The following is a 57410-nucleotide window of genomic DNA, read 5'->3' on the forward strand; positions in this document are numbered from 1 at the left end:
TTCTTTTTGGCCTCGTTCCAATGGATTCCTGGTTTAGAATGTGTATCGAGATGATAAGCCAAAGAAATAATGCTCAAATCATCAGAAAATTTTCCTTTTGATCGCAAAACTTGGGTTAAGGAATCTAAATTCCCATTTGATTCTTCAATGCTATCCAAAATCATTTGTTGGTTTTCATTGATGTCTCGAAATTTGCCTGATTCCGAAATGACCAAATCATCTTTTCCATCCGAACCACAGAAAATTTTATCTCCCTGTTTCATTTGGTAGACAGAGATAAAACGATTCGTTGGCACTTCCATCACACCCAATTTATAATAATGAATGTCCTCTTCAATAAAACTTGCTTTTCCATCTCTGTACAAGATCACCCACGGATGTTCTAAATTGATGAAATACAATGTTCCAGTGGACTCTTCCAACAAACCAATCACCGCTGAAACTAACATCGCACCATCAAAGGTCTCAAAGATTTTTTGTAAGTCTAAATAAGAATCATGTAACCATCTTTCAGGAGAACGATTAGAGGAAACTGGATCCATTTTGGAACGAATGATGAGGGAGTTATAAACAGCTCCAAGGACAATGGCTCCCCCCGCTCCCTGAATGGATTTCCCCATGGCATCTCCATTGATAAATGCCTTATACCGTTTCCCTTGTAAAATCAGGTTATATACAGATAAATAATCTCCACCTAACTGGTATTCCTTGCCCCTAAAATAAAACTTTTTGTATTGGTTGAGGATTGTCTCGATGGTGACGGCAGTTCCATCCACTTCTTTCCCAAGAAGGGGTTCAAATAATAATGATGTCAGAAAATAATCCCCATCTTGTTGGGTTTTAAGAATTTGGATTTCCTCTGCTGTTTTGGTAATCTCTTCATTTTTTTTAATCACTCGTAAGTGGTTTAAAAAAGAATGAAAGCGGTAACGTTCAATGATGAGTCCACTGAAAATTCCAAGTAAATAACTCAGTACTAAATTCTGCATGGAATATGCCGCAGAAGGTGTATCTAGGTTGGGTTTATAAATCCATACTGAGGTTACAAAAATGAAAATTGAGATAGGATAATAAATGAATAAAGTCTTTCGTGGAAGTGGCAAAAAGGATAAAACAACCACCACCATTTGGTAACCAGAAACATACGGTGCGTCATCAGCAATCCTTCCCGTGTAATAGGCTGCTGTAAACAGCAAATAACCGTACACAATGTAACCCCAAACCAATCCTTCTAAACGAGACTTGGTTTCTTTTGAATGATTGAGAAGAATATAAACAATATAACTGATACAAAGAATGGAAAACCCGATTCTGTAATAAAAGAGTTCTGGAAATTCAGGATGAAGTTTGGCATCTGTATCAAATGCAAACCCAAGTAATGCGACACTTCCAATGAGGCTCCCAGGGAATTGTATGATCCGAGCGTGTCTGTCCAATTCTTGAGAATATTCGGACTCATAGGTTTTACGTTCAGGGATTAAATCTAAAAACTTGGATAGGATTGCCCGAAAGTTCTGGAACACGATGGTAAATTAGACGAAAAAACCCGCTCGAAGGCGGGTTTCTTCTATGACTCAATTCTAATATTTTATTAGAAAAAAGTTTTTACTGGTGTGTCAGTTGTTGGTGCTATTCGAGAGATGATATCTCCGAAAGAGAAAGCAAATAACAACGCAAGGAACGCAAAAGCCGAGAGGAAAATCACTCGGTTTAGCATATTGTCATACTTTAAATGCATAAAGTATGCTAATACGAAAAATGCCTTACAAGTTGCTACAGCCATGGCAACGATCATATTCCATTTGCCGAGGTCGTATTGAGCAACCCAAACCGTTACAAATGTACCAAAGAATAGAGCAAGTAACACATACACGTAAGTTTTAATCGAAATTACATGGTGATCGTGTTCTTCTTCCTCTTCGCCATCTTCTACCCACATAGAAGCAGAAGCGTGGTCTTCTTTGTGATCCTCATCCCCTAAAACAAATTTTAACAATTTATTGTCTTTGTTTTCAGATGTGAATTTTGCAAAACGATCTGTTTGGAAAAATTGTCCAAACCAGTTTACAATAAAGCCTAATATGGTTGCTGTTGCAATCCCAGGAGCAAAGATCCCAAACCCTAAAACAGGTGTAAAAACAGCTGCGAGTGCAATGAAGTATAGTCCGTAATTGATTACGTATTCCATTTTATTTTCCCTTTTATCCTACCAAGTATAGAAGTGGGAAGAGGTAAATCCATACCAAGTCCACTACGTGCCAGAAAAGACCCACACCTTCTACAGGAGTGTAATACTCTGGTCCAACTTTTCTTCGGAGAGTTTTGATCAAAATCCAGAAGATCATCAGTGCACCGGCAACCACGTGAATCCCGTGAAGACCAGTCATCACAAAGTAAAAACCGTAGAACATTTCCCATTTTGGTTGTGAAATCACAGCTTTTAGGCGAGTGACTTCTTCTGCACTGACATGGTTTTTTTCCAGTTCTGCAGGGTTTTTGAGTAGAGCAGCGATTTTAGATTCGCACTCAGCTCGTTTTCCACCAGCACCACAAGATGGGTCAACTAGGGAAAATTTACCAGGAACAGTTCCTACATGGAACTTGTGGCTGTATTCAAAATACTTAATGACCATAAAGGCTGCCGCACAAGCGATTGTGAGCGCAAGCATAATGGCAGCGATTTTATGAAGACCACGTTGCACATAGTTAATGGCAGCAGCCATCGTGAAGGAACTCACAAGGAGAACCACTGTGTTCACAGCTCCCATTTTCCAATCCAATGTTTCAGAACCGTTTTTGAAAACGGTAGGATACAAAGAATGGTAGATGAGGTAACCTACGAATAGGCCACCAAACATCAGGATCTCAGTGCAAAGGAATAACCAAATTCCTTGTTTGGAAGAGGCATACTGGTGGTCTGCACTCTTAAAATGGTGTTGGTGATGAAATTCACTTGAAGAACTAACGGAAGTCATATGGCCCTGCAGTTACTGTTGGAGTCGTTGTAAAGTTTTCGTGTGGAGGAGGAGAAGACGTTTGCCATTCGAGTGTTTTTGCACCCCAAGGGTTATCAGACGCTTTTTCCCCTTTGAAAATTCCATGAATGATGGTGATGAGTCCTACCAAGAATCCTAAACCGATGAGCCAAGATCCCACAGTGGAGATTTGGTTGAGATTTGTGTATTCAGGAAGGTAGTCAAAATAACGTCTTGGCATTCCCATCGCCCCTAGTACGAATTGTGGGAAAAAAGTTACGTTAAATCCAGTGAAGATGAGAACCCAAGAGATTCTTCCCCCTAGATCAGAAGTCATCCTTCCGAACATTTTGGGGAACCAGTAGTAGATTCCACCCATAAGTGCCATGAGAGTTCCTCCCACCATTACGTAGTGGAAGTGAGCAACCACGAAGTAAGTATCATGGAAGTGAACGTCCATACCAGTGGAAGCGAGGAATACACCTGTCAAACCACCGATGGTAAAGAGGAACATAAACCCTAAAGCAAACAACATTGGTGCTTGGAAGGTAACGGTTCCGCGATACATTGTAGAAATCCAGTTGAAGAGTTTGATCGCAGTTGGAACCCCAACAAACATTGTAATGATGGAGAATACAATCCCTGCGAGTGTGGATTGTCCAGATACGAACATATGGTGTCCCCAAACGAGGAACGATACAGCAGCAATCGCAACAGAAGAGTATGCAATCGCACGGTAACCAAAAATGGTTTTTTTAGAGAACGCCGTGATGAGTTCAGAGATCACACCCATTGCTGGAAGGATCATGATGTATACCGCAGGGTGAGAGTAGAACCAGAAAAAGTGTTGGAAAAGGATTGGGTCTCCACCGAGGTCTGGATCAAAGATTCCCACACCCAAAGTTTTCTCTGCTCCGATGAGAAGGAGAGTGATCGCAAGGATTGGAGTTGCTAAGATCTGAATGATCGAAGTGGAATACAAAGCCCAAATCATAAGTGGGATCCGGTCCATCGTCATTCCAGGAGCTCGGAGTTTGTGAGTGGTTACGATGAAGTTTAATCCCGTTAAGATGGAAGAAAATCCCATGGTAAATGCTCCCATCACTAACAAAATTACACCATTTGATGTTTTTGCAGTCGAGTAAGGAGTGTAGAATGTCCAACCTGTGTCTACTTGGTTGAAGATCATGGAAGAAGCGGAAAGAAGCGCCCCTGCAATGAAAATGTAGTAAGAAGCAAGGTTGAGTCTTGGGAACGCAACGTCTTTGGCACCGAGTTGGATGGGAAGGATAAAGTTCCCAAGAAACGCCGGAATTCCAGGAATGATCACCATAAATACCATAATGGCACCATGAAAGGTCATGAACTTGTTGTAAGTGTCTGGATCAAGTAACGGCTCTGCACCAAATTTTGCTAAGTGCAGACGAATTCCCAATGCAAAGAAACCACCAATCAAGAAAAGGGTAGCAACCGTTGCAAAGTACATAAGTCCAATGCGTTTGTGGTCTAGAGTGGTCATCCAAGACCAGATTCCAGATCCGTGGTTCAGATAATTATGGTCGGTATGACCATGTTCGGTTTTTGTATGTGCTGAACTCATCTCTCTTCCTTATTTAATGGATTTGATATATTCAATTAAGTTGGCAACGTCTTCATCAGACAATTGACCTTGGAATACCGGCATCGCTGGTGGATATCCTTCTACGATCTTTGCAGACGAGACAAGGATGGATTCACGAAGGTAATTTTCATCCGCTTTCGCTTGGCTACCATCAGCAAATTTTCTGTTAGAGCCAAAAAGACCTTTCATAGTCGGTCCAACGACTCTTGATCCGTCGATCGAGTGGCAAGATGCACAAGCTTTTTGAGCAAAGAGTGTCTTTCCAAGATCTGCAGGACTATCAGCACCTTTTTTCTCAGCGTGATACCATGCTGCATATTCCTCTGAAGGAATGGCTTTGATTTTGATCATCATACCGGAGTGTTTCGTTCCGCAATATTCTGTACAGAAAACGATGTATTCGCCTGGTTGAGTCGGCTCAAACCAAAGTTGTGTGAGTTTTCCAGGAACCGCATCTTGTTTGGTTCGGAAAGCAGGAACATAAAAACTGTGAATTACGTCTTTCGAAGTAAGGATGAGTTTTGTTGCTTTTCCCGCAGGAACAATCATTGGGTCGTTTCCAGAGCTATAAAACTCTTTTCCATTGGCATAACGGTAAGTCCAAGCCCACTGCTCTGCAGTGACATGAATTTCTGCCGCGATGTCTTCTGGCGGATTTCTGAGTTTTTCAAAAATGACCATACCCCAATAAAAAATCCCCATCATGATGACGAGAGGGATAAAGGACCAAAGAAACTCTGCAAAATTATTGTGAGTAATGTATGCGGATTTCTGGTCTAAACTTGTACGTTTGAACTTGATGAGGAACCATGTCATTCCACCAATCAAGATGACAAACGAAACAAGGCTTGCTATGATCAGAAACGCATAGAGAAGATCGACTTCTTTTGCAATTTCAGTGGCCTGGATAGGCATGAACGAGGTCGCTGGAATGAGACTGCTCCAAGACATCTATGTGACTCCTTGACGGTTGTTATTTGTTATTTTTCGCCAGTTTATGTATAAAAACGCACCGAGAAGGAGTAAGGTGACCGCCCCCCCGAATTGCATCATCCTGTATGCGTATATCGTATATTTATTTTTTCTTGGATCAAATTGAAAGCAAAATAAAGCAAACTTGTCTACAAAACTCCCAATCTTACCAGAAGATGCCTCAAGGAAGGCAAATTTTAAATCTCTAGGTTCGAGTTGGATGCCTTGGAAAATCCGAGACACTCTTCCTGCAGGTGTTAAGACATACACACCACTGGCATGGATGTATTGTTTGGCATCTGCATCCCAAGCATAACGAAAATCCAATTGTTTGGTGAGTGCATCAATGGATTCTTGTGAGCCCGTGAGCAAATGGAGACCAGTGCCTGCCCCATCTCTACCATAATCCTTCAAGTAAGCCCCTTTTTTGGGAAAGGAAATGGATTCGTTTTCTTTTGGATCAATGGATACCGCAATGTATTGGTATTCTTTGCCGAGGGTCCAATCCATGTCCTTTAAACTTTTGAACACACCATTCAGGTGATAGTTACAAAGAGTGGGGCATTTGAAGTAAACAGGAGAGAGAAGGACGGGTTTCCCTTGGGTGAGATAATCAGAAAAGAGAACTTCTTTGCCCGATTCATCTTTGAAGGGAATGTCAAGTTTGAGTGTTTTACCCGTTACATCCGAAAATCCGATGTTTTCTAATTCTTTCGGGAGTTTGTTTTCCCGAGTGAGATTGGAGTGTGGGTCATACGCAGACAGAGACTCCAAAGCCAAAATGAAACAGAAACAAATGAAAATGCGGATGTTCACGTAATTTGGTTGTTACCCTATTTGGACTGAACGCTTTTGTTTTCCATTCCTGGGTTTTCCGGAGTTCCCGGATGAACAAAGGAAATATACGCGAAGAAAAGAATGTTGAGTACGAGTGTGACAAGGAAAGTCCAATAGCCACCCTTGTTGTAAAGGTCTGTGTTTTGCATAATCTTACCTGATATAGTCTATACGAAAAACTGCTCTTTTTATCCAACAATTTTTAAAAGATGCAAGATTAATTTTATTTTCCCCAAACCTGAATCACAAAACCTGGAGGAAACAGATAGACGATGACACTCAAACGCTTTTACACCATCCTTTCCGCCATGATTCTCATCAACCTACTCTATGGTCCCCTCGTTCGGGCCACAGACTCAGGGCTCGCATGCCCTGATTGGCCTTTGTGTCATGGGAAGTTTGTGCCAGAGTTTACCTTCCAAATTTTTATGGAAGTGGGACATCGGTATTATTCAGGGATTTTAGGAATCCTAGTTGGGATTGGTTTTGTTTGGATTCTGCAAAACAAAAACACAAGAAAATCTCTTGGCATTCCTGCGACATTGTCTTTACTCTTTTTAATTTCCCAAGTGATCTTAGGTGGTTTGACCGTTACCAAGCTTCTCCACCCAACAACCGTTAACCTTCACTTACTCAATGCAGTTTTACTTTTATCCGCTTGTGTGACCATCCGTTTACAATTATCAGATGATACTTCCCTATCCAAATTCCAATGGGATAGGCCTGGTAAGTATTATTTTGTGATTGTTTTATTTGTTGTGTTATACCAACTTTTTTTGGGTGGAAAAGTTAGTTCTCATTACGCAGGTCTTGCTTGTCCTGATTTCCCAACTTGTCATGGAGAATGGTTTCCTGAGATGGTTGGTACGATCCGATTCCATATGGAACATAGACTTTTCGGTTATTTAGCAGCATTACTTGTTTTATCTTTGTCAGCCTATGCCATCCTAACTTTGGAAAATCCAAAAGTGAAACAGTTTTTAAAACTGGCTGCCTACCTTGTCTCCATCCAAATCTTTTTGGGTGCGATGAATGTTTTATATCATTTACCAAAACTCATCACAGGCCTTCATACTTTGAATGGAGTGCTTGTATTTTTGTTTTGTTACATCGCCGCTTTTTATCACTTTCATCATTCTAGCAAAGAGGTTCTTTGATGTTCCGAGTATGGAACCAATTGACCAAACCAAGAGTGACGGTTCTTGTCCTGGCAACCGTTCTCCCAGGGATGTATCTCGGTACAACGGGTTATCCTAGTTTATTTGCGATTTCCATTACTTTATTTGGAACTTATTTGATGAGTTCCGCATCTTTTATTTTCAACCAATACATTGAAAGAGAAAGAGATGCAGTGATGTATAGAACCAAACAACGGCCAATCCCTGCTGGTGAAATCTCACCAATGATGGCGCTGATTCTAGGGATTGTTGTAACCTTCATTTCCTTTGGCATTTTAACTTATTTTGTTAACCTGCTAACAGCTGTTTGCGCACTTTCTGCTCTATTATTATATGTATTTTTATACACCATTTGGTTAAAACCAAGAACAGAACAAAATATTGTGATTGGTGGGATCTCTGGTTGTATTGGCCCTCTCATTGGCTATGCGGCCATGGCGAATGCACTTCCTCTGCAAGCTTGGATCATGTTTCTCATGATTTTCCTTTGGACTCCTGCACATTTTTGGGCCTTGGCAATTTTCCTTAAAGATGATTATGAATTCGCAGGGATTCCGATGATGCCTGTGGTTTCTGGAATTCAAAAAACTGTGAACCAAATTTTTATTTATGCCATCGCCTACTCCCTTTCTGTCATTGGTTTTTACTTTGTAGATGATCGAATGGGATATTTGTTTTTACTTTCAGCCATTGTACTTACGGTTCTGATCTTGGCTTTTGCGTATCGATTAAAACTTTCGATGGACAAAGCACTTGCAAAACGATTTTTCTTTTTTAGTATTTTACATTTATTTTTAGTGAGCATTGTCATCGTTATCGATTCTAAAATTTAGGTTTTTTGATTGATTTGGGCGGGGAATTCTGTTTTCCTTTTGCCCATGAGTGTACTTTCGCGATATTTCTCTCCATCCGATTTAGAAGAAATCAAATCTGCTGTTGGTGAAGCAGAATCCAAAACTTCCGCAGAAATTGTTCCTTTTTTTGCAGAATCCTCCCACCACTATCGGGAGTGGGCTTGGTTTGGTGCATTTTTAACTGGCGGCCTAACGGGCATTAGCTTTTATACAGCTCAAAAAACATACGGCCTTGTTTGGGGAAACGAATCCATGTTTGCCGTACTTTCTGTGTGGGCAGGCGCCATATTGGGACTTGGTTTGTTTGCTTTTTTTCCTAAACTTCGGATACTACTCGTTCCCAAAAATTCAAAACAATACTTTGTTGAGTTAAGGACCAAAGAAGCGTTCTTAGAAGAAGAAGTATTCCGCACAAAAAATAGAACAGGTATCTTAATTTATATCTCCCTCTTTGAACATATTGTACGCGTGTATCCTGATAAAGAAATCGCAAGAGTGGTTCCAAAATCAGAATGGAATGAAGCAGTCAGGCTTATCATCGAAGGAATGAAATCAGGTAAAAAAAAGGAGGGCATCGTTTCGAGTATCCTCTTCTGTGGAGACCTATTAAAAAAATACAATATCCATGTAGAAAAAGATGATAAAAACGAAATCTCCAATGAAATTCGAGATGGCGGGAAGTTGATGTAATGGTAAACAATTCACCAAAACAATATTATTTTTCATTTCAAAACATCTCTGGTTTGTTTATTACAATCCTTACTTTTTTTGCCTTTCAGATTTCTCTCTTGGGATACCCTGTTCCCAAATTAGAAAGGAGAGTGATGGATCATGCAGGGATTTTATCTCCCACCACGGTAGACTTATTAGAATCCAAGTTAAAACAATTTGAAGCGGAAACAAGCAATCAAATCGCAGTGTATACAACCGCAAGTTTACAAGAAGAACCGATCGAAGATGTGGCCTTTGAGATTTACGAAGAATGGAAGTTAGGTCAAAAGTCGAAAAACAATGGAGTTCTTTTAATCGTTGCACCTAATGAACGTAAGATGAGAATTCACGTGGGACGAGGACTGGAAGGTGCTTTAACGGATATCCAAGCCAAACAAATCATTCGAAACGAAATCACACCTAGTTTTAAAGCAAAAGATTATGATGGAGGAGTGACCGCTGGGGTGAATGCAATCATGGCCGCAATCCGAGGAGAATACGCACCTTCTGAAGATGATGTACAAACTTCAGGTAGGGAAACAGCAGAAGATGTAATCCCTTCTGGAATTGTTGGTGGGATCTTTACCTTCATTTCTCTTTTTATTCCTTCCATCGGCGGAGTGATCTTTACCATCATTGGCCTACTTGTGATTTTACCACTACTCACCTATATCCTTGGTGGAACACTCGGACTCATAGCGGCCATCGTATTGTTTGTCCTCATCATGTTCTTCCGTAGAAAACTTGGACATGGAATCGGTGGTGGTAGCTCAGATGGTGGTTATTATGGTGGATGGTCGTCTGGGGGTGATTCTTGGTCTTCCAGTGATTCAAGTGATAGTTGGTCAGGTGGTGGCGGAGATTCTGCTGGTGGTGGTGCTTCCGGTGATTGGTAAGATCCGTTAGGTGAAACGAACTCATCCTCGAGGAAGAGATTACATCCCAAGGATGAGTTTTTGATTCCCACGACCTAAATGAATCCAATCCTTGTCCCAAAAGAAAAGGGTGTTTTTTGAAAAGGTCATACCACTTCAATGAATATTAAAGTCGAATCATCCTTCCATGTAATTTTATTCATTTTTTGAAACAACATGGTTTGGATGGAAGGGATCACTTCGGCAAACGGTAAACCTTGAGTGCTTTGGATGGTGATGAGTAAATCATCCCAAGCTTGCATCCCATCCGATTCATTTAACTCTTCAAATAGTCCGTCAGTAAACAAAAAGATACGATCCCCCGACTCCACCTTAGTTTCATAAATCCCATAACGATAGTGTTCCAAAATCCCAATGATGGGTCCTGTATTTTCTAAAATCAAAGGTTCTGTATTTTTTTTCAAAATGATTTGGTTTTGGACACCACCGCCCGCATAACGAAGGATACTTTGGTGGAAATCAAAATCCATGACAAGTGCTGGGAAATAAATTTGTAAGTCCGCATTTTTATCATAAAAATGTTGGTTCATGTAAAACAAAAGATCGTTTGGTCGCATGGCCACGGCCGAAACTCTTTCAAATTCTGATTGGATCATCATGGAATACAATGCTGCTTGTAAGCCGTGACCAGTCGCATCACCCAAAAAAAACCGATAATAAAAATCTTGGATCCGTTTGACAAAGAAAATATCACCACCCACATCCGCTGTTGGTTTGTACAAAATGTCCACTTTGAGATTAGGATCCATCTCAGGAACCTTTGTGACACTTTGGATGATGGACTTCGCCAATTTCATATCCTTGGTGATTTGGTCCAATTTGCTTTGTAATTCGGTGGTTTTTTCTTTGACCCTTGTTTCCAATCTCTCATTCAAAACAGTGATTTGGTTTTGAACTTTTTGAAGGGTTTGATTTTTTTCAGAAAGTTCAATCGCAAGGTTTTCTGCTTCTACAAATCCTTTGGAAAAATTTCGTGCAATGTAAATCGATTGCACAAAAAACATCATAAAGATTCCAAAATGGATGGTGAGAGGTGAATTGATGAGTAAGTTATTCACCAATATATCGTTTACAAAACTTGTCACAAACACGAGGAAACTAAATAAAAAGAGTACAGAACCTGGTAATTTGTCGCGGATTGCTCTTGATAAAACGATTACCGCATACAAGGCTCCAAATAGAGTAAATATTTGGAAGGGGATCATCAAATAGGTGTAAAACGATGATCTTGTCACAAACACAATAAAACAAAACGAAAACCCTACATACTTTAAAAGTTCATACACCCTTCTTGAAAAATAGGGTTTAAACAAAAGATACACATAGCGCGCAAAAATAGGTGTGATAAAGAAAAAACTTAAATAACTGAGTTTTAGGTGAATTTCCCAAGGCAAATTCGGAACCAATTGCACAAGGTATTTATTCCCCGTAATGAACACCCGTAAGGCGACAAGAATACAAGTGAGAGCAAACCAATAGGTAAATGGATCTTTTTTACGATTCCAATATAGGAAAATATGATACATTCCCATAAATAGAATACTTCCCACAAGTAACATATCACGTAGGATTTCAAATTCGTATTGTTTATGGATCTGTGAAGTACGACCTAAGGTAATGACCTGGGCAGGCCCACCTTTTCTGTGGTGATAATTGGAAATTTGTAATAAAAACGATGTTTGGTTTTCTTTAGGGATAAAGTCGATGATTTGTGGTCGGTATTCCGGGATTCCTGTTTGGTAAGAAGTGGAAACAAATCCATTGGAAGCTAGTTTCTCGCCATCAACAAACAAATTATAGGCGGATTCCATCTCAGGAACTTTGATGGATAATGGAATTCCCTTTAGGCCGTGTCGAAGTTCTATTTGGAAAGTTGCATATCCATCGCCAGCCAAAAAACCTTTGTCGAGAAATGACTTTGTCCAAACACCTGGAATCGTAAAATAATGAGGTTCTCGGATGGATTTGATTTCAGGAAGTTCAGTTGGTGAAAGAAGAAGGCCTGGGTAGTATTCCCATTCACCAACAATTTGAATCGTATGAAGTGGATTTGATAAATGTAAATCGGCCGTTAGGCGGCCTTGTTTAGCGACAGGAGGTACTTCTGTCACAGAACATGACAAAAGTACCATACTCCAAAGGATATAGGTCCAAGGGAGATGTCGTTTCACAGGTTCCCGATATCCTCTAGAGACGGTTGGCGATTGGGATGTATTTTCTTTGGTTTTCGCCCACATAGATTTGTTTTGGACGAACTTTTGAGAAATCTCCTTTCATCCTTTGTTCTCTCCAATGGGCAAGCCATCCTGGAAGCCTACCAATCACTTGCATCACAGAGAACATATTTTTTGGAATTCCCAATGTATGGAACACCAAACCAGAGTAATACTCTAAGTTAGGATACAAAAGATTTTCCATAAAATAAGAATCGTTCCAAACAACTTCATCGATTTGTAAAGCAATGTCTTCGACGGTACTGAGTTTTCTACCTTTATAGAATTCTTTGATGATCTCTCTTGCCACCTGCGCTCTAGGACTCACGACATCATATGCTTTTTGCCCAAAACCATTTGTACGAATGGTGAGACCACCTCGTTTGAATCTTTCAAAATAATCTTTCACAGGAGTTTTGGTTTTGATGATGTCTTCGATGAGGCCAATCGCAGCAGTTGGTCTTCCCCCTTCGCGTGCACCCCATTGTGCCATGATTCCCGCAGAAATGGAGGCAAAGAGATTCGCTTGTGTGGAACCAACTACTTGAACAGCTGTGTTGGATACATTTTGTTCGTGGTCTGCATGTAGAATCCACATTTGGTTTAAAATCCGATCAAATTCTTCTGGGACATTGTAATTGTCAGCAGGGAGTTTGTGCATCATGTACAAAAAGTTAGTGCAATATGGATTTTTATCGAGTGGGTATACAAATGGATGACCCACAGCGTGTTTGTAAGTGAAAGCAGCAATGGTGCGAATTTTTGCAAGTAATCGTGCAATCAAATCGACACCCATATCCAACTTCTCTTCGTATTCTTCTAAATAATAACTGGATAAAGAAGTTACCATCACTGATAACACAGCAAGTGGGTTTGCCACACCAGGGAATCCATCAAATAGATTTAACATATCTTCATGGATCATAGAATGTTTGGAGAGACGACCAGAAAAATCGCTTAATTCTTGTTTTGTGGGAAGATTGCCGTAAATTAATAAAAATGAAGTTTCAACAAAAGTAGATTGGTAAGCTAACTCTTTTAAGTCATAACCACGGTAAGTGAGTTCCCCTTTTTCAGGATCACGTCTAGATACTTTTGACAAACCAAGGGCAGTATTAAAAAGACCAGGGTCAACTGTGACAAGCCCTGTTTTTCGGTAAAAATCAGTAAGGTCAATACCTTCTTTTCCATCAGTACCAGTGATTACCGGAAGTTTATATGTTTTGCCTTTGATGTGGATTTCCACTTCACTCATGAAAAGACCTCTCTCCCTCCTATCTTATAAAAACGAAGATAGGAATCTAGAAGAATTTACACTTGGGCGAGCGCAGAATGAAGAGAATCGTGGATGAGAACAAAATCAGTTAATCCCACAATGTCCATCACCTTACGAAAATGGGTGTTGAGACCTGCGAATTCAATTTTCCCTTGGTTCTCAGAGGATTTTGTGATGAGGCTGATCAGAGTGGCGATGCCAGCTGAGTTGATGTAAGAAGTTTCGGAAAAGTTGAGGATTACGCGAGTGCGCTTGTCTTGCGGGATCGATTCGTAAGACTCCACAATTTCTTCTTCCGCTTCGGATGTGATTTCGCCAGAAATGTGGATCACAGGGAGGTTTCCCCCATTTTCAAATCCCAATCGAATCTTAAACTCTTCCATCATTAGCCTCCAGGGAATTCCACTCAGAACGCGGGTCAACAAAAATTAGGATTTCGATTTTCTTTCTTCTTTTGTCATTCGCCCAAAGGGTTGTTTGCACTTTCGACAAACAAAGTAGATATCAGTTGGTGTAGCAGATATCCCGACAAGACCCATTGCGATCATTCCCCAAGTGGAATATTTCACAACCTTACGAGCGTTCTCGTCTTCCCGAGTGGTTCCACAATCACAAGTGGGTCGGTCAGCTTTTTTAATGATTTGGTTCATAAAGGAAGGATTTCGGTTCCGCCAAAAAAACGGAACCGAAATTAGGCAATTTAATTTTTAGAAAGGTGTTCTACGTATTTTGCAAGGATTTTGATGTTATCATCACCCAAATGGCCATAAGCAACCATTGGAGATCCTTTGATTCCTTCTTTTAGGGTTTTCGTGATACCAGCAACTGTGTTTCCATTCTTCCACTCAGAAGCAGGAGATTTGTAGTTTCTTGGTTTTGGATTGAGAGCAGCAGCAGCAGCACCGTCACCAGCTCCTTTTTCACCGTGGCAAGAAGAACAATTTTGTAGGTATAATTCTTCTCCTTTGACTAGATCAGGATCACCACTTGCACTTGATTCTTGTGCCGCAGGTGCTTCTTCTTTTGGTTTGGAGTCGCCACAAGCCACCATCACAAATGCGAAGGAGACAGCGAGTAGAGAGACTAATACTTTTTTTGAGTTCATTTCTTACTCCGAGATAAGGTTGAACCCAGTCTCCTACACTTCTCGTCTTTTGAAAAGAAGAAATCAGTTTTTTTCCAAAAGATTTGAGAGAGCATTCTGCAAATTTTGAAACTGAAACTCATATCCCGATTGTAACAATCGTTCTGGCAATACATATTGCCCTTTTGTCACCACAACACTGCCTTCACCAAATAACGCTTGTATAGCGAAACTGGGAACTTTAAACAAATTGGGACGTTTTAAGGTTTTTGCTAATTGTTTCGAAAACTCGGCATTACTTGTAGGTTGGGGAGAAACTAAATTATAAGCACCTTTTGCCGATTCCGTTGTCATCAAATGAAGGCATGCCTGGATAAAATCCAAAATATGAATCCAACTCATTCCTTGTTTTCCCGAAGCAATGGCACCTCCCACTCCCAGTAAAAACGGAGGGATCATTTTTTCTAAAGCACCACCTTGGGGAGAGAGGACAATTCCTGTGCGAAGTAATATAGTTCGTATGCCAAGATTTGTCAAAGGAAGTGTTTGGTTTTCCCATTCCACACAAAGTTTTGCTAAAAAATCATCTCCAGGAGGAGAGGATTCTGTGAAAGCAGGATGACTTGCATCTGACATTCCATAATAACCAACTGCACTTGCATTTAAAAATACTTTGGGTGGCGATTTTAAGTCTTGGATGCGAGCGACAAGTCCCCTTGTAAATTCAACTCTGGAAGTACGAATTAATTGTTTTCTTTCTTCTGTCCACCTAACGCCAGCAATTGGTTCACCCACTAAATTGAGAATGGCATCAAGTCCTTCTAAGTCAGAAGATTGAGGTAAAATACAAGAAACAAATTCAAGATCGGAAATCGAAGAAAGAGATTTGGGAATAGATTTTTGACGCGAAAACACACGGAATCTATGTCCTTTTTGGACAGCAGTTGTAATGAAGGACGTACCAATGAGGCCAGTTCCACCTAAAATTCCAATTTTCATACAGACTCCAATGGATGGTGTAAATAAAAAAAGAAGTAGCCCTTTTTCGCATTCAACATAAGTTTTTCTTTCTATGAGACCTGTGATCGTTTTACCGATTTTCTTTGCCGTTTTCTGTATCCTTTTTGGAAACTACTTTCTTTATTCGGGTACAAATCAAAAAATAGAACGATACAAAGAGAACCCACCCTTCCGCATCGAAGATGTGACCGGATCCACTGGACTTTCGTTTTTATTAGACAAAAATCCTTCCACAGTTTGGCGAAAGATTCAAAACTCGCAAGGTGATTTTGATTTTTTCTTAGAAATGCAACTTTCTCATGTTTGGGACGGAAAAAAGTTCCAACCCAGAAAATTCACTGCCCTAGTGATTGATGCATGCCCTGCAGAAACGATACCAGCTTTCCACTTACGATTTTTACTACGAGAAAGCATCAATGTAGACAAAGAACTACGAATGCCAAAGGATGAGGTTGCCTTTGTTTATCACTTCCAAGAAACAGGGAAAAAACAGATTTCCATTCCACTAAACCAATTGCCTACATTTTCCGTAGAAAACAATTACCCAAACAATATCTTTATCTTAACACCTGAATTCAAATTGGACAGGGAAACTGGTTGCCTTGCCGAAGTAAGACTTTTGGAGAATTTATGACAAACGTCCCGAATAAACTCTCCGTTTCCCCTACATTGCCACAAAACAAAGGCAAGGCGAACAAATTTGATATCGCCAGTATCTTGGAAGAAGGACCATTACCGATACAAAACGGGAAATCTCAAAATCTGGAATTGGATGAAAAATTAAGAAAGGCATATTTTTGGATCACAAACTTTGCCATCATCAATCCGTTTTATGACATCGAATACAATGATACTCCTCCTTTAAAGTTTACCATTGGTGATTCCAAATCCACCATCACACTCCCAACAGCACAAAGTTATTCGAGTTTTGTATTACTCCCCTTATTATCACTGATTGTCAAAGGCAAATGTTTGTTAGTTGGTGGGCCAGGCCGAGGAAAAACTGCATCTGCTATCCTTATGGGAATTCTTGCAGGTTATTCCATCAAAGAAATCAAACGAGCCATCCAACATGGCCAACCACAAATGACCATCACTGATTTATTAGGGAACCCACTTCCCAGTGATATGATGCAAGCCAAGTCCATGGACGAAATCAAAATTGCTTGGCGCAAATGGCTTGGGATGCAAGTAAAAATCATCGATGAATACAATCGAATTCCTACTAGAACACAATCTGCTCTTCTTACCATCATGGGAGATAACTACGCCGAAATTTATGACCAAATTTTTGAATGCCCTGAGGCAGCTTGGTATTTAACGGCGAACGATGATGCGGGTGGTGGAACTTACCAAGTCATTGAAGCACTAAGAGACCGAATTGATGTCGTGGTAAAGGCTCCTCACTTTAACACACGTTTTATTAAAGATTTAATCCAAAGAGTGGAAGAAGGTTATAAACCAGAATCTCTTGTTCCAAAAGAAATTATTTTTTCTGAAGAAGAAATGAAAACCATTTCGGATCAAATCAAACAAGTCAACTTTCCTCCAGGTCTTCGCCGTCGGATGGAATTTTTTACTTCACAGTTTGAATTTATGGAATATGCGGGAGAACAGTTAGAATACAAAACCAAAGACACAGCCAAACTGAGTGCCACTGATTTTAGTCGTTTGTCTTCTTTGGAAACTGGCAAAGATAAAATCAAAGACATTGGATCCCAAACCAAAAATGGACTGAGTGTTCGAGCCATCTTCACTTGTATCAATTATGCAAAGGCTCTCGCTTATTTTAGAGGACTTAGCGAAGTAACACTCGATGACCTAAGCCATGTTTTACCTTTTGTTTTACATGATAAACTGGTTCAAAATATAGATTCCCCTTTTTTTGAAGAAGCCGACAACCAAATTTACCGCAGTGATCGAGTGAGTTGGATTCGAAAACTTTTTACCTTATCCTTAAGCGAATACGAACGACTTGGCCTCGACAAAAACGATACCATTGCAAAACTTTCTGAAACATTTGAACAAGGTTTGGAAGGATTGTCGGCCAAAGACACCAAACAAAGATTAGTGGAGATCGAAAAAGAAATCGAATCCATATCCAAACAACGCAAACTTTACGGTCATATGTTTGATGATTTGTTACAATTGAAGTATTTGCACCAAAGGTATACCAATTACTTAAAATGGGTGGAATCAAATGTATGAGTTTTGTTTCCTGGAAGTCAACAATTCTCAAACAAAAAGAGCTTTGTAACCAAATCGTACAAACGATGAAACGGACAAACCCTCAGTTCTCCGAGGAAGAATTGTCCCTCCACCTGGTTCCCTTTTTTGATTCCATCACAGGGAAAAATTCTTATCCCTTGGAAGAAGAAACCATTGTTTCCCTTTTCACTCAACTATTGACTCTGATCTCAAAACATATCTTGCAACAACTGGAGAGTTCCACTTCTCTCTTTTTCCAAATCCTATCCGACACAAACCCAGAAGTCAAAAAAGATCCCGTTTTGTTTTTATCTTACCTGACCAATGTGATCGCAAAACTGGAAAATCAAAAAAAGGAAGTATTTCTAAAACGATTTTTTTCCCTACTTTCCAAAATCCAAACCATTGAGGAAACAAAACTTGTGTTAGGTTTACTTTTTTGGGCCAGTGGAAAACCAGAATACCGAGAAGAGTTGTTTCTTCCGTTCCAAAGTTTGAGACCGGAATTACTCACGGCAATCAAAGACAAATTTGGAATCGATTCATCCTCCTTACAATTTCCCTTTGCTCCGAATACGAAGAAGGAATCATCCAAGATGAATTTTCATTTTCGTTCGATTCCTGGTTATACTTTGTTTGGTGGCAATTTTAAAGAAATTCCCGTCTTGTATCTAGATTCTGAAAAAGTCCTCTTGAGATCTGGGGAGACTTGGTTCCAACTCTTTGTGGATGAATTTGGAACTAGTTTCCATCCAATCGAAAAACCTTTGTCACCTACTAAAGCAAGTGTTTCCCCATCTGCTTTTTGGAAACCAATCCTTGAACAAAAACTAGATGCAAAACAAGTTCATTCTTCCTTTGAAAAAGAATCCTATGTGATTGTTACACTCAAACAATCGTACCAAGTGTATTTGTTTTATCTCGGGAGAACCTAAGTGGATTTTGTAAAGGTTTGGGAATCCAAATGGGAAGAGGCACTGAAACTTTGGAGTGATTATGTAAAACTCACACCTGCTAAATTTTTATTCACCGAATCAGAAGAAAAAGAAGAAGGTTTAACCGCATCCTTTGCGGCAATTCGTCTCAAAGACCACCGAGTCCTCTTGTCAGTCAACCAAATCAAACACTACCAATTAGAAGAGTATGCCTTAGAAATTTTAGGACACGAAATTGGCCACCATGTGTATTGCCCTGGGGATTTGGCAGACCAAGCCAAATTGGTTTATATCACAAACCTTGCCATGCCGCGTTACAACCATCTAACACCGATGATAGTCAATATTTATGAAGATTTGTTTATCAATGATCACTTAAAAAAGCAAAACCATTTACGAATGGATGAAGTATATAAAAAACTTGGAAAACAAAATGATCCATTTTGGAATTTCTATATGCGAACTTACGAAATATTATGGGCACTTCCATCAGGAACTCTCACCGAAGGCACGTTATGTGACCAAATCCAATCGGACGCAGCACTTGTCTCTCGGATGATTCGCAATTATCCCAACGATTGGGTAAAAGCAATGTTTGATTTTGCCAGTATTTGTTTTCCTTATTTTTTTGAAGAAAAGAATCAGTCCCATTCCAAACATTTCCAAACCTTACTGGATACCTTAGATGCAGGCAAAGGAATGACTCCACCCTCAGGGATCACGGAAGTCGAAATTTCTTCTGAACTGTTTCCTTTGGAAGGTGTGACTGGATCTAAAAAATCTCTCACTCCTTCCGAATACTCATCCATTTGCCAAAGTATGGGAATTGAGGCCGACATTTCGGAGGTCACTTACCGGTATTATAAAGACAAAGCACTTCCCTATCTCGTTCCTTTTCCGGAACTAACAACCCCAGGTGCCAAAGAAGAAATTTTAGAAGGAAATGATTTATGGGATCCTGGATCCCCACTAGAAAAAATCAATTGGTTGGAATCAACCATCAAAAGTCCCGTCATCATTCCAGGGTATACCACTGTAGAAGATGTGTATGGGGAAACATCTTCCAATGAAATCAAGGTCAATCCCATCGACTTAGATTTGTTTGTTGATTGTTCAGGATCCATGCCTAATCCACAAACAGATTTGTCCTACTTAACGTTAGCTGGTGTCATCATTGCCCTTTCGGCATTAAAAACGGGAAGTGCTGTCAGAGTGACGTTATGGTCCGGGATCAAAGAATTTTTAACCACAGATGGTTTTATTAAAAATGAAAAAGAAATATTAAAGGTTCTTACAGGATACTTTGGAGGAGGGACTTGTTTTCCTTTGGAACTCTTGGAAGACGAATACAAAGAACCTCCCAAACGGAAAAGACATATCCTTGTGATCTCCGATGATGGAATTGATACAATGTTCACTCAAAATTTCCCAAGGGATCCGAGGGCCATAGTCAAAAATGCCCTCGAACAAGCAGAAGGTGGTGGTTCTATGGTATTACAACTCTACCAACCCAACCAAAATCCAGTGGTAAACGAATTACAACAAAGTGGATGGGACATTTATCCCATTCAAAATTGGACTGATTTACTTAAGTTTAGCAAAGAGTTTGTGGAAAGGAATTATGTTAGAAATCAGATACTACAGTAAACAAGTCCTAAACACTCCCTTTCACCAAGTGGACTTAGCAACCGTTTCCCTGGATGCCTTATGGTTTGATGTATTTTTTCTTCGCACAGGCCAAGGGAAAATTTCTCCCTTTCCAAAATCTTTGGACTCAATCTCCAACCTCCACTTAAAAGCCCTTCATGTGATTTTGGCAAATCTACTTTATGATCAAGAATCAGAAATTCCAGAATTTCCAAAGGAAACTTTTTTTGATTACCTCACAAACACCTTACCGAAATTATGTGAAATTGTTCCCGACTATACAACTTGGACAACCGATGCTGAACGTGCCGAAGAACTAGTCAGAAGTGTATTCCATTCCCTGAACCTTACCCCCAAAAATGAAACCAAAGAATACTTTCATGATCGTTACCGGTCCATCGATTCTCGTGAACGAATGCGCATTTTAGACGAAACAAAAAAAGCCCAAGAAAGAGCCAAAGAAATCCTCAGGCAACTCAAACAAAAAGAAGAGGAAGAAGCGGCTTCTAAATACAACCGTGAATAAAGTTTTGGATCGAAACAGAACTCCACTGATGAAGGAGGAATGGAATCTCGAATTAGAGAAAATGACCGGGTCACCATTTGCACCCAAGTGGAATGCAATCATTGGAGATCGAATTGGGGAAGAAGAATTTTTATTCGTAACCTCTTTCCAAAAAGATTTGTTGCATGCGAAAGAACATTCTCTTTATCAAACAAAGGGAACGATCCTCCCCTTTATCGAATCCTATCTAAATACATCTGATTTTTTTAAGAAACAATTACAAGGGATTCCATGGAAACAAAACTTCGAATTGATTCCTTTTATGAATCGTGATGACCTGCAAACAAAAATCACAGAGATCATTCCAAACGATGTGAACCTGAAAGAGATTGTGATCAATCCCACTTCGGGCACCACAGGAAAACCCATCCTAGCACCAAACCACTCAAAGGCGATCGGTTGTTATGTACCTCTCATTGAGTTTAGTGTCGAACGTTTTGGTGTACGACCCATCCATTCTCCAAAATCTACGTTTGCCATCCAACTTTGTTACCAAGAAAACACCATTGTGTATGCCACCTGTCATAGTTTGGCGGGAGGAAGCAAATTTGCCAAAATCAATATCCATCCCAATGGATGGAAAAAACCATCTGATTTACAAAACTTTCTGACTGAGTCCTCCCCACAAATTTTAACGGGTGATCCCTATGCATTCGAATCGGCAATGCAAATGGGAATCCATTACAAACCCGAAGCCATTCATTCTACAGCACTTGAGTTAACACCCGCACTACGAACTCGATTGTCTGCATACTTCCAATGTCCAGTGATCAATTTTTATTCCCTAAATGAAACGGGTCCCATCGCCTATTCCTGTCCAAACGAACCTGAATGGATGCACCTTCTCCCCCATGATTTGTATGTAGAAATCATATCCAATACTACGGGGAACCCAGTCCCCACTGGCAATGTAGGAGAAATTGTTCTCACTGGCGGCCGTAATCCATTTATACCACTATTGCGATACCAAACAGGTGACCAAGGCGAGATCCAATACGGTCCTTGTGTCTGTGGGGACCATTTCCCTCGTCTGCGTTTGTTATCTGGTAGAAAACCAGTGTACTTCCAAAAACAAAATGGAGAAATAGTGAATCCCATAGATGTGGCAAGGATCCTAAGAAAAAACCCCATCATTTACCAATTCCAAGTAGAACAAACCAATGCCAATGAATGGGTTTGCCGGCTTTCCTTAGAGGAAACGACTCGCGGAAACGAATCCATTTGGGAGAACGAAAAAAAGGCCATCCAAGTTGAACTCACCTCTCTTTTTGGAGAAGGTTCTGTTGTGCACATTCACACCGACTTTCCGTTAGATGGAAAAAAACAAATTGCCTTTCTCAATTCCTATCAAAGAAAGAAAGAACAAGAGGCAAAGTCATGAAACATGGACTGATCCTTGGTAAATTTTACCCGCCACACAAAGGCCACCTCCATTTGATTCGGGAAGCAAAAAAACTTTGTGACCACCTAACGGTCCTTGTTTGTTCCTTACAACGAGAAATCATTCCTGGTTTTCTCCGAGTAGAATGGATGAAAGAACTTCACTCTAGACCCGACATAGAAATCATTTGGGTACAAGACGAAAACCCACAATTCCCCGAAGACCATCCGAATTTTTGGGAAATTTGGAAAAAAACCATCAAATCCCATTCACCATTTGCGATTGATGTCATCTTTACTTCTGAAACCTATGGTGACCCACTAGCGTCTGTTTTGGGATGTCAACATATCGCAATTGATCTAGGAAGAAACCAATTTCCCATCTCCGCCACTGCCATTCGAGAATCACCGATCCAACATTGGGAGTTCATTCCAGAACCGATCAGACCTTTTTTTGTGAAACGAATTGTCCTCACGGGGAGTGAATCTGTGGGAAAAACAACTCTTGCCAAAAAACTGGCGAATCGGTTTGAAACCAATTGGATCCCTGAGTTTGCCAGAGAGTATTTGGAACAAAAACCAACTCCTATGGATGAGTCTGATTTTTTACCAATCGCGAAAGGACATTTATCTTCTGAGGTAGAGGCTGCCAAAACATCCAATGGGATCTTATTTTTGGATACGGATTTACTCACTACAAAAGTGTATTTAGAACGGTACTACGGGTCGGACATCCCTTGGCTCACCAAACGAGCGCTTGGTCTACAGTATGATGCCTCTCTTTTTTTAGACATCGACATTCCTTGGGAAAAGGACAAATTACGGGACTTAGGTGACGAAAGAGAAGAAATGAAAATCCGTTTTTTAAATGCAATGGAAGAAGCAAAACGAGATTTTTTCCTCATCAAAGGGGATTTTTCAGAAAGAGAAAAACTGGCAATCGAATCTGTCAATCAGATCAAAAAATGGCCGATCAGTCCTCAATCGTTTACAAAAGAGCAGATTGATTTACGTAAGATTGAATGACCTCACTTGGCAAAATCGCTCCACTCTCCAGTTGTTTCATTTCATACAGAGTGGTTCCTTGAGATCCATTGTCCCAATTTTTCGGGCCCAAATGATGTTTAACATGATCGCCTAACACAAACCGTATTTCCAAACTGAAACGAGAATACCCTTGTGTGTTATCATTTGTTCCATGTAAGTGGTGTGATGCGAAGATAAAATAATCGCCAAAATCCCCAAACACAGAAATTGGATGCGGATCTGATACTTTTTCCAATGGTTTGGGAAAGATTTTTTCACGGAGCCTTGGATGAGTGGAACTCGTTTGAAACCCACCTGTTTCCTTCCAATGGTCATACAAAAACAAAGAAGAATTATTGAGAATGGGTTTTCCAAAATAAGATGGATATAAAGAAAATCCAGAACCTAACTCTACGTTTGTGATGGGGATCCAAAGATTGATTTGGTTTTCTGGATTGGCATACCAGGAATCACGGTGGATGTACTGAACAGATTCTGCCCCTTCTAATAAATGAAATCCATTCGGAACACAACGCAGGCGAAACAAATCTACATGTACATCCTTTGGATCGAGGTTCCATTCTTCTAATATGGGAACTAAAAATCCTTTGATGGATCGATTCTTATAAATCCGGGAACGGATCTTTGCCATCGAAATTTGTAATGTTTCAAAGGAGATGTTGGAACTGAGAAGTGTGGGATCACCCGTAGAGAACTCTTCTCGAATGTACTTATGGATAGGGTTTAAAAATGCTTTGGATTCGTTTGAAAGAGTGCCAAAAGAAGTTCTTCCTTCATAAAGGGATAAAATGTCCATCCATTCTCCCTACCATGTTGTTTCAAGTAACATCACCTTTGGTTTGTTTTGTGATCTCAGACTTTAGTTCGATGATACTCATGTATAGGTTCGCAAAAGTCGTGAGTTGGTTCATTGCATCTTGTAACCCTGCTTTGAAAAGTAAGCCGTTGTCCATATGTTCCCGAAAGATGGTCAGTGGGTTTTCACTTTCCATACTTTCTACCGTTTTTTGGTAGGATTCCAAAAGTTCCTTTTTGTCCTCTAGGGACTCAGGAACTTTCCATCCATTGGACAAACGGCTCATCGAAATTTATCTACCTTCGACTTCTAACAGTTTGGTGGTCTTTACAATAAGACGTGTGACAACATAAAACACAAGTCCAAACCCAAAAAAACAAGTGTGAAACGGTTTCCAAATTCCAACGATGTCCACAGAACGAAGGTTTGGCTCTTGGAAATAGATTTGAATTAAATCAAATACGGTAAACACAACGATGATTCCAAACAAACTTGGATATTCTCGTTTCCAAATATTACGGAAGGAAAAATCCAAATTTGGTTTAAGATAACCCGACAAACGTGGGATAAATGCTGGAGTTTTGTCAGCCCACTTCAAATAAGCATCTTTGAATTTGCCACGTAGGAAATATTCTTCCGCAAAGATGATCCTTTCATAGTATAGATAAAAGAACATGATGTAAACTAATGTAAAAGCAAAGTCCCGTAAAATCAAAACAGGTCCCAAATACATCAAAAAGTTTCCCACGTAGAGAGGATGTCTCACGAGAGAATAAATTCCTGATTGGTTGACCACATCTGCTACTTGTTGTTTTGTATTTCGCCCAGATGTATTTTTGGGAGTGTAACCAATGGTAAAACATCTTACAAAAAGACCCGCTAAACTAACTACAAATGCAGCTGTTAACCAATATAAATTGGACATATAATTCCCTTGGAAATAAGGAACATACGGTAGATACAGTAAGGAAAGGAACAAAATGACTCCTGGAATGTAGGAGCGCCATCGGAAGAGAAAATTGCCTTGTTGGTTGAGTTCTTCTATAAGTGCCATGTTAAATCGTACTTGCTTCCTTTGATTAAGCTGTCAGCATTCGTCCTATGTCAATCAAATCCTTTATTCCTGCCAAGTTCAATCTCCCTGCTCTTTGGTTCACCGATCTGACACTGCCACTCCTCAATAAATTGGTACATAATATCGATTCGATTGAAATTTCTGAAAATGATGAAAAAACTTTAAAATCCTTTCAAAAAGAACGCCTTCTCTACATTTCCAATCATCCCACAACCAAAGAACCAGGAGTTGCCTTCCATGCGGCAAATCTAATGGGTTCACGTTTTCATTATATGGCCGCAAGAGAAGTGTTTGAATGGGGTTACGGCTTTGTTGGTGATTTCATTCAATCCATAGGGGCCTATTCTGTGTTAGCTGGTGCTCCTGATAGAGAATCTTTAAAAGCATCCCGTTCTATATTAGCAAATCCATCTGGTAAATTGGCACTTTTTCCTGAAGGGGAACCCACAAGTGGAATGAATGATACCCTTCTTCCCTTCCAGCCAGGAGTGGCACAACTTGGGATTTGGGGTTTAGAAGATGCACTGAAACATGATCCAAATGCGACCATTTGGGTTTTGCCTACTTTCATCAAATACAGGATGACAAGTTCCATTCAGTCTATGCAACGAGACATCGACCAAAGTTTGACAAGAATGGAAGAGAGACTCGGCATTTCCAAAACAGGAAAAGACATCGTACATCGATTTTTATCGGTTGGGAAACGTATGATGGAACGAGAAGAAAAAGAATACGGTGTCCCTGTCGAAGAAAGTAAAGCAGATGATTTTGATTATCGTTTGGGTCGGATGCGCCATGCCATGCTCGATAACATTGCAAGAAAAGCAAAGATTCCTAAATGGGATGGAGATGCAAACGCGATCGAAAAACTCAGAAAAATATTAAGTATTCTCGAAATGGTTTCTGTGGGAATGCCTGACCCCAATGGAGAACTCCCGAGTTTGGAAATGGCAAGATGGGCAAGAAACGCTGCCACCAAAGCGTATGATTTTATCTCCATCCAAACTGCCTACATCAAAGAATTACCAAGCCCAGAACGTTTGTATGAATTTTTATACCGATATGAAAACGAAATTTTTGGAGAAACAAAGTCCAGACCTCACAAAGCTGTCGTTAGACTAGGAAAACCATTTAAGATCAATGACTATCTTGGTTCGTATAAAGAAGACAAAAAGAAAACCATAGACAACATTACCGAACGTCTAAGAGATGAATTGCAATCTATGTTAGTAGATGAAAAGTCCAAATCAAATCCACTTTTCCCGAGCCAATATATTTTTTAATGGAACGAATGTTGTTTTCAGAGATTGAGAACTGGTTACAAACACCAGGTCCCTTGGAATTCTCCACCTTTGGAGCGTCCAAAAATTTAGATGAAAATTTAGTTTTAGTTTTGGATGCTTTGACAGAAAAATACAAAATTCCAGATCTCTCAGCCATTTTATTCACCATTGTCAAAGACTTAATCCTGAATGGATTCAAAGCCAACTTCAAACGATTGTTTTTCCAAGAAAACCTCCTCGACATCCAATCTCCCGCCGACTATGAGTTAGGCGTTAGGATGTATAAAAGCTTAATCCTTGCAGGGAGGGGAAATAGTTTTGAACCCCTCGCCCGTGAAAAAAATTTATACGTACACGTGAAAATCGAACACAACAATTCCCAAATCAAATTTGATATCCGCAACAACTCGATGTTAGTGCGAGGGGAAATGCAAAAAATCAGAAACTCCCTTCTGCACGCACAAAACTACAACGATATCATGGAATACTACATCGAACGGGGTGATAATTCCGAAGGGGAAGGAATTGGCATTGCCCTTTGTATCATCCTTCTCAAAGGGGAAGGACTTCCCACAGACCAATTTCGCATCTACCATGAAGATGGCGAAACCATTGCCCAACTCACAATTCCCTTAAAGAAAGGCTAGCAGAGAATCTTAGGTTTTCCAACTTGGATGTATGGGCCAAGTGACAGAGACAAAAAACGATTCCATCCCACAAGTTTTACAAGCCATCATCACAAATGACAAAAACCACGCCCTTTGGCTGAACACTCTCTCTCTTCTCGAACACATTGGATCCCGCAAAATCCTTCTCACTCAATCGAGCGAAGATACCTCGGAAATGATTTTACGCCATGCCACAGAAGAAGCAAGGCATGCCCTATTTTTCAAAAAAGCAGCAAGGACGATCCAACCTGAGTTTCGCTCTGGGTACCAAAACTCTTCACTGGTTCGAGGAACTGCCGCAAGAATTTATTTCGCAAAACTGGACACGCTGGTGCGCCGGAATTTGCGAAAGGTTTTCACAGACGAAAAGACCTTCACTTACCTTGCCTATTTGTACACCACAACGGTGATTGAAAAACGTGCCATGGTCGTCTACACAGCGTACGACGAAATTTTGAACGAGTCCGGTTCTCCCATCCGCCTAACCAACCTCATCCTAGAAGAAGAAGGCCATTTGTCCGAAATGAGCGCTGAAATGTTCCGTTTGGATCCAGATGCCGCCAAAAGGCTTGCTATTTTGGAGGAGGAAGAGGCCAAAATTTTCACCCGATTTTGGCGCCAAATCGGCGAATTCTCCCTAAATTAAAAAAGGCTTGCGAAAAAAATCCGAGACTGGTTTCCTTCAACCATCTTCATGCGACATAATACTATTATTGGATCTTTGAGAAAATGGGATTAGAAGTCTTTTTATTACCTTTTTTGGCGAGTGTCGCCGTGACCATCGGACTCCGTCGTTTGGACAAATCCAATACCAAACTGTCCCAATTGAAACGTTACGCCTCCAAACTCACCGAAGAAATGCAAGGTGTCGCCCTGCAAAAGATCCAAATGGTAAAGGATGCCGGGATTGATTTAGACATCCTCGTGAAACAATCCCGAAAAGTCGCAGAAGACATCCAAACTCTAAGTGCAGAATCGAGAGACCTCTTCGAAAAAATCAGAGCAAGCAAAGATTACCTCTCTTCTCTCTCGGGAGAAATGGAACAAATCCAAGATTTGAGTAACCAAGTCCGCCGTGAAAAACAATACATGGAAGAAGGACTTTCTCAAATCAACTCCCACAAACGCGAGTTACGCGAAGTTTCAGAAGATATGGAAGCACTTCATAACGAATCCATTTCAATGTTAGATACTTTCCAAAACAAATTGAACTTACGTAGTGATGAAATTCTACAATCTGTCGCTCAAAAGATGGTGGAACTCGAAAGCCTTCTCGAAACCAAATCAGACTTCCTCGACAATTCCCTTTCTAAAATTGCAGAGACCGCTAGAGAAAAATTATTAACCCATGCTGATGTGATGGTGAATGAAACCGCGGGCCGACTTGACCATGCGCGAAAAGAAATGGATTTACTCCTCGAGTCCATGAAGTATGCACAAGGTGATTTAGATGTTCGTCTTACGAAGTTTGAAGACACATCGTCCTTACTATCTGACAAAGTAGATAAGTTTGATGAAAGGTTAGAAGAAAAATACCAAAGAGCATCTTCCAAAGTAGAAGAGAAAGTAACACTACTCGAGAAAAAAATCCAAGAACGTTTTGAATCCATCGTGGACCAAGTAAGCCACACAAAAGATTCATTCATGAAGGGCCTAAATCAAGAAACCGATGCCATCAAACGAGAAATCGAAGACTTGTCTCTCGAAACACTTTCCAAACGAGATGACATCATCAATGAAACCAGAAGACAAGCAGATGGTATCAACCAAACCATCATCCAATTCCAAGAAAAATACTTAGAAGCAGAGAATAAACTCCTCCGCCAAGCAGACATCCGCAAACAAGAACTCATCCGCGAGATTGAAGCTTTCTCAGAAGAATTCCATCGCATTTCAGAGGAACTCCGAGAAGAAGCAAACACTCTCAAAAAAAGCGCATTACAAGAGTTAAAAGAATTTGATCGCGAACTTGAAACGGTTCGTTCTGGCCAAGAGATGGTGATCAAATCCTCTCTTTTTGATTTGAAAAAAGAATTAGAAGAAAGAATGCATTCTGATTTCAAAATCCAAAAACACGAAATGGATTCAGACTTAAGTTCCATCCAATCGCAAGTAAAAGAACTGAACGAAACCATCACAGCGCAAACGAAAGATGTAGATGAATACGTAGAAGAATTGAAGTCAGCACTCCGCGAATCCGCTCACGAAATCTTAGAAACAGCAGAAGAAAAAGCCAAAGAATCCGAAACCATTGTCACAGAGAAGATCCGCATCGCCAATGCGAATTTAGAACAATTTGTAAGCAAATGGGAAGAAGAACTCGGTAGAATCCGCGAAGACCAAAATTATAGCATCGAAACACTCCAAGACCGCTTAAAAGAAATCCATGTGGAAGGCGCTGACTTACTTGGTGAATTCCAAAACCAATTCCAAAAAGCAAAAGCCAATTTAGAACTTGTGGCCGAATCCAAAACCAAAGAGAGTATCTCTCGATTGGAAGAAGAAGCGAAACTGGCTCGTAGTGAAGTGGAACGGATCCTCAAACACTTGGAAGAGTCGGGTGAATCTTTTTTCAATTTACAAGAAGAGAAAATGGATCGTTTGAACGAAACCATCGATTCCAAAATCTCACACCAACTCACAAAACTTTTGGACAAAGGGAATCTCCAACTCGGCCAATTAGAAGAAAAAATTTCGAACCACCTAAACACGGTTCGTCGCAACTTAGAAGAAAGTATCAAACGTTCCAAAGACGAATCCAAAAAACAAATTGAGACCTACCAAAGGGATTACGAAAAATCGTTCAAAGAAATTGCAAAAGAAAGCCAAGACTTCTTAAAAGACAGCCTGAACCGTTTCCATGATCTCAAATTTGAAATCCAGAATGGTTTAGAATCTTTAAACGACACAAAAGAAGAAACATTATCTGGTTTCCAAAACGAATTGGAATCTCTCAAAGAAGAAATCCTAACACTTTCCAGTGAACTGGAAACCGTCAAAGAACATTCTGATTTATTTGCGTCCGCCAAACAGATCGCAGACGAATCGAACAAAGCTGTGGAAGAGATTTCAGAAGCTTTACGTTCTTTGGAAAAAGGAAAACCAGATTTGGAACTTGTCCAATCGGCCATTTCTGAATTCAGCGAAATGCGCACTCAAATCGCAAACGAACTGGAAGCCCTAAAAGAAGCGCAGTTTCAATCGGAAGACATCGACAAACAAATCCAAATCCTTGCTTCCAACTTGGTCCATGTTTCCGAAACTATGGAAGGGTTTGAAGAGAGCCTAACAGAGATTACATCCATCGAATCTCGTGTGTCAAACCTGACAAAAGAACAAGCCAAAATCGAATCCTTTTTGTCCTCTCTCCAAGAGTCACAAGATTCCGTTTTCCATTTGGTGGAAAACTTGGAAGGCCAAAAACACAATGCACGGGAATTGCAAGCTCGCCTCGACATCCTCGACCGCGAAATCGATGTAGTGGAAGCGAGAGAAAAAGAACTCACAGAAACCATCCGCCAAGCAGAAAACCGCACTTCCTTCCTTGTGGAACGAGAAGCGCAAATTGATTCCGTCGAACGCAAATTTGACAAAATCGAAGAGCTGCTAGGTGACCTATCCGACCGCTACCGCCAAATCCTCACCCTACAAAAACGTTTGGAAGACCTGAGGGATTCCACAAAGGACACGAAGGACGATTTGGAATCTCTTCTCGGGGAAGCAGACGAAACCTTCGAAAAACTCTCTCAATTTTTGGACATTGTGCAAGGAGCAATGCAAAACCCTTCCGCTTCCCCCAAAATGGACCGAAAAAATTCGGGAAATCCCTTGGTCGAGCGAAAAAGAGCCACGATTCAGAGCCTTCACGACAACTACCAGTGGTCTTCCGAGGCAATTAGTGAAAAATTAAATATTGAAAAATCCCTCGTGGATACCATCCTCGGAGTTAGAAAGAAATAACCGAGGTATCCATGTCCGAAGAACAAACAGAAACAACGTCGAAAGAATCCCTTATTGTCACTTCTAAAGTGAAAGCTTACATCAAAAGTAAGGGATTTATGACTTCCGGGGATGCCATTGACGGTATCAACGAAGAAATTTACCGTTTGATCGACAAAGCTCTCGAAAGAACTTCTGCCAACAAAAGAACAACGGTTCGGTCGACTGATTTCTAATCCGTGATTTATATCAAAAACAAATCAGAAATTGAAAAGATGAGGAAGGCGGGTAAATTTGCCGCCGAACTCCTCGTTTATTTGGAACCCTTTGTGAAATCGGGTGTTTCCACTTTGGAACTCAACGATATCGCGGAAGCTTATACCAAAAAAAACGGCCACCGTTCTGCCCCTCTCGGATACAAAGGATTCCCAAAATCCATTTGTACCTCCATCAACCAAGTAGTCTGCCATGGGATTCCTAAAAAAGAAGACGTTTTGCAAGACGGGGACATCGTGAATTTAGATGTCTCCCCCATTGTGGATGGTTACATTGGAGACACGTCCAAAACCTTTATTGTGGGTGGAAAAACCTCACCCGAAGCAGAAAAACTAGTCGCGGATACCGAAAAAGCAATGTGGATCGGGATTGAACAAATCAAACCAGGAAACCGCATTGATGATATCGGGAATGCCATTGATGATTTTTTAACTCCTATGGGGTATGGAATTGTCCGAGATCTGATGGGTCATGGTGTGGGAAGAAATTTCCACGAAGAACCACAAGTGCCCCATTTTCGTTCTCCAAGAAAATTAGCCAAAATAGAGCCTGGAATGATTTTTACCGTGGAACCGATGGTCAATTTAGGAACTTGGGAAGTGAATTTTGATCGCTCTGACAAATGGACGGTCCGCACGAAAGACGGAAAATTGTCGGCACAATTCGAACATACCATCCTTGTCACCGACAAAGGGTATGAAATTCTAACGAAAGTTTAAGGAAAAGGTTCTTGCAATCCTTTCCTTTTCCTCGTCTAATCAAAAAAGAGGTAGCTATATGAAGTTTACAGTTGGTTTACTCAGCATTTTATTATTCGCAACATCCGCATTTGCCATTTGCCCAGGAAAAGAAAAAAGATCTGCCTGCCCTGGTCACGACAAATTGGTTGAGTGCCCACACGACGGAAAATAATCCAATGGGCCGCGCCATCCTCTTCGTCGATGACGAACAAATCATATTGATGAGTTTGAAATCTCAACTGAAAAAACATTTTGGGAACGAGTATCGTTATGAGACTGCCCAGAATACAGAAGAGGCATGGTCGATCATTGAAGAATTAGCGGAAGAAGGCATCAACATCCTCATCATCATTTCGGATTGGCTTATGCCCAACCAACGAGGTGATGAGTTCCTTCGAGAAGTACATAAAACCTACCCCAAAATCAAAAAAATAATTATTTCCGGACACATTGATGAACATTCCCTCAACCAATTGAAAGGGGAAGTGGACCTTCATAGTTTTTTAAACAAACCATGGTCGGAATCTGATTTAATCAAAAAAGTAGAAGACGCGATAACGAAGATTGCCTAGGTTTTCCTAGGAAACCTCCGTATGTCCCAAAACATTTTAAAAAATACCATCGAAGACTTAGAAATCGTACGTTCTACCGTACCTTTAGTTCATAATATTACCAACTACGTTGTGATGAACAACACTGCCAATGCCCTACTTGCCATAGGTGCCTCTCCCATTATGGCCCATGCCATCGAAGAAGTCGAAGAAATGGTGACAATCTGTTCGGCAACTGTCATCAATATTGGAACCCTTTCCGAACCTTGGATCCAAAGTATGGAAAAAGCTGCGAAAAAAGCTGTTTCCTTAGGGAAACCATTGGTCTTAGATCCAGTGGGTGCTGGAGCAAGTAACATCCGTAATGCGGCAATCAGAAAGATTTTGGATTCTGGAAACCCAAGTATTATTAGAGGCAATGCATCAGAAATCCTATCCACTCTCTCTTCTTCAGGAAAAACCAAGGGAGTGGATGCAACCGATTCCTCCGAGTCCGCAGTGGACACAGGTAAGTCCTTATCCAAAGTCACTGGAGGTGTCGTTGTGATCAGTGGTGCCACTGATTATATCTTAAAAGGCACAAACCAAGCCCAAATCTCCAATGGTGATGCACTGATGACAAAGGTGACAGGCCTTGGTTGTACAGCTTCTGCCCTTTGTGGTGCGTTTGCTGCCGTACAAAAAGACCAGTTCCGTGCGGCAACATCTGCGATGGCGGTGATGGGAATTGCCGGTGAAATGGCAAAATCCAAAACTTCTAGCCCAGGCAGTTTCCAAGTGGCATTTCTTGATGCCCTTTACGAAATAAATGCAGATACCATTAAACAAAGGTTAAATGCAAAATAAAATCCAAGGGGTGTATCTGGTGACAGATAGGCCTCTTTGTATCCACCATCGTTTAGAAGATGTCGTTCGTTTGTCTGCGACTGGTGGAGTTTCCCTTGTCCAACTCCGGGAAAAAGAAGCAACCTCACGTGAATTTTTAGAACTTGCCATCCACTTAAAAAAAATCCTAAGTCCATTCCAAGTTCCCCTCCTCATCAATGACCGAGTGGATCTCTGTTTGGCATCGGGTGCTGATGGGGTCCATCTGGGCCAATCGGACCTCCCTTGGTACGTAGCAAGAAAACTCCTTGGACCAAAGGCCATCATTGGACTTTCGATCGAAACTAAAGAAGACTGGGAAACCTTACAAAAAGAAGATCCAAGTCCGAATCTCGATTATCTCGCTGTTTCCCCCGTATTTGATACCAAAACAAAAACGAATACCAAAACTGCTTGGGGCCTAGCAGGTGTTCGTTGGCTTCGAGAAAAAACGAATCTCCCCATTGTAGCCATTGGTGGGATTCATTTAGACAATGCTAAAGATGTGATCGAGGCAGGTGCCAATTCACTGGCAGTCGTGAGTGCGATTTGTTCTGCCAACGATCCCAAAGAAGCAACAATTGCCTTAAAAAAATTGTTTTAAGTGGCTTGGTTCCGGTTCCAAATCGAAACCCCAATTCGTTCGATGGGAGAATCTTTGAAGTATTCTTGAAATTCATCTTCTGTTAAAAACTCTTTTTTTTGAAAACTGAGATCCTTCCAAAATTCTCTGGGTAAAAAACTAGGTTCGTTTGTTTCCACCTGGTTTCGTTTGGCGATCCCTTCATTCCAAGGACAAACCTCTTGGCAAAGGTCACAGCCATAGACCCAAGCCCTTCTGTCCCAAGCCAAAAAGGAATCGCTCACTTCCGCAGTACTTCGATCTTCAATGGTGAGGTAAGAGATACATTTTGAGGCATCAATTTGGTATGGCTCCAAAGCATTTGTGGGACAAATGTCTAAACAACGCCTGCAACTCCCACAATGATCTGTTGTTTTCTCCTGTGGATTAGTTTCACCTAACTCTAAATCGGTGAGAATGACCGATAGAAAAAAATAAGAACCTAACTTAGGATGGATGAGGTTTGTGTGTTTTCCTTGCCAAACCATTCCCGATTCTCTTGTGAGAATTTTTTCGGCAATGGGCAAACTATCTACAGATAGGCGAAACTGGTGTTTCGGATAGAGTTTTTTCAACTCTTTTAAGATTTGGTTTCCTTTCTTTCGTAATACGATATGGTAGTCGGTGCCAAGGGCATAACGCGATACCTTTCGTTTCATTTGAGGGAGCAGGTCTTCCGCTTCACTCGAACGATACAGAAAACCCAAACAGATGGCCGATGTCGGTTTGAATCCTAAGTTTTCAAATCGATTGCGGATGGCAAGGGCATGGTCTTTGGCAAACCAATCCATATTGCCATGTTTTTTTTCAGAAATCCATTTCTCTAAAAACCTTAGGTCTTTTTCTGGGATTTCCGCTTTTGTAAACCCAACAAAGGCAAATCCTTCTGTTTCACAAAGGGACTTGATTTGAGATTGGTCTTGGGGTTGAGTGATTGTCATGGCGAATGAAGAGAATGAAGTGTATCTTACAAAAATCCAAAACCTTTTGCCAAGCCATTTGTTGGGGAAGATTCCAAAACTCATCCCTCATTTTCAAAAACTAGAAGCCCTGGTTCCTTTGCCAAAAGTCATGCCGGAACTCTTAAAAAAGGGAATTTATTTTGCCCTCATCCAATCCATAGTCCGCCTTCTGGAAAGGGAAACAGATCCCTTATTACCCGAAATTTTACCAGAATACAAGGAACTGATCCGAACCATCACAGAAACCTATGAGACACTCAGACCGGAAAGAGAATCCAATTGGTTAGACGAATGCATTCAGTTTGGCGATAAGTCCGCCTACCATTGGGAATGGAAACATTTTGATTCCAAAGAATTATTTTAAATTTGATCACATTTCCTTTTCCAAACTCATTCGGAATTCTTTTGGAATCGGTAATTTCTTCTTTTCTCTATAATCAAAGTATACTTGAACAGTTTTTGCTTTCACATACAAAACATCTGTTTTTTGGTTTTTGATTTCATAGGAAAATTCCCAAGAAGTTGTGCCTATCTTAGAGACCCAAGTATTCACATAAATGGAATCCCCTGGCAAAACAGAAGAAACCAAATCCATCTCTACTCGCGCTAGGACAAAGGGAATGTCTTCTAGTGTTGTGACTGACAAATATCGATTACAAAAATCAAGGCGTGCCAATTCCAAATACGCCGAATAACTGGCGTTATTCACTCGTCGCATCGGGTCCATATCGTTAAATCGAATTTGGATTTCGGTTCGAATCATCTCTCTGACAAAAATTTCAAATGATGTTTCATTGTCATCTTTATCCTAAAGAAGGGATTCTGATTTGTCATTCTTATCCTAAAATGTTTACTTGGACGACGACAGATCGAAATCGCTCTCTTTCCTTTGCCGTTCGCCCTGGAATCGGTTCCAAACATTGGCTGGAAATGATTTCAGGTTTTACACCCAAAGAGAGGAGGCTTTGGCGAATCGTTTGGACCCTTTCTTTGACAAGCCTACGATTTTTGCTTACGTTTCCTGTTGTATCCGCGGAGCCAATGAGTAGAATAGAATCTAACGTTCGTAATAAATAAGGAGTGATCCATTCCTTCCACTGGATCAGGTCTTTCGCAAACAACTGAGAACTCCCTGCTTCAAAGTAGACTACTGTTTCTATTCTTTGGATTTCGTTCGTTTTAGAGAAAGATTTGTACAGATTGTACTCTTTGGTTTCGTTTTTTACCTTTAAGTTTCCCTTTTTTGGCCAAAGCCAATAAAAAACCAACGGCAAACTAACTAAGATTAGGGAAATCCAAACCATATAAAATTTAGACGATCGAAATCCTCACCTTCACAAACAAACCGCTAGACAATTTATTTCCTATTTGGTAAGATTAGTCATGGGCAAAACTCGGTTTCACTTCTTAGCCTATTGTTTGTTTATCGGTCTTGTATTCCAATGCAAACCCGCAGAACTTTCCAATACATGCGATGCCAAAACCGATGCCTTTTTACTTGGATCGATCATACGTTTTGTGACCGGGGACCGGTCTCCTTCTTGCCTTCCCTCTTTTGATTTCCAAGACCTCTGGGGAGTCTTTCGTGGAACTTCTGGTTTTCAATCTGCCAACGCCATCACAAGTTACCATGACCAAATCATCATAGGAGGGAACTTCCAGTATATTGGACCTTCTACTGGCAATGTTGTTTATTTAGAAACCACCAATGGAAATGTTCTACCGAATCGTTATTGTCCCTATCTAAAAGTTTCCGGTGCCACCTACACAGCAATTTCCGATGGAAGCGGCGGGTTTTACATAGGAGGTGCTTTTTATAACATCCAAGGGGTAGATACATCTAGTATTGCCCATATCTTACCTGGATGCCAATTAGATCGAAACTTTAACACTCCTTACGATGAAACAAGAGAAGTAAGAGCATTTCTCCTCAAAGGTGACTCACTTTATGTAGGAGGAAACTTTACAAATTGGGATGGGAATACAAATTTCACACATCTTGTTCAATTGAATCGATACTCAGGAGCTCTGGAACCAAACTTCAATCTCCAAGTGGATAACTCTGTATTTGATTTGGATTTGGATTTGGATTCCGATCTCGATGCCATGTACATCTGCGGAGATTTTGGTAACATTGGCGGAAATGCAATTCGAGATCTCGCCAAATATTCGTTTGCTTCTGGTTCAATCGTTACCTCGTTTAACCCAGGTGTAGATGGAGGAACATGTGTTGACCTGCATTACGGAACCGATTCGGCTGGAAGTCCCAATCTCTATGCCGTAGGAGATATTTCGATTTCTCCCCGAGTGTATGCCATCTCCGTGTATCCTGATGGCACTCCTACAACTTGGGTACCCAATATAGATGGCTTTGTCAATTCTGTCCAACAATATAGAAACAGTATTTATTTAGGTGGGCAGTTTACATCAGTGAATGGATCAGCCATCTCTAATTTTGTTTCCGTTAATAATAGCAATGGAGGATCTGTTAATACTAATTTTGCGGTAAACAATGTTGTGGCTTCTGTCCAAGTAGTCGAAAATACATTGTACTTAAGTGGAAGTTTTACATCTGTGAAATCGATTCCCAGAAATTATATGGCGGCACTGGACCTACCAAGTGAAACCGTCAATGCATTTGATCCCAATTATGATAACACAATCAGTAATCCCGGCTCTCGTTTTGTACCCGCAGGCAATGGTGTGGTCCTTGTTACCTCTGACCGTTCCACTGTCAATGTGACAGCTCGAAATCATTTTGCAGTGATCGATGAATATACGGGCAAACCCATTGAAGGCACACCTTACTTTGATTTGCCGATCAAATCCCTCCTTCGCATCGACAATCGGTTATTTGTGGGTGGAGGATTTACGAGTGTGCAAGGCCAAACAAAAAATGCATTTGTGATTTTAGATTTACCGCATTACACAGTCAATTCGAGTAGCCCCACAGTGGTTGGGGGAACCATGGAGGTTCGGTCAATCACAAGTGATGAAACTCAAATCTATGCCGTTGGCAATGGAATCACAACTGTAAATGGAGCCACAAGGAACAATGCCTTTGCGTTGAACCTGGGAGAACTTTCTGTCACCAATTGGAATCCAAATTTAAATGGGGAAGGTAACTCTGTATTAGCAGTCAATGATTTGGTTTTTATTGGTGGCGGTTATGTTGGGATCAATGGAGATAATACAACATTCCGTTACCACGCAGTGGATAAAACCAATGGAACCAAACGACTCATTCCGTCTTCCTCTATTTTTCCCAATGCGGCAGTCAACTCACAGACATTAGTTGGCGATCGCATCTTTTTAGGAGGAGATTTTATTTCGATTGGCACAGGTTATAGTTATATGGCAATCTACAACCTCACAACCCAGTCATATGAATCCCCAGACCAAGTATTTGCGAATAATTCTGTCAATTATCTTGCTTCTTACCCTGATGGGAATGTGTTCATTGGAGGAGCATTTAATAATTTGAATGGGACAAACGAAAGGTATTCCATTGGAATTTACAATGCCAATTCGAATTTACTCTCTCCTTGGAATCCAGGGATGAATGATGCTTTGCTTTCTTCTCATTTTAAAAATGGAAAATACTATCTGGGAGGATTGTTTGGCTCTTTTTCCAACCGAACCTTTGGTGGGCTTGTGCGTTCCAGTTTGAATGAGTAAAATCGAAACCGGTTTGAGAAGAAAAGAATTCAAATTTGTCCTTATTCCTATGACAAGAAATTGACTTCCAAATCCCTTTGACATCTTAGGTTGTCATTTCTTCCATGGATGTATGAAACGGATTTTACGTTGTTTCTTTGCCACCACCTTACTTATTTTTCTATCTATCGCTTTCACACAATGCAAACCTGCAGACTTAGAAAATTCTTGTGATGTAAAATCTGATTCCTTTTTACTCGCATCCGTTGTGCGATTCGTGACTGGGGACAAATCTCCTTCCTGTTTGCCTGCTTTTCCTATTTTTGAGGACTATGGGGTTTACGGAGGGGCATCCACCACACAAGTGCGTTCCATTTTAGCGTATCGGAATCACCTTTTGATTGGCGGTGATTTTACGAAAGTTGGTCTTGCGACAGGGAGTGTGGCCATCCTCGATAAACAAACGGGAAAAGCTGTTCCCAACCGCTTTTGTCCCTTTCTCAAAGTCAATGGAGAAACTTATTCGGCAGTCTCCGATGGTGCTGGAGGGTTTTATATTGGTGGAATTTTCACTCATGTACAAGGGTTTAAAAGGAGCCAAGTTGCTCATATTTTGCCAGGTTGCCAATTAGATCCAAATTTTAATGTTACGGAAGACTCAACTAGAACCGTTTACACATTGCATCTATTAGGTGACAATTTATATATTGGTGGAAATTTTGCAAGTTGGGGATCAAATCCACAATCAAATATCGCATCAGTCAATCGTTATACGGGAGAATTAAATACGGGATTTTACCCTGGCGCAATGAACAATTATGTTTATTCCATCGTGTCCTTTGGTAATTCTCTTTTTATCGGTGGCTCTTTCGATACCATTGGAGCCTTAAGGATTGGAATCGCAAAACTTAATGCGACAACTGGAGTTGTGGATACAAGTTTTACTGCCCAATTAAATCCAGGTGGGGTAGCAATCGATTTGAATATAGGTTCAGACCCCCAAGGTAGCCCCGTAGTATATGTCGTTGGTTCCTTTTCTACTCCTAGGAACAACGCTGCAGCCTTTTATCCAGACGGAACCCTTACACCATGGAATCCAAACCCGTCGGATCCGGTACAAGCCGTCCAACAATACGAAAATACAGTTTATTTAGGTGGCAGTTTCACAAATGTATCAGGCGCACCGATTGCAAATCACTTAGTTGGAGTTGACAATGACACTGGAAGTGCAGTTAAAAATGATTTCGATATCGACCAACCTGTCACGACTCTGCAACTCATCGGAAACCAATTGTATGCCTTAGGCCTATTTACAACAGCAAAAGGATTTTCTAGAAATTTTGCCGCCTCCTTTGACTTGCCAAGTGGGAACCTCACCGATTGGAATCCATCCTTATTAGAAACAGTGAGTAATCCAGGGGGAGCTGTGATTGCGTATGGGAACGATGTTGCCTTGGCTTTCAATAAGTACGGTGTTAATTTACAACCCAAAAAGAATTTTTTGGTCCTAGATGAAGCTTCCGGTGCTCCCATTGATGGGACTCCTGAATTTGATTATGGTATCCAAGCGATGCACCTTAAAGGGGACAAATTGATTGTGGGGGGAAGTTTTGAGAACGTGAATGGGAATCCAAGACGAAGCCTTGCTCTACTCGATTTACCGCATTACCAATTGAATGCGACCAATTTCGGAATCGTTGGCCTTTCGGCAGAAGTGAGAACCATCACCAGTGGGAATGGTCAAATTTTCTTTGGTGGTGCAGGACTTGATTCGATACAAAGCCAAACCCGAAATGGTGTTGCCTCTGTAACAGATGATAATTTTACCATTACGAATTGGTATCCCAACTTAGATACAGGTGGTGCCACTTCCTTACTTTTCCTAGACAATGCAGTTTACATTGCAGGAATATACAGTACTCTAAACAGTGATAATACCGTTCTCAATTATCGTGCCGTTGATTCGATTGCAGGCACAGCCATTTCACTCCCCTCGATCTCTAATTACCCAAATTTTGAAGTGAAAACGCAAACCCTCTATGAAGGTAAAATCTATTTAGGAGGGATTTTCACTTCGATCTCAGGGATTGGGACCTTTAATCATATTGCAATTTATGATTTAGCAACAAAATCGTATATCAATCCAAATCCCGTATATGCCAATGGATTTGTCCAAGCCTTCACTCCTTCACCAGATGGAAGGATTCTCGTTGCTGGTTCGTTTACTGGCCTTAACGGATCCACAAACAGCTCAAACCTTGCTGCTTTCCAAGCAAATACCTATGAAGTACTCAATTGGGCACCCAATCCCGATAATAGCGCTTACACAAGCCTGTATCATAATGGTAGGTGGTATGTAGGGGGAGAATTCATCCATGCGTTCAACAAACCAAATGGTGGTATCTTTAGTACAGATCTTTCGGAACCACCAAATCGTTGATAGCCGACAAGGACTGGTAACCTATTAAGATTTAACCTTTCCTTTTGGTTTCCGTTTCAATATAAACTGAATTGCTTCCTCTCCTTTTTTTGCGCCGAGTAAAGCAGTTTGGTACAATTTGGTTCGGATCGTGGTCGTGAGTTTTACCGGGAGTGGATGATCAGGAGCCACGGTGATGATTTTCACACCCTTTGGTGGTTTCACAACAATCTCACGGGCTAAATTGAAATGGAAGTGGTGGAACTTTCGCATCATCCTTCGGATGGTTCTGTGTTTTGGAAACGCGAGTAAACTGGTAAACCTTGTGAGTGGTCCGGAGATATGTCGGATTGGTGAATTCATGACCACTACAATTTCTTTATAACCTGCTTCGATGATATCTTGGATCGGCAATGGGTTGAGAATCGCAGCATCCGAATACAATTTTCCATCTAACTTATGTTTACCGCGAGTGGCGATGGGAAGAGAGGTTGCGGCTTTTAATAAATCAAAAATATTACTCGATGTGGCCTTGATGTACTCCACAGAATGAGTATGTAAATTGCTAACGGCGATGACAAAATGAGGGAGTTTTTTAGAATCTAAAGATTCGGATTCCAATCGGACTTTTTTACGAAAGATAAAATCGATGAGGTATTCTTGGTTGAGTAACGTTTTCCCTTGGAAGGGATGGAAAAAAGAAATGAGTTTTCTGCCCGACAAATCCCTGTACCAAACAGCCAAAGCTTTTTCACTTTTGATGGGTTCTGGTTTTGGCATGGATACATAATAAGCGGCCGCACAGGCACCAGATGACACACCTACCACCAAATCAAAGTAATTTGGCCGAAGGAACCGATTCCAAGCATACAAAACACCACCCGAAAAAGCACCTTTCATCCCCCCACCTTCCACAAGTAAGGCTCTTTTTGTGCCTTTCGCTTTTGGAATTTCATGAGTTCCTGTTGGTTCTATCGGTTTTTTAGCCATCTCCCTGTCAGAGTTGTCTCCCCCAGATTTCGTTGCAAAAAAGATTCAAAAAAAAAGGAAGTGGGACAATAAAATTTGCTACGAATGCAATTGATTTGTATGCTCGGGATTCGGACAATTGAAGTCACAGTAGAAGGAATTTTGGTCAAAGGAACCTTACAATGGTCGAGTAAGTCCTTTTACCAATTGGAACTCTTCGAACCTTACCTTGGCCCAATCTTTTCGTTTTCGTTTCCAAAACTCTTTCCACCCTTCCAAGAAGAAAACCTGGCAGAAATCGAACAAAATGCAAAAAGCCACCTCCGTACTTTGTTTTTTAAATGTGAGAGCTTAAAAAAGGAAATCCCTAAGTTTGAAACAGCGATCAAAGAGTTTTGGTTGGAACTCCAATCGATCCCCGTACTTTCCCCAAGTGAATGGAAAGAAAAAAATGAATTTTTAAAACAGGCCCTACGAGACGGTTACATGGACCACGACATATACGAAAAAACAATTTTTGATCTAACAACTGTCATGGAAAAAAAACAAAATGAACGTGAGAAACGTTGTGAATTGTTTTTATCTCAGTACCTTCCCGAGTTTTCTCACTTACAAAATCATTTTTCATGGATTCGTTTTTGTTATGAATTCACGGAAAAAAAACACTTACTGCTTCTTTAAAAATTCCTTTTTCTTGCCAAAGAGATACGCATGAACTTTACTTTCCAATAGATGGGAAATTTATTTCTCATCGAAATAGAATCGAACTTGGAAATTAGCTATGCGACCAATGGACCAAATCACAGGGAAAGAACAGAAAAACCATGTGATCTTACACTATCTTATGAATCAGGAAATGAAGGCCAATTGGAATGGCCAGGTGCAAACCATGACAGTTTTGCAAGAAGTACCTGGTGGAGAAGAGATCATCGTACAATGGGCAGAGGTTTGGGTACTCGGTGAAGGTTCCACCATTGTTCTTTCCAAATTACTTGCTAGATACCTAGAACTCCATTGCACCTTTGTCAAACAACTAGCACCTCATAAAATTCAACTTCGTGTTGAAAAAGTTCTCATCGCTAAAAAAGAAAGGCTCAATCCACGTTTTACCATCACGGAAGAAGGAATGGTGAATGTCACAAACATCGTCAGTTCCAAAACCATTATCGAAGCCAATATGTTCAACATTCCCACTCTGGTTCGTGTTAACTTTGAAGACTATCGCAAACGTATGATGGTTCGTTCTGGGGAAGCAGGAACGATGGATATTTTTAAATCAGGATTGGAACGTAAGTTTGATGTTGTGAAATCCACACAAAAAATCTTATTTATCAAAGATGCAACGAATCCTGAAAGTTACCGAATGGACGACGAAGGTTTTATCAACTACGAAGATGAAATTGATGATCATGTCGACAAACTCGCGTTTGCTGCTCGTGACAAAAAAATAAAATCGGAACTCATTTTACCCATTTTATACAAAAACGAATTAGAAGAAATCATACCCATTGGATATTACTTTTTACAAACAAAAGATAAATCCATCACCGAGGATGATATTAAGTTTTACCAAACACAAATTGCAGAAATGATCGAACGCATCAAAGATGCAAACCTCATGACTACGGTAGAAAAATTCCCTGTATTAGATCTCTCTGCCACTGGTCTCAGATTACGTGTCTCAAATAGCAGTTTAATCGAAACACTTCCCAAACAAAAAGGGATTTTATTAGAACTTGTTTTTAAACTCCAAACACCATTTCGATTTTTTGGAAAAATTGCATGGGCTCACAAAGAAGAGTCCGGTGATTTGCTCGTGGGAATCGAATTTTCTGGCAAACGAACCTATGCCGAAAAAGTTCGTTTTGAAGAAAACATCGAAATCATCAAAAACAACGGAAGAACTGCCGCGTAAACTTCTAACGAATTTCTAATTTGATTGTTTTTGTGAATTTGGGAATTTCATATACACAAATATAGTATAACATCTTTAAGTCGATGTAATCATAAGCGCGAGCCAAATCCTTTTGCCACATTGTATCCATTTTTTCCCAAGGAAGGTTTGGATACTTTTGTTTTTCCGAATTGGGAATTTTGAGAGATTCGGTTTGGATGGTTTTTAACATTTCTTCTGCAAAAAAACTATCGTGTTCCCCTTCCACAAATTCTTGGATTTGATTTCTGAGCAGGAAAGACTCCAATTCCTTACAGTAAAAGATAAGTTCGTGAAACATGAGTTCAGGATAAATTTCACGGGCCAATCGGCTAGTTTTTTTCATTGGCAAACGGATCACTCTTCCTTATGCTTTCGAATAGTATGAAGGCTAACCTCTCCCGTATTCTTTTTGTTTTCTGTTTGATTTCGTTTCCGCTTGTTTCCGCTGAAAAAGATTTCCAAATCATTGACCTTGTCGTCGGCAAAGGAGACGAAGCGTTTTCTGGATCGTACGTCACCGTTCACTACGTGGGAAAACTCAAAAACGGGACCAAATTTGATAGTTCCCGCGATCGTAACCGTCCCTTCGAATTCAATTTGGGTGCTGGCGAAGTCGTAAAAGGTTGGGACAAAGGAGTCAAAGGCATGCGTGTGGGTGGCAAACGAAAACTCATCATCCCACCTGAACTTGGGTATGGTAGTAAACAAGTGGGGAATATCCCTCCCAATTCCACCCTCATCTTTGAAGTAGAGTTATTAAAAATTTATTAACGAACAGTTTGCACGATCTTGCATATAAGGAATTTCACATGGGGGAAATTCCTTGACAATTTCTAGAATCATTCAATCCTGAATCCCTTATGGAAAGGAAACAAATTCTAGCGACCACATCACTTCTCGTACTCTTCGTACTATCACTAACCAATTGTAAAACCAAATCCGATAATGACGAAGAAACCTTACTCTTGTTAGCGGCTGCTAGTCTTCGCACCTGCGCTAATTCCGCATTTACAGGTACAACCGTTGTGAACTCCACAGCTACTTTGGATACCAATACAGACTGTATCACAGGGATGACATCCTCCATGTCTTCTGACCTCCCAGCTTGGATCCGCAATAATTTTAAATGTTCCGTTGGTAGTGTTTCCGGAAGTAATTATGTGTTCCGAGCCCAAAATATACCGAATAACAAAAGTTATTATTTTGGGTCATCGTCCCCTATGTATGAATCCTTAGCCGCAGGACAAAAATCTGCAGGGAATAACCAAATCCAATCCCAGTGTTTGGTGTATACCATCCCAAGCAGCCCAGCAGCTAAGTCTGGAACAAAGGTGGGAACCCAAAGTGGCTATGTTTCTGTAGGAATCACTGTCAACGGTCTTGCGATCTTTAATAATGCTGCTGCAGCTCCAGATACTCTTGCTGCAGAACAACAGACATTTGATAAATACAACGGCCACCCTCAATCTTCAGGAGTGTATCATCATCATGCAAGACCATTGAATGTCGATGCTTCAAATGCATCTGCCTTATTAGGTATGTTAATTGATGGTTTTGCTGTCTATGGAAGTGATTGTAAAGATGCATCTAACAATACAACAACTCCTACAATAGCTAATGGTGACCTCGACGCCAATCATGGTCATACGACAACTACTCAACATTTTGCAACACTAACCTACCATTACCATTATTCGCAAGACCCAACTGCCACCATACCAACCTTAATTGGCTCTTTTTTCCATGGCACACCAGGAACGGTTTCCAACTAACCATCCGTTGACGAAACTTCTCTCTTATTGTTCCCTTTTTTTCCTCCTCTTTTGTTTGTCTTGTGGCAAACAAAGGGTGGAAGCCGGAAACAAGGACTTATCCGAAGACCCTAACCATTTTCTGTTGTACCAAGGAAAACCGTTTACGGGGATATTTGTAAGGGAAAATCCCATCTTATCAGAAACCTATGAAACGGAATATTACAAAGGTGTACCTCACGGGAGTTATACGGTAAAAACATTTTCTGGAATCCTTTTGGAAGAACGAAATATCCGTTATGGGCAAAAACAGGGAAAACAAATCGCGTATTTTCCATCAGGTGCCATCAGACAAACTTCCGAATATGAAATGGGAATCCCTGTAGGGGAACATATCGAATACTTTGACAATGGTCAGATGGCCAGTTACCAAACTTTTTTTGCATCGGGAAAACCAAAAGTCGCAAAGAAGTGGAACAATCGTGGCCAAATTTATTTGAACCATGTCTTTTTGGAATCGGGAGAAAGTTTTGGAAGGCCAGGCAGTAAACTCTGCGAACCCGTGCCCGAAGAGGACTCGAATCAAACCAAAACCACCGATCCCAAGGAAACCACCAAACTTTGATTTGTCGATGTTGAGAATCAGACTTTAGAATTTAAATCCCATTCTTTTAAAAACCATGTATCCATTCCAACATAGAAAAATTCACTCCCTTTCCCTCATCCTCCTAGGTTTGTTATTCTCTTTCCATTGTTCGAAGGCAGATACCACTCCCGAGACCAATGCCCTTCCCTATTTTTTAGGAAAGGATTTTGATCCCGTTTGGCCGAAAGACCCCAGTGTCCTTTCTGAATTGAAACAAATTCCAGTGGATTTCCAACTCACAAACCAATTGGGAAATCAAGTTTCCCTGAAAGGGAATTCATCTAATCCAAGTTTGGTTGTCTTTTTTTATGCCACATGTCGTGGGATTTGTCCCCTCATCACCAAAAACATAATTCAAATCCAACCCAATTTGGCGGAGTTTTCAAACTTAGAGATCCATTCCATCTCCATCAATCCCAAAGAAGATACACCCACCGTTCTTTCTAAGTACCGCACTCTTTATAAAATCCAAAATCCAAACTGGAATTTTTATACAGGGAACCTTAAGGTAATCGAGAGTTTTGCGAAAACTACCTGCGGTGCGGAAGTCGAAGGATTTTCCGTCGAAAAAAACAAATATGAATTTGTGCATACGGAAAATATCTTTTTGTTTGATGAAAAACAATACTTACGTGGGATTTATCGTGCCAAAGGAACTGGCGACATACAAAGGTTAGTGGCCGACCTTAGGATCCTCACCAAAAAATAAGTTTGGATTTGTTTCCTAAGGGGAAAATAGAAAAAGAATCGAAGATTCCTGGAATCTTAATTTTTGATTTTATACCCAGTGCGAAAGATAAGCCATGTGACAAAGAGACAAACAGAGAGGAATACGAGGATCATCGTAATACTCACAGACAAAGCTACATCCGCACGTTCAAAAAAGCTATACCGAAACCCACTCACCAAATACAAAACGGGGTTAAACATACTGATTTTTTGCCAAAAACTGGGCAACATTTGGATCGAATAAAAACTCCCACCGAGAAACACAAGGGGAGTGATGACTAACATCGGAATCATTTGTAGTTTTTCAAAACTATCTGCCCAAATCCCAATCACAAATCCAAACAAACTAAAACTAATGCAGGTTAGTAGGAGAAAAAATACCATAAGGAAAGGATGGTCAATGCGTATGGGCACAAAAAAAGACGCAGTGATGAGCATGAGTATCCCGAGCATCAGTGATTTGGTGGCCGCAGCCCCCACATAGCCAATCACCACTTCCCACATGGTCACAGGTGCCGAAAGGATTTCGTAAATGGTTCCATTGAATTTGGGAAAATAAATTCCAAACGAAGCATTGGAGATACTTTCTGTGAGAAGTGACAACATCACAAGCCCTGGCACAATGAAACTTCCATAATGGATCCCATCTATCTCTTGGATCCGAGATCCAATGGCCGAACCAAAAACGATGAAGTACAAAGAAGTGGAAAGTACAGGAGAGGCAATACTTTGTAATAGGGTACGAAATGTACGGGCCATTTCAAATTGGTAAATTGCTCGGATGGCATGGAAATTCATACGGACTCCTGTAATAACTGAACAAAAATTTCTTCTAAACTACTTTGTTTTGTACTCAAATCACTGAATTGGATTTTTTCTTTTTTGAGATCATCCAAAAGTTTGGTGATCACACTGCTATCATCAGATCGGTCGTATGTAAACACAAGAGCCGTATTGTTATCCGCAAGTTCCAATGTGTATTTGGAAAGAGACTTCGGTAGTGATTTTAAACTTTTTTTCAATTCAATCCGCAATTGTTTGGTTCCCAATTGTTTCATGAGTTTGTCTTTATTTTCAGTAAGGAAAATTTCACCTTTACGGATCACAGAAATTCGATCTGCAATTAATTCGGCTTCTTCGATGTAGTGAGTGGTTAAAATGATCGTCACACCATTTTTACGAAGGGATTCCACGATTTTCCACATATCCTTACGGAGTTCCACATCCACACCGGCACTTGGTTCATCCAAAAACAAAATTTTTGGTTCGTGTGACAAGGCTTTGGCAATTAAAACTCGTCGTTTCATCCCACCAGATAAAGTCATGATCCTTTGGTCTTTTTTATCCCAAAGGGAAAGAGATTTTAAAACTTCTTCGATGTATTTGGGATTGGCAGGTTTTCCATACAACCCCCGAGTAAAACTCACACTTGCCCAAACTGTTTCAAAAGCGTGGACGCTTAGCTCTTGTGGAACAAGTCCAATGAGAGATCTTGTTTTTTTAAACTCATCAATGATATCATATCCATCCACCTTCACCTCACCGGCACTAGGTGACACGATTCCACAGATCAAATTGATTAAAGTGGTTTTCCCAGCACCATTCGGTCCAAGAAGGGCATGGATTTCACCCTCACCCACTTCCCAATTCACTGATTTGAGTGCTTGGAAACCATTGTCATAGGACTTGGAAACTTGTTTTACGGTTAGGATTGGTTTCAAACGGTTTCATCCTTCCAGCCAATGTCACTGAGGAAGTCGTCATAACCACCATCATAGACAAAAACTCGGTCATCATCGAATACAATGAGTTTTGTGGCCACAGCGCGCAAGTGCATTTCGTTGTGGGTGACCATGATCACAGATCCATCGAAATTATCAATTGCTTCAATCAGGGAGTCACAGGATTGCATGTCCAAGTGGTTTGTGGGCTCATCTAAGTAAAGTAAGTGGCAAGGGGTCACAAGAATTTTCCCCAGTAACACACGGCTTTTTTCTCCCCCGGAAAGCACTTTGATTCTTTTTAAGGCAAGGTCTTCCGAGAACATCAAACCACCGGCTATATTACGAGCTTTCCCTTCCGAACAGTTCGGGTCGGCACTCATAATTTCTTGCACCACCGTATTACTTTCGTTCATGTTGAGTTTGTTCGTTTGTCCGAAGTATCCTTCTTTTAAAATAGGATGTTTTTTCACTCCGCCAGTAACGGGTGTGAGTTCCCCTGCAATCAATTTGAGAAGGGTTGATTTTCCTTTTCCGTTTTTTCCGATGATACAAATCCGATCTTCTGGTCCTACGCTGATGGAAAAATTTTCAAACAGATAAGGAGCTTTTCCATCATAGGAAAAAGAGACATCTTCTACGCTTAACATTTGATTGGCGGAGAAAGGGGCACTATTGAAGTACAATTCCATATCTTCAATGGTATCAAGTGCCTTCATCTCTCCTTGTTTTTCTAATTTTTTCACCCGTGATTGTGTTCGGCTCGCAAAACTCGCTTTTGCTTTAAACTTGGCTATGAACATTTCTTCTTGTTTGCGTTTTTTGGCTTCGTTCAAACGAGTTTTTTCGTAAATCTCTTCGGCTTGGTTGATTTGTGTGTATAATTTTTCTGTGTCACCTTGCACTTTGATTGCTTTTGTGCGGTGAATGGCAACGGTATGAGTCACAACACTGTCCATAAAACTTCTATCATGTGTGATGAGGATGATCTCTCCTTCCCACTCGCGAAGAAACTCCTCTAACCAACGTATGGTGACAATGTCTAAGTAGTTGTTTGGCTCATCTAAGATCAACATATCCGGTGCGGAAACTAAAAGTTTCGCTAAGTTCATTCGGATTTGGTATCCACCCGAAAATTCCTCTGGGCTACGTTCCATGTCTTTTTCGGAAAACCCAAGTCCAAATAAAATGCGTTCCACCTTCCAAGTTTCGTACTCATCCCCTTCAGGAAGGCCAAGTGCACATTCTTCGAGTACGGTTGGTTTGGTGAAGACCAAATGTTGTTCTAAGTGGCCAATGCGATATCCTTTGGGGATGGTGATGTTCCCAGAATCGGGTTCCGTTTTTCCTTGGATGATTTGGACAAGAGTTGATTTCCCATGCCCGTTACGCCCCACAAGGCCCACCCTTTCCCCGCGGTTGACGCTGAATTGTAAGTCATCAAATAAAACGTTGCCATTGAATTGTTTGTTTAAGCCAGAGATTTTGATCATATCATTTCCGAAAGGTGAGTCGAGATAAAACCAAGATGCCTAGAGGTTCCGAGAGGACGAGTAGAAAGAAATGGAATCAAATGGGTTTTTTATGGTTTTCATGCAAAATTTCTGACATAATTGCAAACAAAGAAACGAAGGAAAATTATGAACTTTTTTAGACCCCTGATGAGGCCGAAACTGTACTGTGCGAACTTTCCTTTTGTATCTACTAGGAGGCATCTGTATCCTTTGGGGGACAAAAACCCATTCCAATGGAAATTTACAGGTGGCCTTTGGTGCGGAAGAAAATTACCTACTGGTTCGTTCTCTTGATTCCAGCATCATCCATTTGGGTGATGCCAATGAAAAATTAGAATACCGTAATATCATCGATGAATACTTGCGATTCAAAAGCCTTCATATCCAAGGGAAATATGGAGATGCTTACCTAGCTGTTCGCTCTACCCAATACCAACTCATCCAACTCTATGACAAAATCCTCACCAAAAACATAACACTAGTTCGTAGTGAACTTGAGTTACTCGGTCGCAAATCAAGAGACAAAGAAAAAACGCAAACGAAAGCGTTTATTCGATTGGCACTCAGGGACGTGAGCGAAGCAGAACAAAAATTGGTGATGGCAAGGAACATACGTCCTTATTTATATCTTTTGAAACTCAGAGAAATGTTATTTGCGTTAAAAATTCTCAAACACGCTGGCAAGTTTGTGATTTTTTTGAATTTATTACACGATGGACAGTATATGGATTCGATTGAGTTTTATGATTTTAATACGATAGAATCAGAACTCATCCGAGGGTTTGGGCCAAACTCCAAATACCTTGCCTTCCATTATGACAACGCATTTTTGCCGTATGGTGAAGAGAGTATCTACGAAGACAAAATGACCAATTTCAAAACCCAAACCATCAACCAAACGGAAACATTGAAATAATAAACAGATAACGGTCAAATCAAATTCCGATACTAATCGAATCACGAACCAATTTCATACAAACCAAAGTCACAAAATAAATTTTGTTATCACTTCACTTTGTTTCAGATGATTTTAATTGGATGTGATCCCTTCCTCGATTTGCTTTTTCTTTTGCTTCCTCGATTGTTTTGCCTAGTGCTAAGCTAACACCCATTCGACGTTTTCCTATTACTTCTGGTTTTCCAAATATTCGGATATCAACACCAGGGATAGACAAAGATTCTTTTAACCCAGAATATACTGGTGACTTTGTATTCCCTTCTAAAAGAATCGCAGAACTGGCAGCAGGTGTTTGGAAGATGAGTTCTGGGATCGGAAGACCAAGTAATGCTTTCACATGGAGGGAAAACTCAGACACATTTTGTGAGATGAGAGTCACAAGACCTGTATCATGTGGCCTAGGAGATACTTCACTAAAGTACACTTCGTCCCCTTTTACAAATAGTTCCACACCGAAGATACCAAACCCTCCTAACCCTGTTGTTACCTTCTCTGCAATTTCTTTTGCCGATTGTAAAGCCACTTCAGACATAGGTTGCGGCATCCAAGACTCCACATAATCCCCGTTCACCTGTCTATGTCCAATGGGAGGTAAAAAACTAGTGCCGCCGATGTGACGGATCGTGAGTAATGTAATTTCAAAATCAAAAGGAATGAATTCTTCGATGATCATTTTCCCTTTGCCCGTGCGGCCTCCCGTTTGCCCGTAGTCCCAAGCTTTTTGAATGTCTGATTCGGTTTTGATCAAACTCTGGCCTTTCCCAGAAGAACTCATGATGGGTTTCACAACACAAGGAAACCCAATACTAAAAACGGCTTTTGTGAAATCTTCAAGGCTGTCTGCAAAAAGAAAATTAGAAGTTTTGAGACCCAATTCCTTTGCCACAAAGTTACGAATGCCTTCGCGGTTCATGGTGAGGTTCACTGCTTTGGCACTGGGAATGATTTTAAAACCATCCGCTTCTAAGCGAACCAAAGTTTCTGTATGGATGGCTTCAATTTCAGGAACGACAAAATCAGGTTTTAACTCGCGTATGGTGGCCTCGAGTTCCTTTGGATCGAGCATGTTGATGACACGAAATTCTTGTGCCACTAGCATTGCCGGTGCATTCGGATAACGATCCACAGCAATGACATGAACACCTAATCGATTGGCTTCAATTGCCACCTCTTTTCCTAATTCTCCTGAACCAAGAAGAAGGAGTTTTGTCGCTTGTTTCGTAAAAGGTGTTCCAATCATAATCGTAAAGATTTCGCCACCCAGTTGTACGACAAGAACGAATCGTTACATCAAATAACGTTTTCCCAGGTTGTCTCTTTGGTAGACATTGGCACCCATTCGAATCAGTAAGTCAGACAATTCCCCAAGCCCATCGAAACTATTGGCAATGTGTAAGGGAGTGACACCGTTCGGATCTGCCGCATTCGGATTGGCACCAGCATAGAGTAATACTTCCACAGCTTCCATGTTCCCAGCTTCGGTAGCTTTATGAATGGGATACAAACCCATGTTATCTGGATCATCAGGATTCAGACCAATGGCAAGCAAACGTTTTAAAAAATAGATATCAGAAACTTCGACAACAGCAAGACCAAGTAATAAGGCTGATTCTGTTAAACAGATTTTTTTAAGTTCCAAATCAGAAAGTAACAAATCAAAACTATCTTTGTCACCCCTGGTGATAGCGGAACACAATGTACGAAGTCTGATATTTGATTTAGATTTCCCTACGAAATCGATTATGTTTTGGATCATACCCATATCCTATCACTCCTCCCCCGGTCCGTGCTTGTAAAAATGAGACATTTTTTCGTATTCTGCAAACCAATCTTTCGGAATACTTCCTGAATTTCGTTTAAAGTCGTTTGAAAAATGCGACTGATCTGTGTATTCAAAATTGTGAGCAAGGTCCGTCAGGCGTAAATTTGGATTTGTGGTTTGGTAATGTTCAGGATTGCGAACAAGGGACAACACACGATGCACAGAACGGTATTCGGAAGGGTTCAGGCCCACCACTTCTTGGAATTTTCGTTCTAATTGTTTGCGAGTGATCCCCAGTTTTTTTGCAAGTGGGTTGATACTGGTTTTGGGATTCGTTAGTTCCAATAAAGCAAATCGAAGATAGGCGGGAATATCTGTCGATTTTCCAGGATAGGACCGTAAATACTCTGTTAAGGCTTCGACGATTTTTTCTTCCACCACCGATGTTTTTTCCCCATTGGAGTTTTGTAAGATAGAAACCAAACGTTCGTTTGTTGGCATTTCGGGAAATTGATTTTTTAATACTGATCCTTGTTTGGAAAACAAAGTATACAAACCCGCTACATAAAAACGAATCGAAACTAAATGCAAAGGAGATTCAGAGAGAACACGCCACCTCCTTGTTTGGGGACCAACCAAATGAGATTTGGGTAAACGAAATCTCTCCCCAGATTCTGTTTCCACAATAGGTGGTTCACCAAAATGAAAAACCATCTCACACTCGTAAGATGGTATGATCCATGGTAGTTCGTTTGCATTCACCTCCCTCCAAATCCAAAACTCTTTGACAAAGGATTCGAATTCGGAAGGAGGTTTTAAAAACAAAATGTCCACAAATTAGTTCCTAGTGTTTCTCTCTAAAGTTTTTTATTTCCATCGGCTCATCCGAAGAGCATTGAAGACAACAGACACCGAACTGAATGCCATCGCTGCACCACTGACCCATGGAGCAAGGAGTCCAGATGCGGCAATCGGGATCCCAAGTAAATTGTAACCCAATGCCCAACCAAAATTTTGGCGGATATTGAGAACGGTATCTTTTCCAATTCGAATCAGATCCACAATCCTTTGGATGTCCCCATTCACAAGTACGACATCCGCCGTATTAATGGCAATGTCTGATCCCGTTCCCATCGCAATACCGACATCAGCAGAAGCGAGAGCAGGAGCATCATTGATCCCATCTCCTACCATGGCACTATGCACATTCGCCACCTTCAATTGTTTCATGATCTTTGCTTTTTCTTCTGGTAACAAACTGGAATATACAGAAGTAATTCCCACTAATTTAGCGACTTTGTTTGCAGCAATCGGATTGTCTCCTGTAAGAAGAATGGGTTCCACTCCGATGGATCGTAAGTCAGTGATCGCTTGTTTTGCTGTATCACGAATTTGGTCTTCGATACGAAAGACCATCATCCCTTCCAAATTCCCTCGAATCCCAACAAACACTAAACTCACACCTTCCTTGGTCCATTCCACTACGCCACTTTGAATTGCTTCTGGAATCACAAAACCTTTTTCTTCCACAAACGTTTGTTTGCCGGCAAAGTAAATAATTCCTTCCAACTCTGTTTGGATACCACCACCAGGAGAGGTAATGGTTTTCACTATCTCTGAATCAACGGATTTATAGTTTTTCTCTTTTCCAAAGGCCAAAATGGCTTTTGCCAAAGGGTGATCTGATGTTTCTTCCATCGCGAGCACATGACCAAATACTAAGGATTTTTGATCTTCCGAAATCCCTGCTGCTAAAACACCTGTTACCTTAGGTTTTCCTTCCGTTAACGTACCTGTTTTATCAAAGAATATCGTTTTGATTTTCGATACCGATTCCAAGGCTTCTGCACTTCGAAAGAGCACTCCTCGTTTGGCAGCCCTTCCCGTTCCCACTAACAGTGAAATCGGTGTGGCAAGACCAAGTGCACAAGGACAAGCAATCACAAGGATCGCAATACTTGTTTCAATGGCAGTTGTGATCTCTCCAGGTGCCAACAGAAAATACCAAACTAAAAAGTCTAGGACGCTTATCGCAATCACTACAGGAACAAAATATGCAGAAATTTGATCTGCAATTCTTTGGATAGGAGCCTTTGTTCCAAGAGATTCTTCCACCGATTTGATGATATGGGATAAGGTGGTATCGTTTCCCACCTTCATGGCTTTGACTACTAGGGAGCCGTTTCCATTTACGGTTCCACCAAGAATCAAATCGCCTTGTTTTTTTTCCACTGGCATACTTTCACCAGTTAACATCGATTCATCGGCAAAACTCTCCCCTTCCTCTACAATCCCGTCCATTGGGAATCGTTCCAGAGCTTTCACGAGAACCAAATCACCTTGTTTTAAGTATTCATTGGGTACTTCTGTCCAGACTCCATTTGATTTCACTGTGGCAGTTTCTGGACGAAGAGTGAGAAGTGCTTTGATACCATCACTACTTTTTCCTTTTGCCATATGTTCAATCCACTTGCCACCTAAGATAAAGGTGATAAGTACTGCCGAAGTTTCAAAATATAAATCTTTTCCAAAGATACTATATCCATAAGCAGCTGTAGTTCCAATCACCACGAGAACATCCATATTGGCTGTTCCATTTCGTAAGGCACGATACGCAGATTGATAAAAAGGAAATCCTATCAAAAATTGAACAGGAGTTGCAAGAATCATCTGCACCCATCGATCCATCAGAATATGTGGCATGGGAAGAAAGGATAAAAATTGAAAATGTGTCACCATTCCATAAAACAAAGGAAGAGAAAACAAAAGAGATAATATAAAGCGAATTTTTAAAACTCGAATGTGATCTTTCTGTTTTTTCTCAGTTTCCGATTGTTTGTTTGGATCATGTTCCGTTGCTTGGTAACCAAGAGACTCGACTGTTTTCACAAGTGAATCTACAGTTACAACTTCGTCTGTTCGAAGGAAAACAGACTCTCGAGCAAAATTAACCCTTACGTCCGTTACTCCAGATAACTTGGAAAGGCCCTTCTCAATGCGAAGGGCACAATTGGCACAAGTCATTCCAAAAAGGTCTAACGTATGTTCTGTGGTTTTATTTGACGTTTCCAAGGGTATATCCATCCTCACTCAAACGGTTTCGAAGTGTTTCCAATTCTTCTTCCGTTAGAGTTTCGTTCACCGAAACCATTTCATAATCAACATCGGCAGTTGCTTTTTTACCATTTTCTGCAAAAATTTTTTCTACAGTCATTTTACAATGATTACAAGTCATTCCTTCTATTTCATAATTAACCATGGTGATGCTCCTTCTTCTCTTCTTTCATTTCGTTTAATGGCAGTTTGTATTTTACTTCTGCCCCTTTTTGCCCTTTCCAAACAGGAGATAGATGTAACTCTCCTTCTGTTAGTGAGACCCCTTTAGGTAACTCACAGTAAAAATGATCTGGATGACCAGAACACTTCAGTCTGACTTCTTTGCCGCCATTCACTATGGTAGCACTGATATTCGAATTTTTGGAAGTCGGATTTTCAAAATTAATATCCAAAAGATATACTTTAAATCCGAGATTTTGGTAAGCCAAAACTTCTGTGTGAAAGGCACCCGGCATTCGGATGACCCCACCATTGGGCCCAGGTTTATGTTCTCCATGCGCAGAAATGGGTTGGATCACTAGAAACGCTGAAAAAACAGCGATTTGTATTAGATTTTTCATTGTTTTATGTTAACTCCTTTGTTATCATGAATCCCAGTGTAAACCTTCCAATCATTGGAAGGTCAATAGGCGATTTCATTTTTTTTACGTTTTTTTACATTTTTTTTGAAAAATTTGGGGAACTTAATTATGAATATTGGAGAACTTTCGAAGTCTTCTGGAGTCGGAGCAAAACTCATTCGTCATTATGAAAGTATCGGTCTCATTCCAGAAACTAGACGCAATGATAATGGGTATCGAATGTATTCAGATGATGACGTACACTATGTACGATTTATCAAACGCTCCAGAGAACTTGGTTTTTCCTTAGAAGACATCAAAAGTTTACTTGGACTTTGGAAAAACAAATCCAGAAGTAGCAAACAAGTGAAACAACTGGCCGAAAAACACTTAGAAGAACTCAATTTAAAATTAAAACAAATCAAAGATATGGCAGA

Annotated in this window: 61 protein-coding genes (2 of these 61 cut by a window edge); 32 read left to right on the forward strand and 29 right to left on the reverse strand. The window is 40.6% G+C overall.

The window, feature by feature from the left end:
- The 6 genes from EHQ59_RS02915 to EHQ59_RS02940 form a co-directional block, all read right to left on the reverse strand.
- A protein-coding gene (locus EHQ59_RS02915; RefSeq protein ID WP_135617648.1) for a PP2C family protein-serine/threonine phosphatase crosses the window boundary here: on the reverse strand, positions 1–1523 show its 5' portion. Its footprint begins 433 nt before the window's first position; 1523 of the gene's 1956 nt are visible here — the first part of the coding sequence; its start codon is at positions 1521–1523; the stop codon falls past the left edge of the window.
- A gap of 68 nt (positions 1524–1591) precedes the next feature.
- Positions 1592–2188, reverse strand: coding sequence for a cytochrome C oxidase subunit IV family protein (locus EHQ59_RS02920; protein WP_135617649.1), 597 nt, complete (start codon positions 2186–2188; stop codon positions 1592–1594).
- Between the two features lie 13 nt (positions 2189–2201).
- Positions 2202–2975, reverse strand: a complete 774-nt coding sequence (locus EHQ59_RS02925; protein ID WP_135617650.1) for a cytochrome c oxidase subunit 3 family protein — start codon at positions 2973–2975, stop codon at positions 2202–2204.
- Positions 2962–4575 carry a cytochrome c oxidase subunit I gene (gene ctaD / locus EHQ59_RS02930; protein WP_135617651.1) on the reverse strand — a complete coding sequence of 538 codons (1614 nt, stop codon included), beginning with the start codon at positions 4573–4575 and terminating at the stop codon, positions 2962–2964. The genes EHQ59_RS02925 and ctaD overlap by 14 nt, the downstream gene beginning before the upstream one ends.
- Before the next feature lie 9 nt (positions 4576–4584).
- On the reverse strand, positions 4585–5547 hold the full coding sequence (gene coxB / locus EHQ59_RS02935) for a cytochrome c oxidase subunit II (RefSeq protein WP_135617652.1): 963 nt from the start codon (positions 5545–5547) through the stop codon (positions 4585–4587).
- Positions 5548–6384, reverse strand: a complete 837-nt coding sequence (locus EHQ59_RS02940) for an SCO family protein (protein WP_244245355.1) — start codon at positions 6382–6384, stop codon at positions 5548–5550.
- Between the two features lie 293 nt (positions 6385–6677).
- Here EHQ59_RS02940 and EHQ59_RS02945 point away from each other — a divergent pair, with 293 nt between their 5' ends.
- From EHQ59_RS02945 to EHQ59_RS02960, 4 genes are read left to right on the forward strand one after another with little or no spacing between them, the layout of a single operon-like run.
- Entirely contained in the window at positions 6678–7562 is an 885-nt protein-coding gene (locus tag EHQ59_RS02945; RefSeq protein ID WP_135617653.1) for a COX15/CtaA family protein, read from the forward strand.
- Positions 7562–8416 (forward strand): heme o synthase, encoded by an 855-nt coding sequence (locus tag EHQ59_RS02950; protein WP_135617654.1) that lies wholly within the window; start codon positions 7562–7564, stop codon positions 8414–8416. Before EHQ59_RS02945 ends, EHQ59_RS02950 begins: the two co-directional genes overlap by 1 nt.
- Before the next feature lie 45 nt (positions 8417–8461).
- The gene (locus EHQ59_RS02955; RefSeq protein ID WP_244245356.1) at positions 8462–9127 is read left to right on the forward strand and encodes a TPM domain-containing protein; all 666 of its coding nucleotides are present in this window, start codon (positions 8462–8464) and stop codon (positions 9125–9127) included.
- Positions 9127–10044 (forward strand): TPM domain-containing protein, encoded by a 918-nt coding sequence (locus EHQ59_RS02960; RefSeq protein ID WP_135617656.1) that lies wholly within the window; start codon positions 9127–9129, stop codon positions 10042–10044. Before EHQ59_RS02955 ends, EHQ59_RS02960 begins: the two co-directional genes overlap by 1 nt.
- 125 nt (positions 10045–10169) lie before the next feature.
- On the opposite strand, the gene EHQ59_RS02965 is transcribed toward EHQ59_RS02960, so the two are convergent.
- The 6 genes from EHQ59_RS02965 to EHQ59_RS02990 all read right to left on the reverse strand — a co-directional run bounded on the left by EHQ59_RS02965 (position 10170) and on the right by EHQ59_RS02990 (position 15655).
- On the reverse strand, positions 10170–12215 hold the full coding sequence (locus EHQ59_RS02965; RefSeq protein WP_135617744.1) for a SpoIIE family protein phosphatase: 2046 nt from the start codon (positions 12213–12215) through the stop codon (positions 10170–10172).
- A 55-nt stretch (positions 12216–12270) separates the two neighbouring features.
- Entirely contained in the window at positions 12271–13551 is a 1281-nt protein-coding gene (locus EHQ59_RS02970) for a citrate/2-methylcitrate synthase (RefSeq protein WP_135617657.1), read from the reverse strand.
- 56 nt (positions 13552–13607) lie between these two features.
- Positions 13608–13958 (reverse strand): STAS domain-containing protein, encoded by a 351-nt coding sequence (locus tag EHQ59_RS02975; protein ID WP_167481371.1) that lies wholly within the window; start codon positions 13956–13958, stop codon positions 13608–13610.
- A gap of 42 nt (positions 13959–14000) precedes the next feature.
- Positions 14001–14222 (reverse strand): hypothetical protein, encoded by a 222-nt coding sequence (locus tag EHQ59_RS02980; protein WP_135617659.1) that lies wholly within the window; start codon positions 14220–14222, stop codon positions 14001–14003.
- A 50-nt stretch (positions 14223–14272) separates the two neighbouring features.
- A complete protein-coding gene (locus tag EHQ59_RS02985) occupies positions 14273–14677 on the reverse strand; it encodes a c-type cytochrome (protein WP_135617660.1) in 405 nt (134 codons plus the stop codon).
- 63 nt (positions 14678–14740) lie between these two features.
- Complete coding sequence (locus tag EHQ59_RS02990) at positions 14741–15655, reverse strand: TIGR01777 family oxidoreductase (RefSeq protein WP_135617661.1); 915 nt, start codon at positions 15653–15655, stop codon at positions 14741–14743.
- A 73-nt stretch (positions 15656–15728) separates the two neighbouring features.
- Here EHQ59_RS02990 and EHQ59_RS02995 point away from each other — a divergent pair, with 73 nt between their 5' ends.
- Genes EHQ59_RS02995 through EHQ59_RS03025 form a run of 7 tightly spaced genes read left to right on the forward strand, consistent with a single transcriptional unit; the run spans position 15729 to position 23437 of the window.
- Positions 15729–16310 (forward strand): hypothetical protein, encoded by a 582-nt coding sequence (locus EHQ59_RS02995; protein ID WP_135617662.1) that lies wholly within the window; start codon positions 15729–15731, stop codon positions 16308–16310.
- The gene (locus tag EHQ59_RS03000) at positions 16307–17884 is read left to right on the forward strand and encodes an AAA family ATPase (protein ID WP_135617663.1); all 1578 of its coding nucleotides are present in this window, start codon (positions 16307–16309) and stop codon (positions 17882–17884) included. Before EHQ59_RS02995 ends, EHQ59_RS03000 begins: the two co-directional genes overlap by 4 nt.
- Positions 17881–18819 carry a hypothetical protein gene (locus EHQ59_RS03005; RefSeq protein ID WP_135617664.1) on the forward strand — a complete coding sequence of 313 codons (939 nt, stop codon included), beginning with the start codon at positions 17881–17883 and terminating at the stop codon, positions 18817–18819. The genes EHQ59_RS03000 and EHQ59_RS03005 overlap by 4 nt, the downstream gene beginning before the upstream one ends.
- On the forward strand, positions 18820–20466 hold the full coding sequence (locus EHQ59_RS03010) for a vWA domain-containing protein (RefSeq protein ID WP_135617665.1): 1647 nt from the start codon (positions 18820–18822) through the stop codon (positions 20464–20466).
- Positions 20441–20992, forward strand: coding sequence for a hypothetical protein (locus EHQ59_RS03015; RefSeq protein WP_135617666.1), 552 nt, complete (start codon positions 20441–20443; stop codon positions 20990–20992). Before EHQ59_RS03010 ends, EHQ59_RS03015 begins: the two co-directional genes overlap by 26 nt.
- 4 nt (positions 20993–20996) lie before the next feature.
- On the forward strand, positions 20997–22412 hold the full coding sequence (locus EHQ59_RS03020; RefSeq protein WP_244245358.1) for an AMP-binding protein: 1416 nt from the start codon (positions 20997–20999) through the stop codon (positions 22410–22412).
- Positions 22409–23437 carry an AAA family ATPase gene (locus EHQ59_RS03025; RefSeq protein ID WP_135617668.1) on the forward strand — a complete coding sequence of 343 codons (1029 nt, stop codon included), beginning with the start codon at positions 22409–22411 and terminating at the stop codon, positions 23435–23437. Before EHQ59_RS03020 ends, EHQ59_RS03025 begins: the two co-directional genes overlap by 4 nt.
- Here the strand turns inward: EHQ59_RS03025 and EHQ59_RS03030 are convergent.
- Genes EHQ59_RS03030 through lmtA form a run of 3 tightly spaced genes read right to left on the reverse strand, consistent with a single transcriptional unit; the run spans position 23400 to position 25308 of the window.
- Positions 23400–24254 carry a hypothetical protein gene (locus EHQ59_RS03030; RefSeq protein WP_135617669.1) on the reverse strand — a complete coding sequence of 285 codons (855 nt, stop codon included), beginning with the start codon at positions 24252–24254 and terminating at the stop codon, positions 23400–23402. The two genes, EHQ59_RS03025 and EHQ59_RS03030, sit on opposite strands and share 38 nt — an antisense overlap.
- Positions 24255–24276: 22 nt before the next feature.
- Positions 24277–24540 (reverse strand): hypothetical protein, encoded by a 264-nt coding sequence (locus EHQ59_RS03035; RefSeq protein ID WP_135617670.1) that lies wholly within the window; start codon positions 24538–24540, stop codon positions 24277–24279.
- Between the two features lie 6 nt (positions 24541–24546).
- On the reverse strand, positions 24547–25308 hold the full coding sequence (gene lmtA / locus EHQ59_RS03040) for a lipid A Kdo2 1-phosphate O-methyltransferase (protein ID WP_135617671.1): 762 nt from the start codon (positions 25306–25308) through the stop codon (positions 24547–24549).
- A gap of 47 nt (positions 25309–25355) precedes the next feature.
- On the opposite strand from lmtA, the gene EHQ59_RS03045 reads away from it, so the two are divergent.
- The 10 genes from EHQ59_RS03045 to thiE all read left to right on the forward strand — a co-directional run bounded on the left by EHQ59_RS03045 (position 25356) and on the right by thiE (position 34254).
- Entirely contained in the window at positions 25356–26612 is a 1257-nt protein-coding gene (locus EHQ59_RS03045; protein WP_135617672.1) for a 1-acyl-sn-glycerol-3-phosphate acyltransferase, read from the forward strand.
- Positions 26613–26620: 8 nt separating this feature from the next.
- Positions 26621–27259, forward strand: a complete 639-nt coding sequence (locus EHQ59_RS03050; protein ID WP_425270109.1) for a hypothetical protein — start codon at positions 26621–26623, stop codon at positions 27257–27259.
- Positions 27260–27290: 31 nt separating this feature from the next.
- The gene (locus EHQ59_RS03055; RefSeq protein WP_135617674.1) at positions 27291–27926 is read left to right on the forward strand and encodes a rubrerythrin; all 636 of its coding nucleotides are present in this window, start codon (positions 27291–27293) and stop codon (positions 27924–27926) included.
- Positions 27927–28009: 83 nt separating this feature from the next.
- Positions 28010–31240, forward strand: a complete 3231-nt coding sequence (locus EHQ59_RS03060; protein ID WP_135617675.1) for a SpiroCoCo family coiled-coil protein — start codon at positions 28010–28012, stop codon at positions 31238–31240.
- Positions 31241–31251: 11 nt separating this feature from the next.
- Complete coding sequence (locus EHQ59_RS03065) at positions 31252–31455, forward strand: hypothetical protein (RefSeq protein ID WP_002978419.1); 204 nt, start codon at positions 31252–31254, stop codon at positions 31453–31455.
- Between the two features lie 3 nt (positions 31456–31458).
- Entirely contained in the window at positions 31459–32214 is a 756-nt protein-coding gene (gene map / locus EHQ59_RS03070; RefSeq protein ID WP_135617676.1) for a type I methionyl aminopeptidase, read from the forward strand.
- A 58-nt stretch (positions 32215–32272) separates the two neighbouring features.
- A complete protein-coding gene (locus EHQ59_RS17935; protein WP_279638175.1) occupies positions 32273–32407 on the forward strand; it encodes a hypothetical protein in 135 nt (44 codons plus the stop codon).
- A gap of 4 nt (positions 32408–32411) precedes the next feature.
- Positions 32412–32807, forward strand: a complete 396-nt coding sequence (locus EHQ59_RS03075; RefSeq protein ID WP_100716566.1) for a response regulator — start codon at positions 32412–32414, stop codon at positions 32805–32807.
- Positions 32808–32828: 21 nt separating this feature from the next.
- Positions 32829–33632, forward strand: a complete 804-nt coding sequence (gene thiM, locus EHQ59_RS03080) for a hydroxyethylthiazole kinase (protein WP_135617677.1) — start codon at positions 32829–32831, stop codon at positions 33630–33632.
- Positions 33622–34254, forward strand: coding sequence for a thiamine phosphate synthase (gene thiE, locus EHQ59_RS03085; RefSeq protein WP_135617678.1), 633 nt, complete (start codon positions 33622–33624; stop codon positions 34252–34254). Before thiM ends, thiE begins: the two co-directional genes overlap by 11 nt.
- Here the strand turns inward: thiE and queG are convergent.
- On the reverse strand, positions 34251–35207 hold the full coding sequence (queG, locus tag EHQ59_RS03090; RefSeq protein ID WP_208652314.1) for a tRNA epoxyqueuosine(34) reductase QueG: 957 nt from the start codon (positions 35205–35207) through the stop codon (positions 34251–34253). The genes thiE and queG overlap by 4 nt on opposite strands.
- Positions 35208–35211: 4 nt before the next feature.
- On the opposite strand from queG, the gene EHQ59_RS03095 reads away from it, so the two are divergent.
- Positions 35212–35598 (forward strand): LIC_11502 family protein, encoded by a 387-nt coding sequence (locus EHQ59_RS03095; RefSeq protein ID WP_135617680.1) that lies wholly within the window; start codon positions 35212–35214, stop codon positions 35596–35598.
- 6 nt (positions 35599–35604) lie between these two features.
- On the opposite strand, the gene EHQ59_RS03100 is transcribed toward EHQ59_RS03095, so the two are convergent.
- Together EHQ59_RS03100 and EHQ59_RS03105 are read right to left on the reverse strand one after the other, a co-directional pair.
- Complete coding sequence (locus EHQ59_RS03100) at positions 35605–35997, reverse strand: acyl-CoA thioesterase (RefSeq protein ID WP_135617681.1); 393 nt, start codon at positions 35995–35997, stop codon at positions 35605–35607.
- 73 nt (positions 35998–36070) lie between these two features.
- The gene (locus EHQ59_RS03105; protein WP_135617682.1) at positions 36071–36538 is read right to left on the reverse strand and encodes an OmpA family protein; all 468 of its coding nucleotides are present in this window, start codon (positions 36536–36538) and stop codon (positions 36071–36073) included.
- Between the two features lie 79 nt (positions 36539–36617).
- Between EHQ59_RS03105 and EHQ59_RS03110 the strand changes: the two genes are divergently transcribed.
- Complete coding sequence (locus EHQ59_RS03110) at positions 36618–38912, forward strand: hypothetical protein (RefSeq protein ID WP_135617683.1); 2295 nt, start codon at positions 36618–36620, stop codon at positions 38910–38912.
- A gap of 112 nt (positions 38913–39024) precedes the next feature.
- Positions 39025–41331, forward strand: a complete 2307-nt coding sequence (locus tag EHQ59_RS03115) for a hypothetical protein (RefSeq protein WP_135617684.1) — start codon at positions 39025–39027, stop codon at positions 41329–41331.
- Between the two features lie 24 nt (positions 41332–41355).
- Here EHQ59_RS03115 and EHQ59_RS03120 read toward each other — a convergent pair whose 3' ends face one another.
- Positions 41356–42300, reverse strand: coding sequence for a patatin-like phospholipase family protein (locus EHQ59_RS03120; protein WP_135617685.1), 945 nt, complete (start codon positions 42298–42300; stop codon positions 41356–41358).
- A 99-nt stretch (positions 42301–42399) separates the two neighbouring features.
- Between EHQ59_RS03120 and EHQ59_RS03125 the strand changes: the two genes are divergently transcribed.
- Positions 42400–42960, forward strand: coding sequence for a hypothetical protein (locus EHQ59_RS03125; RefSeq protein WP_135617686.1), 561 nt, complete (start codon positions 42400–42402; stop codon positions 42958–42960).
- 100 nt (positions 42961–43060) lie between these two features.
- Positions 43061–44194, forward strand: coding sequence for a DUF1577 domain-containing protein (locus EHQ59_RS03130; protein ID WP_135617687.1), 1134 nt, complete (start codon positions 43061–43063; stop codon positions 44192–44194).
- Between the two features lie 4 nt (positions 44195–44198).
- Here EHQ59_RS03130 and EHQ59_RS03135 read toward each other — a convergent pair whose 3' ends face one another.
- Entirely contained in the window at positions 44199–44513 is a 315-nt protein-coding gene (locus EHQ59_RS03135) for a HepT-like ribonuclease domain-containing protein (RefSeq protein ID WP_135617745.1), read from the reverse strand.
- An 83-nt stretch (positions 44514–44596) separates the two neighbouring features.
- Here EHQ59_RS03135 and EHQ59_RS03140 point away from each other — a divergent pair, with 83 nt between their 5' ends.
- The 4 genes from EHQ59_RS03140 to EHQ59_RS03155 all read left to right on the forward strand — a co-directional run bounded on the left by EHQ59_RS03140 (position 44597) and on the right by EHQ59_RS03155 (position 47321).
- The gene (locus EHQ59_RS03140; protein WP_135617688.1) at positions 44597–44986 is read left to right on the forward strand and encodes an FKBP-type peptidyl-prolyl cis-trans isomerase; all 390 of its coding nucleotides are present in this window, start codon (positions 44597–44599) and stop codon (positions 44984–44986) included.
- 104 nt (positions 44987–45090) lie between these two features.
- The gene (locus EHQ59_RS03145; RefSeq protein ID WP_425270111.1) at positions 45091–45987 is read left to right on the forward strand and encodes a YHYH protein; all 897 of its coding nucleotides are present in this window, start codon (positions 45091–45093) and stop codon (positions 45985–45987) included.
- A gap of 7 nt (positions 45988–45994) precedes the next feature.
- Entirely contained in the window at positions 45995–46591 is a 597-nt protein-coding gene (locus EHQ59_RS03150; RefSeq protein ID WP_135617690.1) for a toxin-antitoxin system YwqK family antitoxin, read from the forward strand.
- A 55-nt stretch (positions 46592–46646) separates the two neighbouring features.
- Entirely contained in the window at positions 46647–47321 is a 675-nt protein-coding gene (locus EHQ59_RS03155) for an SCO family protein (RefSeq protein WP_135617691.1), read from the forward strand.
- A 56-nt stretch (positions 47322–47377) separates the two neighbouring features.
- Here EHQ59_RS03155 and EHQ59_RS03160 read toward each other — a convergent pair whose 3' ends face one another.
- From EHQ59_RS03160 to EHQ59_RS03170, 3 genes are read right to left on the reverse strand one after another with little or no spacing between them, the layout of a single operon-like run.
- Positions 47378–48139, reverse strand: a complete 762-nt coding sequence (locus tag EHQ59_RS03160; protein ID WP_135617692.1) for an ABC transporter permease — start codon at positions 48137–48139, stop codon at positions 47378–47380.
- Positions 48136–49062 (reverse strand): ABC transporter ATP-binding protein, encoded by a 927-nt coding sequence (locus EHQ59_RS03165; protein ID WP_135617693.1) that lies wholly within the window; start codon positions 49060–49062, stop codon positions 48136–48138. Before EHQ59_RS03165 ends, EHQ59_RS03160 begins: the two co-directional genes overlap by 4 nt.
- On the reverse strand, positions 49059–50555 hold the full coding sequence (locus tag EHQ59_RS03170) for an ABC-F family ATP-binding cassette domain-containing protein (protein ID WP_135617694.1): 1497 nt from the start codon (positions 50553–50555) through the stop codon (positions 49059–49061). The genes EHQ59_RS03165 and EHQ59_RS03170 overlap by 4 nt, the downstream gene beginning before the upstream one ends.
- 187 nt (positions 50556–50742) lie before the next feature.
- On the opposite strand from EHQ59_RS03170, the gene EHQ59_RS03175 reads away from it, so the two are divergent.
- A complete protein-coding gene (locus EHQ59_RS03175) occupies positions 50743–51492 on the forward strand; it encodes an adhesin OmpL37 family surface protein (RefSeq protein ID WP_135617695.1) in 750 nt (249 codons plus the stop codon).
- A 94-nt stretch (positions 51493–51586) separates the two neighbouring features.
- Here the strand turns inward: EHQ59_RS03175 and purT are convergent, their stop codons facing one another.
- The 6 genes from purT to EHQ59_RS03205 are packed head-to-tail and all read right to left on the reverse strand — an operon-like array spanning position 51587 to position 56973.
- Positions 51587–52774 (reverse strand): formate-dependent phosphoribosylglycinamide formyltransferase, encoded by a 1188-nt coding sequence (gene purT, locus EHQ59_RS03180; RefSeq protein WP_135617696.1) that lies wholly within the window; start codon positions 52772–52774, stop codon positions 51587–51589.
- 45 nt (positions 52775–52819) lie between these two features.
- Positions 52820–53290, reverse strand: coding sequence for an ankyrin repeat domain-containing protein (locus EHQ59_RS03185; RefSeq protein WP_135617697.1), 471 nt, complete (start codon positions 53288–53290; stop codon positions 52820–52822).
- Between the two features lie 12 nt (positions 53291–53302).
- Positions 53303–54130, reverse strand: a complete 828-nt coding sequence (locus tag EHQ59_RS03190; protein WP_135617698.1) for a helix-turn-helix domain-containing protein — start codon at positions 54128–54130, stop codon at positions 53303–53305.
- Between the two features lie 33 nt (positions 54131–54163).
- Complete coding sequence (locus EHQ59_RS03195; protein ID WP_135617699.1) at positions 54164–56368, reverse strand: heavy metal translocating P-type ATPase; 2205 nt, start codon at positions 56366–56368, stop codon at positions 54164–54166.
- Positions 56352–56555 carry a heavy-metal-associated domain-containing protein gene (locus EHQ59_RS03200; protein ID WP_135617700.1) on the reverse strand — a complete coding sequence of 68 codons (204 nt, stop codon included), beginning with the start codon at positions 56553–56555 and terminating at the stop codon, positions 56352–56354. Before EHQ59_RS03200 ends, EHQ59_RS03195 begins: the two co-directional genes overlap by 17 nt.
- Positions 56548–56973, reverse strand: a complete 426-nt coding sequence (locus EHQ59_RS03205) for a hypothetical protein (RefSeq protein ID WP_135617701.1) — start codon at positions 56971–56973, stop codon at positions 56548–56550. The genes EHQ59_RS03200 and EHQ59_RS03205 overlap by 8 nt, the downstream gene beginning before the upstream one ends.
- Positions 56974–57102: 129 nt before the next feature.
- Here EHQ59_RS03205 and cueR point away from each other — a divergent pair, with 129 nt between their 5' ends.
- A protein-coding gene (gene cueR, locus EHQ59_RS03210; RefSeq protein WP_135617702.1) for a Cu(I)-responsive transcriptional regulator crosses the window boundary here: on the forward strand, positions 57103–57410 show its 5' portion. The gene runs 82 nt beyond the window's last position; only the first 308 of its 390 coding nucleotides appear in the window; it begins with the start codon at positions 57103–57105; its stop codon lies off the right edge, out of view.

The sequence above is a fragment of the Leptospira kemamanensis genome, assembly GCF_004769665.1.
Classification (GTDB): domain Bacteria; phylum Spirochaetota; class Leptospiria; order Leptospirales; family Leptospiraceae; genus Leptospira_A; species Leptospira_A kemamanensis.

What these genes read in the sequence shown, in the direction of transcription:
- EHQ59_RS03045 (WP_135617672.1), top strand. Translation starts at nt 25,356, where the DNA reads ATGTCAATCAAATCCTTTATTCCTGCCAAGTTCAATCTCCCTGCTCTT.
- EHQ59_RS03025 (WP_135617668.1), top strand. Translation starts at nt 22,409, where the DNA reads ATGAAACATGGACTGATCCTTGGTAAATTTTACCCGCCACACAAAGGC.
- EHQ59_RS03135 (WP_135617745.1), bottom strand. Translation starts at nt 44,513, where the DNA reads ATGTTTCACGAACTTATCTTTTACTGTAAGGAATTGGAGTCTTTCCTG.
- lmtA (WP_135617671.1), bottom strand. Translation starts at nt 25,308, where the DNA reads ATGGCACTTATAGAAGAACTCAACCAACAAGGCAATTTTCTCTTCCGA.
- EHQ59_RS03160 (WP_135617692.1), bottom strand. Translation starts at nt 48,139, where the DNA reads ATGAATTTCCATGCCATCCGAGCAATTTACCAATTTGAAATGGCCCGT.
- thiE (WP_135617678.1), top strand. Translation starts at nt 33,622, where the DNA reads ATGCAAAATAAAATCCAAGGGGTGTATCTGGTGACAGATAGGCCTCTT.
- EHQ59_RS03110 (WP_135617683.1), top strand. Translation starts at nt 36,618, where the DNA reads ATGGGCAAAACTCGGTTTCACTTCTTAGCCTATTGTTTGTTTATCGGT.
- EHQ59_RS02950 (WP_135617654.1), top strand. Translation starts at nt 7,562, where the DNA reads ATGTTCCGAGTATGGAACCAATTGACCAAACCAAGAGTGACGGTTCTT.
- EHQ59_RS03030 (WP_135617669.1), bottom strand. Translation starts at nt 24,254, where the DNA reads ATGGACATTTTATCCCTTTATGAAGGAAGAACTTCTTTTGGCACTCTT.
- EHQ59_RS03060 (WP_135617675.1), top strand. Translation starts at nt 28,010, where the DNA reads ATGGGATTAGAAGTCTTTTTATTACCTTTTTTGGCGAGTGTCGCCGTG.
- EHQ59_RS03100 (WP_135617681.1), bottom strand. Translation starts at nt 35,997, where the DNA reads ATGATTCGAACCGAAATCCAAATTCGATTTAACGATATGGACCCGATG.
- coxB (WP_135617652.1), bottom strand. Translation starts at nt 5,547, where the DNA reads ATGTCTTGGAGCAGTCTCATTCCAGCGACCTCGTTCATGCCTATCCAG.
- EHQ59_RS03200 (WP_135617700.1), bottom strand. Translation starts at nt 56,555, where the DNA reads ATGGTTAATTATGAAATAGAAGGAATGACTTGTAATCATTGTAAAATG.
- EHQ59_RS03075 (WP_100716566.1), top strand. Translation starts at nt 32,412, where the DNA reads ATGGGCCGCGCCATCCTCTTCGTCGATGACGAACAAATCATATTGATG.
- EHQ59_RS03050 (WP_425270109.1), top strand. Translation starts at nt 26,621, where the DNA reads ATGTTGTTTTCAGAGATTGAGAACTGGTTACAAACACCAGGTCCCTTG.
- thiM (WP_135617677.1), top strand. Translation starts at nt 32,829, where the DNA reads ATGTCCCAAAACATTTTAAAAAATACCATCGAAGACTTAGAAATCGTA.
- EHQ59_RS02920 (WP_135617649.1), bottom strand. Translation starts at nt 2,188, where the DNA reads ATGGAATACGTAATCAATTACGGACTATACTTCATTGCACTCGCAGCT.
- EHQ59_RS03015 (WP_135617666.1), top strand. Translation starts at nt 20,441, where the DNA reads ATGTTAGAAATCAGATACTACAGTAAACAAGTCCTAAACACTCCCTTT.
- EHQ59_RS03055 (WP_135617674.1), top strand. Translation starts at nt 27,291, where the DNA reads ATGGGCCAAGTGACAGAGACAAAAAACGATTCCATCCCACAAGTTTTA.
- EHQ59_RS17935 (WP_279638175.1), top strand. Translation starts at nt 32,273, where the DNA reads ATGAAGTTTACAGTTGGTTTACTCAGCATTTTATTATTCGCAACATCC.
- purT (WP_135617696.1), bottom strand. Translation starts at nt 52,774, where the DNA reads ATGATTGGAACACCTTTTACGAAACAAGCGACAAAACTCCTTCTTCTT.
- EHQ59_RS03035 (WP_135617670.1), bottom strand. Translation starts at nt 24,540, where the DNA reads ATGAGCCGTTTGTCCAATGGATGGAAAGTTCCTGAGTCCCTAGAGGAC.
- EHQ59_RS02960 (WP_135617656.1), top strand. Translation starts at nt 9,127, where the DNA reads ATGGTAAACAATTCACCAAAACAATATTATTTTTCATTTCAAAACATC.
- EHQ59_RS02925 (WP_135617650.1), bottom strand. Translation starts at nt 2,975, where the DNA reads ATGACTTCCGTTAGTTCTTCAAGTGAATTTCATCACCAACACCATTTT.
- EHQ59_RS02945 (WP_135617653.1), top strand. Translation starts at nt 6,678, where the DNA reads ATGACACTCAAACGCTTTTACACCATCCTTTCCGCCATGATTCTCATC.
- EHQ59_RS02985 (WP_135617660.1), bottom strand. Translation starts at nt 14,677, where the DNA reads ATGAACTCAAAAAAAGTATTAGTCTCTCTACTCGCTGTCTCCTTCGCA.
- EHQ59_RS03065 (WP_002978419.1), top strand. Translation starts at nt 31,252, where the DNA reads ATGTCCGAAGAACAAACAGAAACAACGTCGAAAGAATCCCTTATTGTC.
- EHQ59_RS02955 (WP_244245356.1), top strand. Translation starts at nt 8,462, where the DNA reads ATGAGTGTACTTTCGCGATATTTCTCTCCATCCGATTTAGAAGAAATC.
- ctaD (WP_135617651.1), bottom strand. Translation starts at nt 4,575, where the DNA reads ATGAGTTCAGCACATACAAAAACCGAACATGGTCATACCGACCATAAT.
- EHQ59_RS02990 (WP_135617661.1), bottom strand. Translation starts at nt 15,655, where the DNA reads ATGAAAATTGGAATTTTAGGTGGAACTGGCCTCATTGGTACGTCCTTC.
- EHQ59_RS02965 (WP_135617744.1), bottom strand. Translation starts at nt 12,215, where the DNA reads ATGGTACTTTTGTCATGTTCTGTGACAGAAGTACCTCCTGTCGCTAAA.
- EHQ59_RS02980 (WP_135617659.1), bottom strand. Translation starts at nt 14,222, where the DNA reads ATGAACCAAATCATTAAAAAAGCTGACCGACCCACTTGTGATTGTGGA.
- EHQ59_RS03185 (WP_135617697.1), bottom strand. Translation starts at nt 53,290, where the DNA reads ATGATCCAAAACATAATCGATTTCGTAGGGAAATCTAAATCAAATATC.
- EHQ59_RS03120 (WP_135617685.1), bottom strand. Translation starts at nt 42,300, where the DNA reads ATGGCTAAAAAACCGATAGAACCAACAGGAACTCATGAAATTCCAAAA.
- EHQ59_RS03205 (WP_135617701.1), bottom strand. Translation starts at nt 56,973, where the DNA reads ATGAAAAATCTAATACAAATCGCTGTTTTTTCAGCGTTTCTAGTGATC.
- EHQ59_RS02995 (WP_135617662.1), top strand. Translation starts at nt 15,729, where the DNA reads ATGAGACCTGTGATCGTTTTACCGATTTTCTTTGCCGTTTTCTGTATC.
- EHQ59_RS02975 (WP_167481371.1), bottom strand. Translation starts at nt 13,958, where the DNA reads ATGATGGAAGAGTTTAAGATTCGATTGGGATTTGAAAATGGGGGAAAC.
- EHQ59_RS03125 (WP_135617686.1), top strand. Translation starts at nt 42,400, where the DNA reads ATGCTCGGGATTCGGACAATTGAAGTCACAGTAGAAGGAATTTTGGTC.
- EHQ59_RS03105 (WP_135617682.1), bottom strand. Translation starts at nt 36,538, where the DNA reads ATGGTTTGGATTTCCCTAATCTTAGTTAGTTTGCCGTTGGTTTTTTAT.
- EHQ59_RS03115 (WP_135617684.1), top strand. Translation starts at nt 39,025, where the DNA reads ATGAAACGGATTTTACGTTGTTTCTTTGCCACCACCTTACTTATTTTT.
- EHQ59_RS03000 (WP_135617663.1), top strand. Translation starts at nt 16,307, where the DNA reads ATGACAAACGTCCCGAATAAACTCTCCGTTTCCCCTACATTGCCACAA.
- EHQ59_RS03155 (WP_135617691.1), top strand. Translation starts at nt 46,647, where the DNA reads ATGTATCCATTCCAACATAGAAAAATTCACTCCCTTTCCCTCATCCTC.
- EHQ59_RS03130 (WP_135617687.1), top strand. Translation starts at nt 43,061, where the DNA reads ATGCGACCAATGGACCAAATCACAGGGAAAGAACAGAAAAACCATGTG.
- EHQ59_RS03170 (WP_135617694.1), bottom strand. Translation starts at nt 50,555, where the DNA reads ATGATCAAAATCTCTGGCTTAAACAAACAATTCAATGGCAACGTTTTA.
- EHQ59_RS02970 (WP_135617657.1), bottom strand. Translation starts at nt 13,551, where the DNA reads ATGAGTGAAGTGGAAATCCACATCAAAGGCAAAACATATAAACTTCCG.
- EHQ59_RS03005 (WP_135617664.1), top strand. Translation starts at nt 17,881, where the DNA reads ATGAGTTTTGTTTCCTGGAAGTCAACAATTCTCAAACAAAAAGAGCTT.
- EHQ59_RS03095 (WP_135617680.1), top strand. Translation starts at nt 35,212, where the DNA reads ATGGCGAATGAAGAGAATGAAGTGTATCTTACAAAAATCCAAAACCTT.
- EHQ59_RS03140 (WP_135617688.1), top strand. Translation starts at nt 44,597, where the DNA reads ATGAAGGCTAACCTCTCCCGTATTCTTTTTGTTTTCTGTTTGATTTCG.